Annotated in this window: 73 protein-coding genes and 2 other annotated features (1 of these 75 running past the window's edge); of the genes, 71 read left to right on the forward strand and 2 right to left on the reverse strand. The window is 54.1% G+C overall.

The features are described 5' to 3' along the window. Positions 1 to 292: 292 nt before the first annotated feature. The gene (locus IEV46_RS13965) at positions 293 to 682 is read right to left on the reverse strand and encodes a DUF1573 domain-containing protein (RefSeq protein WP_188433168.1); all 390 of its coding nucleotides are present in this window, start codon (positions 680 to 682) and stop codon (positions 293 to 295) included. Positions 683 to 953: 271 nt separating this feature from the next. Here IEV46_RS13965 and IEV46_RS13970 point away from each other — a divergent pair, with 271 nt between their 5' ends. From IEV46_RS13970 to IEV46_RS14315, 70 genes are all read left to right on the forward strand, one after another. Beyond that, complete coding sequence (locus IEV46_RS13970) at positions 954 to 1,460, forward strand: CarD family transcriptional regulator (protein ID WP_188433169.1); 507 nt, start codon at positions 954 to 956, stop codon at positions 1,458 to 1,460. A gap of 93 nt (positions 1,461 to 1,553) precedes the next feature. After that, positions 1,554 to 2,654 (forward strand): PIN/TRAM domain-containing protein, encoded by a 1,101-nt coding sequence (locus IEV46_RS13975; protein WP_188433170.1) that lies wholly within the window; start codon positions 1,554 to 1,556, stop codon positions 2,652 to 2,654. A gap of 81 nt (positions 2,655 to 2,735) precedes the next feature. Then, positions 2,736 to 3,428, forward strand: coding sequence for a 2-C-methyl-D-erythritol 4-phosphate cytidylyltransferase (ispD, locus tag IEV46_RS13980; RefSeq protein ID WP_188433171.1), 693 nt, complete (start codon positions 2,736 to 2,738; stop codon positions 3,426 to 3,428). Further along, positions 3,425 to 3,904 (forward strand): 2-C-methyl-D-erythritol 2,4-cyclodiphosphate synthase, encoded by a 480-nt coding sequence (gene ispF / locus IEV46_RS13985; protein WP_188433172.1) that lies wholly within the window; start codon positions 3,425 to 3,427, stop codon positions 3,902 to 3,904. Before ispD ends, ispF begins: the two co-directional genes overlap by 4 nt. A gap of 364 nt (positions 3,905 to 4,268) precedes the next feature. Next, positions 4,269 to 5,744 (forward strand): glutamate--tRNA ligase, encoded by a 1,476-nt coding sequence (gene gltX / locus IEV46_RS13990; RefSeq protein ID WP_188433173.1) that lies wholly within the window; start codon positions 4,269 to 4,271, stop codon positions 5,742 to 5,744. A 101-nt stretch (positions 5,745 to 5,845) separates the two neighbouring features. Next, positions 5,846 to 6,072 (forward strand) — a binding site (T-box leader). 313 nt (positions 6,073 to 6,385) lie between these two features. Beyond that, the gene (gene cysE, locus IEV46_RS13995; protein WP_268235915.1) at positions 6,386 to 7,126 is read left to right on the forward strand and encodes a serine O-acetyltransferase; all 741 of its coding nucleotides are present in this window, start codon (positions 6,386 to 6,388) and stop codon (positions 7,124 to 7,126) included. Further along, positions 7,086 to 8,486, forward strand: coding sequence for a cysteine--tRNA ligase (cysS, locus tag IEV46_RS14000; protein WP_188433174.1), 1,401 nt, complete (start codon positions 7,086 to 7,088; stop codon positions 8,484 to 8,486). The genes cysE and cysS overlap by 41 nt, the downstream gene beginning before the upstream one ends. Before the next feature lies 1 nt (position 8,487). Beyond that, positions 8,488 to 8,919: a Mini-ribonuclease 3 gene (locus tag IEV46_RS14005; RefSeq protein ID WP_188433175.1), complete on the forward strand. Its 432-nt coding sequence runs from the start codon at positions 8,488 to 8,490 to the stop codon at positions 8,917 to 8,919. Next, entirely contained in the window at positions 8,909 to 9,652 is a 744-nt protein-coding gene (rlmB, locus tag IEV46_RS14010; protein ID WP_188433176.1) for a 23S rRNA (guanosine(2251)-2'-O)-methyltransferase RlmB, read from the forward strand. The genes IEV46_RS14005 and rlmB overlap by 11 nt, the downstream gene beginning before the upstream one ends. 4 nt (positions 9,653 to 9,656) lie before the next feature. Continuing rightward, entirely contained in the window at positions 9,657 to 10,166 is a 510-nt protein-coding gene (locus IEV46_RS14015; RefSeq protein WP_229736132.1) for an NYN domain-containing protein, read from the forward strand. A gap of 75 nt (positions 10,167 to 10,241) precedes the next feature. After that, entirely contained in the window at positions 10,242 to 10,895 is a 654-nt protein-coding gene (gene sigH / locus IEV46_RS14020) for an RNA polymerase sporulation sigma factor SigH (RefSeq protein ID WP_188433177.1), read from the forward strand. Positions 10,896 to 11,171: 276 nt separating this feature from the next. After that, a complete protein-coding gene (rpmG, locus tag IEV46_RS14025) occupies positions 11,172 to 11,321 on the forward strand; it encodes a 50S ribosomal protein L33 (RefSeq protein ID WP_009710880.1) in 150 nt (49 codons plus the stop codon). A gap of 25 nt (positions 11,322 to 11,346) precedes the next feature. After that, on the forward strand, positions 11,347 to 11,568 hold the full coding sequence (secE, locus tag IEV46_RS14030; protein ID WP_188433178.1) for a preprotein translocase subunit SecE: 222 nt from the start codon (positions 11,347 to 11,349) through the stop codon (positions 11,566 to 11,568). A 43-nt stretch (positions 11,569 to 11,611) separates the two neighbouring features. Continuing rightward, a complete protein-coding gene (gene nusG, locus IEV46_RS14035) occupies positions 11,612 to 12,145 on the forward strand; it encodes a transcription termination/antitermination protein NusG (protein WP_188433179.1) in 534 nt (177 codons plus the stop codon). Positions 12,146 to 12,308: 163 nt separating this feature from the next. Continuing rightward, a complete protein-coding gene (rplK, locus tag IEV46_RS14040; RefSeq protein WP_188433180.1) occupies positions 12,309 to 12,734 on the forward strand; it encodes a 50S ribosomal protein L11 in 426 nt (141 codons plus the stop codon). Positions 12,735 to 12,817: 83 nt separating this feature from the next. Then, positions 12,818 to 13,516: a 50S ribosomal protein L1 gene (rplA, locus tag IEV46_RS14045; protein WP_188433238.1), complete on the forward strand. Its 699-nt coding sequence runs from the start codon at positions 12,818 to 12,820 to the stop codon at positions 13,514 to 13,516. A gap of 31 nt (positions 13,517 to 13,547) precedes the next feature. Further along, positions 13,548 to 13,692 (forward strand) — a sequence feature (ribosomal protein L10 leader region). Between the two features lie 26 nt (positions 13,693 to 13,718). Further along, positions 13,719 to 14,228 (forward strand): 50S ribosomal protein L10, encoded by a 510-nt coding sequence (gene rplJ, locus IEV46_RS14050; protein ID WP_188433181.1) that lies wholly within the window; start codon positions 13,719 to 13,721, stop codon positions 14,226 to 14,228. A 69-nt stretch (positions 14,229 to 14,297) separates the two neighbouring features. Next, positions 14,298 to 14,663 (forward strand): 50S ribosomal protein L7/L12, encoded by a 366-nt coding sequence (rplL, locus tag IEV46_RS14055; protein WP_188433182.1) that lies wholly within the window; start codon positions 14,298 to 14,300, stop codon positions 14,661 to 14,663. A 67-nt stretch (positions 14,664 to 14,730) separates the two neighbouring features. Beyond that, positions 14,731 to 15,339: a class I SAM-dependent methyltransferase gene (locus IEV46_RS14060; protein ID WP_188433183.1), complete on the forward strand. Its 609-nt coding sequence runs from the start codon at positions 14,731 to 14,733 to the stop codon at positions 15,337 to 15,339. Between the two features lie 325 nt (positions 15,340 to 15,664). Further along, the gene (gene rpoB / locus IEV46_RS14065) at positions 15,665 to 19,216 is read left to right on the forward strand and encodes a DNA-directed RNA polymerase subunit beta (protein ID WP_188433184.1); all 3,552 of its coding nucleotides are present in this window, start codon (positions 15,665 to 15,667) and stop codon (positions 19,214 to 19,216) included. Between the two features lie 98 nt (positions 19,217 to 19,314). Further along, entirely contained in the window at positions 19,315 to 22,938 is a 3,624-nt protein-coding gene (gene rpoC, locus IEV46_RS14070; protein WP_188433185.1) for a DNA-directed RNA polymerase subunit beta', read from the forward strand. 118 nt (positions 22,939 to 23,056) lie between these two features. Further along, a complete protein-coding gene (locus IEV46_RS14075; protein WP_188433186.1) occupies positions 23,057 to 23,305 on the forward strand; it encodes a ribosomal L7Ae/L30e/S12e/Gadd45 family protein in 249 nt (82 codons plus the stop codon). Positions 23,306 to 23,459: 154 nt separating this feature from the next. Then, positions 23,460 to 23,873, forward strand: coding sequence for a 30S ribosomal protein S12 (rpsL, locus tag IEV46_RS14080; protein WP_188433187.1), 414 nt, complete (start codon positions 23,460 to 23,462; stop codon positions 23,871 to 23,873). A gap of 41 nt (positions 23,874 to 23,914) precedes the next feature. Then, complete coding sequence (gene rpsG, locus IEV46_RS14085) at positions 23,915 to 24,385, forward strand: 30S ribosomal protein S7 (protein WP_188433188.1); 471 nt, start codon at positions 23,915 to 23,917, stop codon at positions 24,383 to 24,385. A 43-nt stretch (positions 24,386 to 24,428) separates the two neighbouring features. Continuing rightward, entirely contained in the window at positions 24,429 to 26,504 is a 2,076-nt protein-coding gene (gene fusA / locus IEV46_RS14090; protein WP_188433189.1) for an elongation factor G, read from the forward strand. A 113-nt stretch (positions 26,505 to 26,617) separates the two neighbouring features. Further along, positions 26,618 to 27,808 (forward strand): elongation factor Tu, encoded by a 1,191-nt coding sequence (tuf, locus tag IEV46_RS14095; RefSeq protein WP_188433190.1) that lies wholly within the window; start codon positions 26,618 to 26,620, stop codon positions 27,806 to 27,808. A 133-nt stretch (positions 27,809 to 27,941) separates the two neighbouring features. Next, the gene (locus IEV46_RS14100; protein WP_188433191.1) at positions 27,942 to 28,802 is read left to right on the forward strand and encodes a DUF6612 family protein; all 861 of its coding nucleotides are present in this window, start codon (positions 27,942 to 27,944) and stop codon (positions 28,800 to 28,802) included. Positions 28,803 to 29,079: 277 nt separating this feature from the next. Then, positions 29,080 to 29,415 carry a CHY zinc finger protein gene (locus IEV46_RS14105; protein WP_188433192.1) on the forward strand — a complete coding sequence of 112 codons (336 nt, stop codon included), beginning with the start codon at positions 29,080 to 29,082 and terminating at the stop codon, positions 29,413 to 29,415. Between the two features lie 596 nt (positions 29,416 to 30,011). After that, positions 30,012 to 30,320: a 30S ribosomal protein S10 gene (gene rpsJ / locus IEV46_RS14110; protein WP_009710910.1), complete on the forward strand. Its 309-nt coding sequence runs from the start codon at positions 30,012 to 30,014 to the stop codon at positions 30,318 to 30,320. Between the two features lie 34 nt (positions 30,321 to 30,354). Further along, positions 30,355 to 30,984 carry a 50S ribosomal protein L3 gene (rplC, locus tag IEV46_RS14115; protein ID WP_188433193.1) on the forward strand — a complete coding sequence of 210 codons (630 nt, stop codon included), beginning with the start codon at positions 30,355 to 30,357 and terminating at the stop codon, positions 30,982 to 30,984. Between the two features lie 25 nt (positions 30,985 to 31,009). Further along, entirely contained in the window at positions 31,010 to 31,636 is a 627-nt protein-coding gene (rplD, locus tag IEV46_RS14120) for a 50S ribosomal protein L4 (protein WP_188433194.1), read from the forward strand. Then, positions 31,633 to 31,920, forward strand: coding sequence for a 50S ribosomal protein L23 (gene rplW, locus IEV46_RS14125; protein ID WP_188433195.1), 288 nt, complete (start codon positions 31,633 to 31,635; stop codon positions 31,918 to 31,920). Before rplD ends, rplW begins: the two co-directional genes overlap by 4 nt. A 27-nt stretch (positions 31,921 to 31,947) precedes the next feature. Continuing rightward, positions 31,948 to 32,778, forward strand: a complete 831-nt coding sequence (gene rplB / locus IEV46_RS14130) for a 50S ribosomal protein L2 (protein WP_188433196.1) — start codon at positions 31,948 to 31,950, stop codon at positions 32,776 to 32,778. A gap of 39 nt (positions 32,779 to 32,817) precedes the next feature. After that, positions 32,818 to 33,099: a 30S ribosomal protein S19 gene (gene rpsS / locus IEV46_RS14135; protein WP_009710915.1), complete on the forward strand. Its 282-nt coding sequence runs from the start codon at positions 32,818 to 32,820 to the stop codon at positions 33,097 to 33,099. Positions 33,100 to 33,138: 39 nt separating this feature from the next. After that, positions 33,139 to 33,483 carry a 50S ribosomal protein L22 gene (gene rplV, locus IEV46_RS14140; RefSeq protein WP_188433197.1) on the forward strand — a complete coding sequence of 115 codons (345 nt, stop codon included), beginning with the start codon at positions 33,139 to 33,141 and terminating at the stop codon, positions 33,481 to 33,483. Positions 33,484 to 33,496: 13 nt separating this feature from the next. Next, positions 33,497 to 34,156 (forward strand): 30S ribosomal protein S3, encoded by a 660-nt coding sequence (rpsC, locus tag IEV46_RS14145; RefSeq protein ID WP_188433198.1) that lies wholly within the window; start codon positions 33,497 to 33,499, stop codon positions 34,154 to 34,156. A 2-nt stretch (positions 34,157 to 34,158) separates the two neighbouring features. Continuing rightward, a complete protein-coding gene (gene rplP, locus IEV46_RS14150) occupies positions 34,159 to 34,590 on the forward strand; it encodes a 50S ribosomal protein L16 (protein ID WP_188433199.1) in 432 nt (143 codons plus the stop codon). Continuing rightward, positions 34,580 to 34,792 (forward strand): 50S ribosomal protein L29, encoded by a 213-nt coding sequence (rpmC, locus tag IEV46_RS14155; RefSeq protein ID WP_188433200.1) that lies wholly within the window; start codon positions 34,580 to 34,582, stop codon positions 34,790 to 34,792. Before rplP ends, rpmC begins: the two co-directional genes overlap by 11 nt. Then, the gene (rpsQ, locus tag IEV46_RS14160; protein ID WP_188433201.1) at positions 34,789 to 35,055 is read left to right on the forward strand and encodes a 30S ribosomal protein S17; all 267 of its coding nucleotides are present in this window, start codon (positions 34,789 to 34,791) and stop codon (positions 35,053 to 35,055) included. The genes rpmC and rpsQ overlap by 4 nt, the downstream gene beginning before the upstream one ends. Before the next feature lie 31 nt (positions 35,056 to 35,086). Beyond that, a complete protein-coding gene (rplN, locus tag IEV46_RS14165; protein WP_188433202.1) occupies positions 35,087 to 35,455 on the forward strand; it encodes a 50S ribosomal protein L14 in 369 nt (122 codons plus the stop codon). Positions 35,456 to 35,504: 49 nt separating this feature from the next. Further along, positions 35,505 to 35,879, forward strand: coding sequence for a 50S ribosomal protein L24 (gene rplX / locus IEV46_RS14170; RefSeq protein WP_229736133.1), 375 nt, complete (start codon positions 35,505 to 35,507; stop codon positions 35,877 to 35,879). Positions 35,880 to 35,899: 20 nt separating this feature from the next. After that, positions 35,900 to 36,457 (forward strand): 50S ribosomal protein L5, encoded by a 558-nt coding sequence (gene rplE / locus IEV46_RS14175; RefSeq protein WP_188433203.1) that lies wholly within the window; start codon positions 35,900 to 35,902, stop codon positions 36,455 to 36,457. Positions 36,458 to 36,503: 46 nt separating this feature from the next. Then, entirely contained in the window at positions 36,504 to 36,689 is a 186-nt protein-coding gene (locus tag IEV46_RS14180; RefSeq protein ID WP_188433204.1) for a type Z 30S ribosomal protein S14, read from the forward strand. 25 nt (positions 36,690 to 36,714) lie between these two features. Continuing rightward, entirely contained in the window at positions 36,715 to 37,113 is a 399-nt protein-coding gene (gene rpsH / locus IEV46_RS14185) for a 30S ribosomal protein S8 (RefSeq protein WP_188433205.1), read from the forward strand. Between the two features lie 28 nt (positions 37,114 to 37,141). Continuing rightward, positions 37,142 to 37,678, forward strand: coding sequence for a 50S ribosomal protein L6 (gene rplF / locus IEV46_RS14190; protein ID WP_188433206.1), 537 nt, complete (start codon positions 37,142 to 37,144; stop codon positions 37,676 to 37,678). A 27-nt stretch (positions 37,679 to 37,705) separates the two neighbouring features. Beyond that, a complete protein-coding gene (rplR, locus tag IEV46_RS14195) occupies positions 37,706 to 38,074 on the forward strand; it encodes a 50S ribosomal protein L18 (protein ID WP_188433207.1) in 369 nt (122 codons plus the stop codon). A 17-nt stretch (positions 38,075 to 38,091) separates the two neighbouring features. Beyond that, on the forward strand, positions 38,092 to 38,589 hold the full coding sequence (gene rpsE / locus IEV46_RS14200) for a 30S ribosomal protein S5 (RefSeq protein ID WP_188433208.1): 498 nt from the start codon (positions 38,092 to 38,094) through the stop codon (positions 38,587 to 38,589). A gap of 12 nt (positions 38,590 to 38,601) precedes the next feature. Then, complete coding sequence (gene rpmD, locus IEV46_RS14205; RefSeq protein WP_188433209.1) at positions 38,602 to 38,790, forward strand: 50S ribosomal protein L30; 189 nt, start codon at positions 38,602 to 38,604, stop codon at positions 38,788 to 38,790. Positions 38,791 to 38,834: 44 nt separating this feature from the next. Then, positions 38,835 to 39,275 (forward strand): 50S ribosomal protein L15, encoded by a 441-nt coding sequence (gene rplO / locus IEV46_RS14210; protein ID WP_188433210.1) that lies wholly within the window; start codon positions 38,835 to 38,837, stop codon positions 39,273 to 39,275. After that, positions 39,275 to 40,588 carry a preprotein translocase subunit SecY gene (gene secY / locus IEV46_RS14215; protein WP_188433211.1) on the forward strand — a complete coding sequence of 438 codons (1,314 nt, stop codon included), beginning with the start codon at positions 39,275 to 39,277 and terminating at the stop codon, positions 40,586 to 40,588. The genes rplO and secY overlap by 1 nt, the downstream gene beginning before the upstream one ends. 145 nt (positions 40,589 to 40,733) lie before the next feature. Further along, positions 40,734 to 41,387 (forward strand): adenylate kinase, encoded by a 654-nt coding sequence (locus IEV46_RS14220; RefSeq protein WP_188433212.1) that lies wholly within the window; start codon positions 40,734 to 40,736, stop codon positions 41,385 to 41,387. Beyond that, on the forward strand, positions 41,384 to 42,130 hold the full coding sequence (map, locus tag IEV46_RS14225) for a type I methionyl aminopeptidase (RefSeq protein WP_188433213.1): 747 nt from the start codon (positions 41,384 to 41,386) through the stop codon (positions 42,128 to 42,130). Before IEV46_RS14220 ends, map begins: the two co-directional genes overlap by 4 nt. 22 nt (positions 42,131 to 42,152) lie before the next feature. Beyond that, the gene (locus IEV46_RS14230; RefSeq protein WP_229736134.1) at positions 42,153 to 42,452 is read left to right on the forward strand and encodes a KOW domain-containing RNA-binding protein; all 300 of its coding nucleotides are present in this window, start codon (positions 42,153 to 42,155) and stop codon (positions 42,450 to 42,452) included. Positions 42,453 to 42,456: 4 nt separating this feature from the next. Further along, a complete protein-coding gene (gene infA, locus IEV46_RS14235; RefSeq protein ID WP_009710936.1) occupies positions 42,457 to 42,675 on the forward strand; it encodes a translation initiation factor IF-1 in 219 nt (72 codons plus the stop codon). 99 nt (positions 42,676 to 42,774) lie between these two features. After that, positions 42,775 to 42,888: a 50S ribosomal protein L36 gene (gene rpmJ, locus IEV46_RS14240; protein ID WP_007505902.1), complete on the forward strand. Its 114-nt coding sequence runs from the start codon at positions 42,775 to 42,777 to the stop codon at positions 42,886 to 42,888. Between the two features lie 18 nt (positions 42,889 to 42,906). After that, positions 42,907 to 43,275: a 30S ribosomal protein S13 gene (gene rpsM, locus IEV46_RS14245; protein ID WP_188433215.1), complete on the forward strand. Its 369-nt coding sequence runs from the start codon at positions 42,907 to 42,909 to the stop codon at positions 43,273 to 43,275. A gap of 21 nt (positions 43,276 to 43,296) precedes the next feature. Next, positions 43,297 to 43,698, forward strand: a complete 402-nt coding sequence (gene rpsK, locus IEV46_RS14250) for a 30S ribosomal protein S11 (RefSeq protein ID WP_009710938.1) — start codon at positions 43,297 to 43,299, stop codon at positions 43,696 to 43,698. Positions 43,699 to 43,888: 190 nt separating this feature from the next. After that, positions 43,889 to 44,833, forward strand: a complete 945-nt coding sequence (locus IEV46_RS14255) for a DNA-directed RNA polymerase subunit alpha (protein ID WP_188433216.1) — start codon at positions 43,889 to 43,891, stop codon at positions 44,831 to 44,833. 30 nt (positions 44,834 to 44,863) lie between these two features. Then, positions 44,864 to 45,253 (forward strand): 50S ribosomal protein L17, encoded by a 390-nt coding sequence (gene rplQ, locus IEV46_RS14260; RefSeq protein WP_188433217.1) that lies wholly within the window; start codon positions 44,864 to 44,866, stop codon positions 45,251 to 45,253. Between the two features lie 102 nt (positions 45,254 to 45,355). Next, positions 45,356 to 46,207 carry an energy-coupling factor transporter ATPase gene (locus IEV46_RS14265; RefSeq protein WP_188433218.1) on the forward strand — a complete coding sequence of 284 codons (852 nt, stop codon included), beginning with the start codon at positions 45,356 to 45,358 and terminating at the stop codon, positions 46,205 to 46,207. Then, positions 46,183 to 47,046, forward strand: a complete 864-nt coding sequence (locus IEV46_RS14270; protein WP_188433219.1) for an energy-coupling factor transporter ATPase — start codon at positions 46,183 to 46,185, stop codon at positions 47,044 to 47,046. The genes IEV46_RS14265 and IEV46_RS14270 overlap by 25 nt, the downstream gene beginning before the upstream one ends. Next, a complete protein-coding gene (locus IEV46_RS14275) occupies positions 47,043 to 47,840 on the forward strand; it encodes an energy-coupling factor transporter transmembrane component T family protein (protein WP_188433220.1) in 798 nt (265 codons plus the stop codon). Before IEV46_RS14270 ends, IEV46_RS14275 begins: the two co-directional genes overlap by 4 nt. A 22-nt stretch (positions 47,841 to 47,862) precedes the next feature. Beyond that, a complete protein-coding gene (truA, locus tag IEV46_RS14280; protein ID WP_188433221.1) occupies positions 47,863 to 48,639 on the forward strand; it encodes a tRNA pseudouridine(38-40) synthase TruA in 777 nt (258 codons plus the stop codon). Positions 48,640 to 48,772: 133 nt separating this feature from the next. Continuing rightward, a complete protein-coding gene (gene rplM, locus IEV46_RS14285) occupies positions 48,773 to 49,213 on the forward strand; it encodes a 50S ribosomal protein L13 (RefSeq protein WP_188433222.1) in 441 nt (146 codons plus the stop codon). A gap of 15 nt (positions 49,214 to 49,228) precedes the next feature. Next, positions 49,229 to 49,621, forward strand: a complete 393-nt coding sequence (rpsI, locus tag IEV46_RS14290) for a 30S ribosomal protein S9 (protein ID WP_188433223.1) — start codon at positions 49,229 to 49,231, stop codon at positions 49,619 to 49,621. 231 nt (positions 49,622 to 49,852) lie between these two features. Next, positions 49,853 to 50,317 carry a hypothetical protein gene (locus IEV46_RS14295; protein WP_188433224.1) on the forward strand — a complete coding sequence of 155 codons (465 nt, stop codon included), beginning with the start codon at positions 49,853 to 49,855 and terminating at the stop codon, positions 50,315 to 50,317. Between the two features lie 64 nt (positions 50,318 to 50,381). Beyond that, positions 50,382 to 51,122, forward strand: coding sequence for an N-acetylmuramoyl-L-alanine amidase CwlD (cwlD, locus tag IEV46_RS14300; RefSeq protein ID WP_188433225.1), 741 nt, complete (start codon positions 50,382 to 50,384; stop codon positions 51,120 to 51,122). Positions 51,123 to 51,177: 55 nt separating this feature from the next. Then, positions 51,178 to 52,293 carry an iron-sulfur carrier protein/transcriptional regulator SalA gene (salA, locus tag IEV46_RS14305; RefSeq protein ID WP_188433226.1) on the forward strand — a complete coding sequence of 372 codons (1,116 nt, stop codon included), beginning with the start codon at positions 51,178 to 51,180 and terminating at the stop codon, positions 52,291 to 52,293. Between the two features lie 133 nt (positions 52,294 to 52,426). Continuing rightward, on the forward strand, positions 52,427 to 53,098 hold the full coding sequence (locus IEV46_RS14310; RefSeq protein WP_188433227.1) for an ABC transporter ATP-binding protein: 672 nt from the start codon (positions 52,427 to 52,429) through the stop codon (positions 53,096 to 53,098). After that, a complete protein-coding gene (locus tag IEV46_RS14315; protein WP_188433228.1) occupies positions 53,095 to 53,865 on the forward strand; it encodes an ABC transporter permease in 771 nt (256 codons plus the stop codon). Before IEV46_RS14310 ends, IEV46_RS14315 begins: the two co-directional genes overlap by 4 nt. A 163-nt stretch (positions 53,866 to 54,028) precedes the next feature. On the opposite strand, the gene gerD is transcribed toward IEV46_RS14315, so the two are convergent. Beyond that, positions 54,029 to 54,670: a spore germination lipoprotein GerD gene (gene gerD, locus IEV46_RS14320; RefSeq protein ID WP_188433229.1), complete on the reverse strand. Its 642-nt coding sequence runs from the start codon at positions 54,668 to 54,670 to the stop codon at positions 54,029 to 54,031. A gap of 203 nt (positions 54,671 to 54,873) precedes the next feature. Between gerD and IEV46_RS14325 the strand changes: the two genes are divergently transcribed. Beyond that, positions 54,874 to 55,073: the beginning of a KinB-signaling pathway activation protein gene (locus IEV46_RS14325; protein WP_188433230.1), read on the forward strand. 385 nt of this gene lie beyond the right edge of the window; 200 of the gene's 585 nt are visible here — the first part of the coding sequence; its start codon is at positions 54,874 to 54,876; the stop codon falls past the right edge of the window.

Genomic DNA, 55,073 nt, shown 5'->3' on the forward strand with positions numbered 1-55,073 from the left:
CGTTTCCAGAAAAAATTGGGCGACCTTTCCCCTGTAGAGCATCGGGAAAAAGTCGCCGCATAACCGTTCTTTTTTTCATTGTCTACTTGACGGGGTCAAGACCAAACCCAGGGGTGTTTTTTTGCCGTTTTTAAGATTGCGGGGGATTCGCTATTGTCAGTAGTCATATTTAGATTTTACACATTTAGAAAAAATAGAAGGGAGTAGGGAGTACATTGTAGAATATTATGGACACCCCCTTATCTTATAAGTGTGCAAGAATAGGGGGTTTGTCACGGGAGAGCAAGTTTTCCTATCTCATGTTGAACACCCCGAGAGTGGAAAGTTTTTCTGATTCCTCTTTTACTACTTCATCCAGTCGAATTTCGAGAAGGTTACACATGGCTGCCAGGTAAAACAAATTTTTACCCATCTCCGTTTTGACCACTTCCAAACAATGGTCGCACAGCAACCCGCTCAAGTGGGAATCAAGGTTGGTTTCCTCAAGGGGGGTTCCTTCCGTAAAGGGTTGACGGGCTGCCTGGATCCGAATACAGCCGCACTCCGTCACCGACTTCATCAGGGCCCGATTCACCCGACTGTTGGATTCCTGAAATTTGGACGATACATCCAGCACACTCCGATGTCTCAAAAGCAGGTCTGCCACCTGTTGCTGAAAAGTCTGCAGGTTTTCAGTTTCCAACTCTTTTCACCTCTTCCATTCTGAGCATCAGCACCGGATCGGGGTATGGGCAAACTGTCGGAAGCTATCGAAGATTCCGTACAAAATAATTATAGCCCCTCCTTGAAGAAAGTGTCAATTTATTCCGGGATTCAGATCAGAAATGACCCTTTTGCGAAAAATCTATTGACGTTATTGCTTGATATGTGCTAAGATATTCATTTTAATTTATTGACTTCCTCCTGCGATTGTGATATCTTGGAAATGGATATTGCCCTTGGAGGTGGGTTGAGTGTTCAACATCGGCGACAAAGTGGTATACCCCATGCACGGTGCAGGCATCATCGAGGCGATCGAAGAGAAGGAGATCCTCGGGGAATCCCAACGTTATTATGTGATGCGTATGCCTGTCGGCGATATGAAAGTGATGATCCCGATGTCCAAGGTGGACACCATCGGTCTGAGGGAAGTGGTCGATGAGAAGACGATTTCCGATGTGATCGAGCGGTTGGCCAATGGCAGTTCAGAGGTTTCCGGTAATTGGAATAGACGTTACCGGGCCAACCTTGACAAGATGAAGAGCGGAGATATCCATGATCTGGCCGATGTGGTTCGTTGCCTGATGCTTCGGGAAAAGGAGAAAGGTCTCTCCACGGGGGAACGCAAGATGTTGGACAATGCTCGCCAAATCCTGATCAGTGAACTGGTACTCGCGAAGGAGATGGAAGAATCCCAAGCCTTTGGGTTGCTGGACGAAATCATTCTATCGGAAAGCAAGCCCCGGGTGGAACGGGCCTGACTTGGCAGGACGGGGATATTTCCTCTGAGATGCAAATAACAGGGTTTTGATTTCCAGTGATTGTCTATAATGTGAATGAGGAGGTGAAGCCCCGTGCTGAAAAGGTCTGTCCATTTGGCCTTCGTATTGATCGGAGCGACACTCGGTTTTTACCTGGGACCCACACTCTTTCAAATGCTTCAACAACCGCCCATCGGATTGGTTGATGTGCCGGCCCCTCGATACATCGGAGCCGTCCTGGGGGCGCTCCTCCTGTACCTGTTGACATATTGGTTCACCGGAAATGTCATCGTCCGTTGGATACATTGGAGCGAAGAGCGCCTGGTGAAAATACCGGCGGCAGATACTCTGTTTGGCGCAATGGGTTTGATCTTCGGTCTTATCGTAGCATTTCTGATCGAGCCCCCTTTGTCTGAACTGCCGCTGCCGGTCATCTCATCGGTCCTTCCCATCCTGGTGTCCGCCCTGTTGGGCTACCTGGGATTTCGGGTCGGATATAAAAAGCGGGATGAGTTGATCGCCATCTTCACCATGAACCGTCAAGGAAAAGATCGTGGCAAAAAAGAAAAGGAAAGTCGCGACAACGTGGAACATAAAATTTTGGACACCAGTGTGATCATCGACGGGCGGATCGCCGACATTTGCCGGACGGGTTTTTTGGAGGGAACCCTGGTCATTCCCAGCTTTGTTCTGGAGGAACTCCAGCACATCGCCGACTCTTCCGATGTTCTGAAACGGAACCGGGGTCGCAGGGGGCTGGATATCTTAAACAAGATCCAGAAAGAGCTCAACATGCGTGTTCTGATCTATGAAGGGGATTTTGAAGAAGTGACCGAAGTGGACAGCAAGCTGGTCAAGCTGGCCAAGGTGTTGTCCGGAAAAGTGGTGACCAACGACTTCAACCTGAACAAGGTGTGTGAGCTTCAAGGAGTCAAGGTGCTGAATATCAATGATCTGGCCAACGCCGTCAAACCGGTGGTTCTCCCCGGAGAAGAGATCAATGTTCAGGTGATCAAGGACGGAAAGGAACATGGTCAAGGGGTGGCTTATCTGGATGACGGCACCATGATTGTCATCGAGGGCGGTCGGGAATACATTGGGGAACGGATTGACGTCTTGGTCACCAGTGTGTTACAAACATCTGCAGGGAGAATGATTTTTGCCAAACCGAAATTGCTGGAAAAGGCGCTCTGAAACACAGAGCGTTTCCGGACGCCCGGCGCCGGGTGGACAATCTCGCCGCCGGGCTCTCTTGTGTTTGAAAGGGGATGTGCGGTGAACGCGGGTGTGGTGATCCCGGCTGCGGGGAAGGGAAAGCGGATGGGGACTCCGATCAGCAAGCAGTTTCTCGATCTGTGCGGGGAACCGGTGCTGATCCGGACGCTCCGTGTTTTTCTCGATCATCCCGCCGTCAGTCGATTGGTGTTGGCAGTCCATCAAGACGAGGAAAGGTCAGTCTGTCAGTTGTTGGATAAATACGGAGTTCCCCGGGAAAAAGTAGGAGTCACACTGGGGGGGGAGGAACGGCAGGACAGTGTTTACCAAGCCCTGCAGGAAATGGCGACGGAGTGGGTGCTGGTTCATGATGCGGTCCGCCCCTTCGTCACCCACGAACAGATCTCAGAGTTGTTAAACCAGCTGAAGTCAGTGGATGCCGCTGTGTTGGCAGTCCCCGTCAAAGACACGATCAAGGAAGTGGCCCCCGGGATGGATGTGGCCCGCACCCTGGAACGGAGCGGTCTGTGGGCGGTACAAACCCCTCAGGCTTTCCGCCGCTCCTTATTGGTACAAGCCCATGAGGAGGGGAAAAGAAAGGGATTGGCCGCCACTGATGACGCTATGTTGGTGGAGGCGATGGGCATGCCGGTCCGGGTGGTGAAAGGCGATTACAGCAACTTGAAACTGACGACGCCGGAAGATATGGTTCTGGCGGAAGCGATTTGGAAGATGAGGAGTCGACCGCGATGATCAGAGTGGGACAAGGGTTTGATGTACATCAGTTTGCAGAGGACCGTCCATTGATCCTGGGTGGTGTGAACATTCCTTATTCCAAGGGGTTGGTGGGACACTCCGATGCGGATGTTCTCCTGCACACGATCACCGATGCAGTGCTTGGCGCATTGGGAAAAGGGGATATCGGGACGCACTTCCCCGACACCGACCCTCGGTATGAGGGAGCGGACAGTGCTGAATTGCTCCGCCAAGTGTGGAGGATGGCTGTCGATGCGGGTTATGTTCTCGGAAATTTGGATGCGACCGTGATCGCCCAGAAACCCAAGATGGCCCCCCATATTCCGGTGATCCGGGAGTGCGTCGCCCAACTGTTGCAGGCGGACTTATCAGATATCAATATCAAGGCGACGACAACCGAACGCCTCGGCTTCACCGGCCGGGAAGAAGGAATCGCTTCAATGGCGGTTGTCTGTTTGGTAAAAAAGGCCTGAGTCAGGGTTGGGGATTAAGCGGTAGATGAGAGGCAGAAGGGGGCGTGTCCTGTAGCGAGATCGGGAGCAACCCTGGAGAGGCTGGTCTGGTAATTCAGCTGCGATGTAAGGAGAAGGAGAGGCTTGTGTGACTGGCGGAGCTCCTTTGCACTCATCAGTACAAGTCTTGCCAGGGTTACTTCACTCCGGGTCTCGCGATGCGCTTGTCGCAAGAGATCGGAGACGGTCACACAGGAGACCCCATCAGACACGCCCTTGTGCCCAATGGGGATGCAACAGTTGTAGGGCAGAACACGGTCTCCTCAACAAAAATATGGCGAATTAACATGCAGATTTCAGCACGCACGAGAGGTGAACGGAGACGATGAGACAAGTTCGTACGCGCTATGCGCCCAGTCCCACAGGACACCTACACATCGGAGGGGCACGGACTGCGCTGTTCAGTTATCTGTGGGCCCGAAAAAACGGCGGGGCTTTTGTGGTTCGCATCGAGGACACCGATGTGGAACGCAATCTTGCCGATGCTGAGCAGAAACAGCTGGAGGCTTTGAAGTGGCTGGGCATCGATTGGGACGAGAGTGTGGATGTGGGGGGCCCCCATTCGCCATACCGCTCCATGGAACGGTTGGAGATCTATCAGAAGCACCTGCAAAAATTGTTGGACGCTGGACATGCCTATCCTTGCTACTGCACCCAGGAAGAGTTGGAGCGGGATCGCGAACGGCAGCTGGCGGAAGGAAAGGCTCCCAAATACAGCGGTCGCTGCCGTCACCTGACCTCTGAAGAGCGACAAACCTTCGAGCAAGAAGGGAGGAAACCCTCCATCCGTTTCCGTGTGCCTGAAGGCCGGGAGATCACCATCCAGGATGAGGTGCGGGGGGAGGTCCGGTTTGAAACGGAGGGAATCGGCGACTTCATCCTTCTGCGTCCCGACGGCCGTCCCACCTACAATTTCGCGGTGGTGGTGGATGATGCCCTGATGGAGATCACTCATGTAGTCCGGGGTGAAGAGCATATCTCCAACACCCCCCGACAGATTCTCCTGTACGAGGCTTTGGGTTTGGAGCCTCCCGTCTTTGCCCATGCTTCCCTCATCCTGAATGCCGAAGGGAAGAAAATGAGCAAACGGGATGAATCGATCATTCAGTTTATCGATCAATACCGGGAATTGGGTTACCTCCCCGAAGCGATCATCAATTTCCTGGTGCTCCTGGGGTGGGCGCCGGAAGGAGAGAAAGCGGAGGAGGAGATCTTCTCCCTCGATGAGCTGATTCACCTTTTCTCCCTAAAACGGGTCTCCAAAGCGCCTGCGGTATTTGATGCGGCCAAATTGATGTGGATGAACAATCACTACATTAAAGAGTCCTCCACGGAGCGGATCACTGAGCTGGCGATTCCCCATCTGGCCCGGGCCGGGCGGATCGGGGAACAACCTGTCGGGGAAGAAAAGGAATGGGTGACCCGTTTGGTGGGACTTTATCAGGAACAGCTGGACTATGTGGCACAGGTGGTCGAACTGACGGAAATGTTTTTCCGCAAGGAAGTGTCCTACTCCAATGATGCCAAAGAAATCCTTTCCCAGAAACAGGTCCCCACAGTGGTGGAAGCACTGATCCGTCAACTTGAATCCACTGGGGAAGAGTTGACGGCGGATACAGTTAAACAATTGTTGAAGTCAGTTCAGAAGGAAACCGGTTGCAAGGGAAAACAGTTGTTTATGCCGGTGCGGGCTGCAGTGACCGGTGAGGTGCACGGACCGGATCTGAGAGAGACGATCTCTCTCCTGGGTAAGGAGACTGTGTTGGTTCGCTTGAAGTGTTTCCTTCAGAGGCAGGGATGATCTATTTCTCTGGCTCATGTGGTTGTGATCAGAGAAAAGGGAGTATATAATAAACGAAGTTATACGGGAACAAAGGGAAAGTATTCTCCGTTCATGAACAAAAACAGGTGATGACCGGGAGAGTACGGCGGAAGGGATTCAACAGAGAGGAGCTGCCAGGCTGAAAGAGCTCCGCTTCCCGACCGGCGGAAATGCACCCGTGAGCCGCCCCCCGAAGCTTCTCCCCGAGGTGGTAGGGCGGGCCGGTCCCCTCCGTTAACGGGAAGAGCGGGTCGGACTGGAGGTCCGGCCAAGCAGAGTGGAACCGCGGATTCCATCCGTCTCTGCAGCCTTGTGCTGCAGAGATTTTTTTGAATCCGGATGAACTTGATGCGTGTGACAAACTCGTCATAGGAAGGGGGGCACATGGTTGTGAAACCCTATCCCTCCCTGTGAACGGCTTTTTCACAATGCTTCTAGTGCTCCCTCAGCGAACATTGTATGGAAAATTACAGATGGGCTAGGATGGTGGGGATTTGATTCGCCTTTGCGCTCTTTGCAAGAGATCGGAGCCGCCCCACTATCCTGCCCCCGCCTTGCTGAAAAACAAGATCAAAGTTGCCTGAAGGGGCACTAGCCACGATTAAAAGGAGGGGAGAGCAGTGAATCCATTTCGGCGATGGAAAAACATCCGTTCTGTCCTGAAATCCGATATCGATGCTGTTTTCGAGAGGGACCCGGCAGCCCGGAGCGTGACAGAAGTGGTTTTAACCTATTCCGGCTTGCACGCCATCTGGATGTACCGGATTGCCCACTGGTTATACAAACATAAATGGTTTTTGTGCGCCCGGCTTCTCTCACAGCTGGCCCGCTTTCTGACTGGCATCGAAATTCATCCCGGCGCCCGCATTGGCCGTGGATTGTTCATTGATCACGGAATGGGTGTGGTGATCGGTGAAACCTGTGAGATCGGGAATCATGTGACCATTTATCAAGGAGTCACTCTGGGAGGGACCGGAAAGGAAAAAGGGAAGCGCCATCCTACGATTGAAGATGGGGTGCTGATCGCTACGGGTGCCAAAGTTTTGGGATCGATGCGAATCGGCCGCGGCTCCAAGATCGGGGCTGGTTCCGTGGTGCTCAAAGAAGTGCCTCCCAACTCCACTGTGGTTGGAGTTCCCGGCCGTGTGGTGGTTCAGGACGGAGTTCGTGTCAAATCCCCCGGCAATCTCGATCATACGGATCTGCCAGATCCGGTGGCGGAAGCATGTGAAGATCTGGAGAAGGATATCGACCGTCTGAGATGTCAATTGCAGCGTCTGGAGAGGGAACTGGAAACCATTCGAAGGGAGCAGGAACAGGATGACTTTGCAGGTGTTCAACACACAAACCAGAAAGCTTGAACCCTTTCAACCTCAGCACGATCGGAAAGTCACCATGTATGTGTGCGGGCCGACCGTCTACAACTATATTCATATCGGAAACGCCCGGGTGTTTGTCTTTTTTGACGTGGTCCGTCGGTATTTGCAGTATAAAGGGTATGACGTCACCTACGTGCAAAACTTCACCGATGTCGATGACCGCCTGATCGAAAGATCCCACCAGGAGAACACCACAGTGGAAGAGTTGGCGGAACGTTACATCCAGGCTTATTTCGATGATATGGATGCGCTCGGGGTGAACCGGGCCGATATCCATCCCAGGGCGACGGAACACATCCCCGAAATGCTGGAGGCGATCCGCTCTTTGCTTGATAAAGGCTATGCTTATGAACGGGAGGGGGATGTCTACTACCGGTCCCTGCGGAAAAAGGACTATGGAAAGTTGTCCAAGCAGTCGATAGAAGAATTGAATGCAGGGGCTCGGGTGGAGGTGAATGAGAAGAAGGAGAATCCGCTGGATTTTGCCTTGTGGAAAAAAGCGAAGCCCGGTGAAATCAGTTGGGAGAGTCCCTGGGGCCGCGGACGTCCCGGCTGGCATATCGAGTGCTCCGCCATGTCCAGGAAATATCTCGGGGACACGCTGGATGTGCATGCCGGGGGAATGGATCTCTGTTTTCCCCACCATGAAAACGAGATGGCCCAGAGCGAAGCCTGGACGGAAAAACCCTTCGTCCGGTATTGGCTTCACAATGGATATATCAACATGGGTGACGAAAAGATGTCCAAATCCTTGGGCAACGTTGTTCGGGTCCATGAATTGAGGGAAGAATATTCACCCCGGGCTCTCCGTTATTTTCTGCTGTCGGCCCATTACCGGAATCCCATCTCCTTCAGCCATGAGGCGATCCGCCAGATCGAAAGCAGCCTGGAACGCTTCGACACGGCGGTGAACAACTTGCACCACCGGATAGGGGCCGCTCAGGAAGGAGAGGCTGAACCCGAAGTGAAAGAGCGCCTTGCTTCCCTGACCCGGGAGTTTGAAGCGGCGATGGACGATGATTTGAATACCGCCAATGGGATCAGCGTATTGCATGAGAGCGTCAAATTTGCAAATGAGACGGTGGCCCGTTCAGTGGTTCCCAAAGGCTCCCTCACGATTTTGTTGGACTGGATCCATCGATTTGGGGGAGAAATTCTGGGCCTGGTGACAGTGGGAGAAGAGGATTCCCTTGCCAGAGAGATTGAAGCTTTGATCGAAGAACGGCAACAGGCCCGCGCTGCCCGGGATTTCAAGCGGGCGGATGCCATTCGGGACCGGCTGGCTGAACAGGGGATTGTTTTGGAGGATACCCCCCAAGGTGTTCGCTGGCGGAGGAAATGAAATGGAATCGATTCTGGGACAGATCGGAACACTGAAAAAAAGACCGGAAGAGATAAATCCTCTGTTGTTGGCGTATCTGGGGGATGCGGTCTATGAACTGTTCATCCGGCATCATCTTTTGGCGCGGGGAGAGTCACGAACTCACAATATCCAAGGAAAGGCCGTCCGCTTTGTTTCTGCTGGTGCCCAGGCGGAGGCGGTCAGAATTTTGGAGGGTTGGTTGACCGAAGAAGAAAAAGAGGTGGTCAAGCGGGGGAGGAACGCCAAGGCCAAGAGCATACCCAAAAACGTCAACACCCTGGATTATCGTTACAGCACCGGGTTGGAAACTTTAGTGGGACATTGGTATCTGACAGGAAACACCGATCGTTTGACGCAAGGGATGAAACAAGTGATCCAATCACTGGAGGGAGCGTTGGAGGATGGAGAATGAATGGGTGATCGGCCGCCGGGCAGTGAGGGAGGCACTGAAGGCTGGGCGCAGCATGGGCAAGCTTCTGGTTGCGGAAGGGGCCGGCAAGGGAAAGGGTGGGCTGGGTCCTTTGATGGAAGAAGCTCGGCAACAGGGAGTTGCTATTCAACAGGTTCCCCGCCAGACGTTGGACCGGGTGGCCCCGGGGCTCAACCATCAAGGAGTGGCGGCCCAGGCCAAACCCTGGCGGTATGCGGATCTGGAAGAGTTGTTCCAACGGGCGGAGGAGCGGGATGAAGCTCCCTTCTTTCTCCTGCTTGACGGGATAGAAGATCCCCATAATCTAGGATCCATCCTTCGCACTGCAGATGCTTCGGGTGCTCATGGAGTGGTGATTCCCAAACGACGGGCGGCAGGCCTCACTTCGACAGTGGCCAAGACTTCCGCCGGTGCCGTTGAGCACGTCCCTGTAGTCCGGGTGACCAACCTCAATCGGACGGCCGACGAGTTGAAGAGACGGGGGGTATGGCTGATCGCCGGTGATGCTGATGCCCCCAGCCGTTATGATGAAATAGATTACTCCCTTCCCGTGGCCCTCGTCATCGGCAATGAAGGGAAGGGAGTCAGCCGTCGTCTGAAAGAGAAGTGTGATTTTACCGTGGGTCTGCCCATGAAGGGGCTAATCTCTTCCCTCAACGCTTCCGTGGCGGCGGCACTCCTGATGTATGAAGTGCTCCGCGGACGGGAGAAATGAAGCCGTGAAGGACTTGGAAGAGTGGCTCATCGTGGATGGGTACAATGTGATCGGAGCCCATGAAGAGTGGGATCTTCTCCCCTTGGAAGAAGCCCGTCACCAGTTGGCGACCTTGTTGTCGGAATACCAGACCGTCTTTGGCCGCCGGGTTTTCCTCGTCTTTGACGCCCACCGTGCTCCGGGGGCCGGATCCCGATATTCCGAACAACAAATCACCATCTTTTACACCAAAGAACACGAGACGGCGGATCAGATGATCGAACGGCTGGTCAAACAACATCGAAAACCCGGACGCCGAATCTATGTGGCCACCTCCGATTATTTGGAGCAGCGGGTCGTTTTCGGACAGGGAGCTTATCGAATTTCCTCCCGGGAGTTGCTGGAGGAGTTCAGGCGGATGAAAGGGGATATTTCAAGCAAAATCAAGGAAGGACAGGGATCCAGGCCCACCCTGGGACAGGGGCTCGGGGAGGAGGTGTTGAAAATATTGGAAGTGTGGAGGCGGAAAAAATAGGTGAAAAATTGACGTTTTTGTTGCAACTCAGCTATAATACAATTATCATGGTTTTCCAGCCAACGGGTCGGAGGGATGAAGGTGAGCGTCAATCTCCAATGTACTTTGACGGACTACGAATCGATGGCCGACGAAGAGCTGGTGGAATATGTTCGGGCGGATGACAGGGCTGCACTGGAACAATTGATCCACAAATATAAAAATTTTGTGCGTGCCAAAGCCCGCTCCTATTTCCTTATCGGAGCAGACCATGAAGATATTGTACAGGAAGGTATGATCGGGCTGTTCAAGGCGATCCGCGACTTTCGCGGGGACAAGCTGGCTTCTTTCAAGGCTTTTGCCGAGCTGTGCATCACCCGTCAAATCATCACTGCGATCAAAACGGCGACCCGTCAAAAACACATCCCGCTCAATTCTTATGTTTCCCTGGACAAGCCCATCTACGATGAGGATTCCGATCGCACCCTGATGGATATTTTGACAGGGGGCCGGGCCTCAGATCCGGAAGAGCTTTATATCAACCAGGAAGAGTTTGATGATATCGAGGATAAAATGTCACAAATTTTGAGCGATTTGGAGCGCCAAGTGTTGATGTTGTATCTGGATGGACGTTCCTATCAGGAGATCGCCGTCGACCTGAAACGGCACGTCAAATCCATCGACAATGCCCTCCAGCGTGTAAAACGGAAACTGGAGCGCTACCTCGAAGTGCGTGAGGTCTCCTCCTGAAGAAGAATGGATTCAGGTGGGAAGTGATCTGGTGCTTGTCTCGATTCCCTTTGTACATCCTGATTTCTCATTTCGACATGTTCTGCCAATTTCCTTCTCTCTCTCGAAAAAAATAAAAAGAATTCCCGACGGTTTGAAGTGGGGAATCCGCGTCGATAATGGAGAGGCATGTCTTCTATTCATTGACATGCCGTTCTTCGTATGATAATGTTGTTTGGGTATTTGTATGACGCCTGTAAAAATTTGTGGGCACGGTATTTGAGGAGGTGTTTGGTCTTGCGTGTCTTGATCACATTGGAATGCACGGATTGCAAGGAGCGCAACTACTCGTCCACTAAAAATAAACGGAATCATCCCGATCGTATGGAGTTCCGGAAATATTGCCCCCGTTGCAACGGGCATACCCTGCATCGCGAAACCAAATGATGTGAGATTTAGGGGGGGGACGCTCATGGGTTTTCTCGGCCGCCTTGGCACCGGCATCAAAAGGAGCGTGACCGGAACTGTCGATTTCTTCAAGACCGGCGCAGCCGAACTGAAAAAAGTTCGATGGCCCACGCGCCAAGAGCTGATAAAATATACGCTGGTCGTAGTGGTGACTGTCATTCTGGTTACGCTGTTTACCTTGTTGATCGATATGGGGATCGCTTCACTGATCGAGCAAATCAGGTAATTTTGTGTCATAAGGGGGGACAGGGCGGTTAAGCCCTGATTTCATGGAGAAGAACTGGTATGTGGTCCACACCTATTCGGGCTACGAGAACAAGGTGAAAACCAATCTGGAAAAACGAGTTCACTCGATGGATATGCAGGATAAGATTTTTCGCGTCCTCGTCCCGACGGAAGAAGAAGTGGAACACAAGGACGGGAAAAAGAAAACGGTCCAGCGCAAGGTTTTCCCGGGATATGTGTTGGTCGAGATGGTGATGACCGACGACTCGTGGTATGTGGTGCGCAACACCCCGGGTGTGACGGGCTTCGTCGGTTCGCCCGGGGGCGGAGCGAAACCCACCCCCCTTATGCCGGAAGAAGTTCACACCATTCTCAACCAGATGGGGATGGAGGAAGCCCGGCCAAAAGTGGTCTTTTCCGTTTCCGAAAGCGTAAAGGTGAAGGAGGGTCCCTTCGCTGACTTTGTCGGCACGATCGAAGAGGTGGATCCCCATCGCCGGAAGCTGAAAGTACTGGTGAACATGTTCGGTCGGGAAACCCCGGTGGAGCTCGATTTTAACCAGGTGGGAAAAATTTGATCCCATGTACGATCTTTCTTTTTGCCTGGAGTTGTGATAATGTAATTGTGTTTGCTTCCGGCTGATTCGGGACTTGTGCCACATCCCGGACAGCACCCGGTTTTGTCTGACCGTGGGAGGGTTTAACCCGAGGGAACCACATTCTGTAAAGGAGTTGGATGGTGTGGCCAAAAAAGTCATCAAAGTCGTCAAACTGCAGATTCCGGCCGGAAAAGCCAACCCGGCGCCGCCGGTGGGTCCGGCGCTGGGGCAGGCAGGCGTCAACATCATGGGTTTCTGCAAGGAGTTCAATGCCCGTACTTCTGACAAGGCGGGTATGATTATTCCGGTGGAAATCACCGTGTTTGAAGATCGTTCCTTTACCTTTGTGACGAAAACCCCTCCGGCAGCTGTCCTGTTGAAGAAAGCGGCAGGTCTTGACAAGGCTTCCGGAGAGCCCAATAAGAACAAAGTGGCCACGATCAAGCGGGACAAAGTCCGAGAAATTGCGGAGTTGAAATTGCCCGATCTGAATGCCGCCGATGTGGAAGCCGCGATGCGAATGGTGGAAGGAACCGCTCGCAGCATGGGGATCAACATCGAGGACTGAGGCGTGGCTGCACGGACGACCGCCACGGGTTGTCGGTGCGAGTGGGAGGATCATCCGTTATGACCACGAAGGGAGGAAACACCGTGGCTAAACATGGCAAGAAGTATCAGGATGCACTGAAGAAAATCGACCGGGAACAAGCTTACGAACTGGAAGAGGCACTTCGACTGGTGAAAGAGGTGGCCCCCGCCAAATTTGACGAAACCGTCGAAGCCGCTTTCCGGTTGGGTGTGGACACCAAGCGTGCGGATCAGCAAGTTCGCGGTGCAGTGGTGTTGCCCCATGGAACCGGTAAAACCAAGCGGGTTCTCGTTTTCGCCAAAGGGGAGAAAGCCAGGGAGGCTGAGCAGGCCGGTGCCGATTTTGTCGGCGAGGAAGATCTGGTCAACAAAGTGAGCCAAGGCTGGCTGGACTTTGATGTGGTCATCGCCACCCCTGACATGATGGGGCAGGTGGGTAAGCTGGGCCGGATCCTGGGGCCCCGCGGACTGATGCCCAACCCGAAAACCGGGACCGTCACCTTTGAAGTGGCCAAGGCTGTCGAAGAAGTGAAGGCAGGTAAAATCGAATACCGTGCCGACAAGGCTGGCAACGTCCACGCCCCGATCGGCAAGGTCTCCTTTGACACCCAGAAATTGGCCGAGAACTTCCAGGCTTTGATCGACACCTTGATCAAGGCCAAGCCGGCAGCCGCCAAGGGCCAATACATGAAGAGCGCCACTGTCTCTTCCACCATGGGGCCGGGAGTCGCTGTCAACACTTCCCCTTTCGCCGGACACTGATCGTCCGACAGTAACATCAAGCATTCTGTCACAATTGAATCAGATTCTGCCGTAGACAGCCGGGGCACCGGAACAGGTGCTTAAATATCCTGCCGAGGTATGAACATGCGTCCGTCCTGCGGGATGGGTTTGTTCCCGGCCTTCGTCTGTCTGCGAAGGCCTTTTCGTTTACGGCGGCACTTTATTTGAGGAGGTGGATCCCATGTCCACGGCAATTGAAAAAAAGAAGCAGGTTGTGGCTGAAATCGCCGACAAACTGACCCGGAGCAAAGCGACGATCCTGACGGATTACCGCGGCCTCAACGTCTCCCAGCTGACCGAATTGAGGAAGCAACTCCGGGAGGCGGGTGTGGACTATCAGGTGTTGAAAAACACCATGACCCGGCGGGCCACGGCCCAGACGAACCTGACCGAACTGGATGACAAACTGGTGGGGCCGACGGCCATCGCCTTCTCCAATGATGACGTGGTGGCACCTGCCAAGGTTCTGCACAAGTTCGCCAAGGAGAACACAGAGCTGGAGATCAAGGGCGGAGTGGTCGAAGGGCGTGTGGTCAGCTTGGACGAGATTAAGGAACTGGCTGAACTGCCTTCCCGGGAAGGTCTTCTGTCCATGCTTCTGTCTGTGCTGCAGGCGCCGATGCGCAATTTCGCCCTGGCCGTCAAAGCGGTGGCCGACAAGGATGGCGAAGGCGAAAGCGTCGAAGCTTGAGGCTTGTGTTGTGACATTCTCCCCGTCGCGGGGATTCCGTAAAAAATATACCTGTCAGGAGGTACCATCATGAGTAAAGAGGAAATTCTTGAGGCCATCAAAGGCATGAGCGTGCTTGAATTGAACGACTTGGTAAAAGCGATCGAAGAAGAGTTCGGTGTCACTGCCGCCGCTCCCGTCGCTGTGGCCGGAGCTGCCGGAGCTGGGGAAGCTGCCGAGGAGAAGTCCGAATTTGACGTGATCCTTGCTGCCGCCGGATCCTCCAAAATCAACGTTATCAAGGCTGTCCGGGGAATCACCGGTCTGGGTCTGAAAGAAGCCAAGGCGCTGGTGGACGGTGCCCCGGCCCCGGTCAAAGAAGGCGCCTCCAAGGAGGAAGCCGAGGAAATCAAGTCGAAACTGGAAGAAGCCGGTGCTACGGTGGAGCTGAAGTAAATCCACCTGAAATGCCGGACCCGCCGGCTGATTGCCGGCGGGTTTTCATTATACGAGGTGAATGTGGATGACAGACCACTACTTTTCCAAAGAACCCGGTGTTGCCAGGGATGAACGGGAAATCACCGCTCTTCTGCGCGGGAAGACCTTTCGCTTTCTGGTTGACGCCGGTGTTTTTTCAAAAAAAGGGGTCGACTATGGTTCCCGGCTCTTGATAGAAACAGCCGAACTACCTGGACGGGGGGAGATCCTGGATCTCGGGTGTGGATACGGTCCGGTGGGGATTGCCTGTTCCGCCTTTGCACCTGGCTGTCGGGTCACGATGGTGGACCTCAACCGGAGAGCATTGGAACTGGCACGGCGAAACGCCGAACGCAACGGGGTTTCCAATCATGTGGAAATCCTGGAGAGTGATGGTTTGTCATCCCTCGGAAATCGGCGATTCGATTCCGTCCTGACCAATCCTCCCATCCGCACTGGCAAGAAGACGGTCTACCGATTGTTCGCAGAGTCATATGACAAGTTGTTGCCGGGCGGGTCGCTCTGGGTTGTCATCCGCAAACAACAGGGTGGTGCTTCGGCCAAGAAGGAACTGGATACCCGGTTTGCCGAAGTGGAGATTGTGGAGAAGAAAAAGGGCTACTGGATCCTTCATGCCCGGAAATCAATTGCATAAAAATCATTGACACGGGTATAGGCCTGTGATATCGTTTTATAATGCTATCCCACTGCTTGTGGAATGTAGGGATTCGACAGCTAAGGGAGTTTTTGTCATGAATATACAAGGAAGTTTTTGGCTACGCTATGAAAATAGACCATATGGTTGGAAAAAAGAGACACCATTGGATGGTTTATATAGGAATAATCGGAGTGGATTCAGGAAAGTCCCTTGGAGACAGTCCTGAGAGTGAGGGTGGATGTTGGATAGTGGATGGATATGTATGGAGGCGACCCTGCAGGGGGTCGTGAACCAATCGACTGGGTTCGAGGGGGGAGCTCGTTTGGCGGGTAAATTAGTCCAATACGGTCGGCGAAAGCGGCGCAGTTATGCAAGGATCAACGAGGTGCTCGAACTGCCCAACCTGATCGAAATCCAGCAACAGTCCTACCAGTGGTTTCTGGATGAAGGTTTGAAGGAGATGTTTGAGGATATTTCGCCCATCGAAGACTTCACCGGCAATCTGGTTTTGGAGTTTATCGATTACTCTTTGGAAGAGCCGAAGTACTCCGTCGATGAATCCAGAGAGCGGGATGTCACCTATGCCGCGCCTTTGCGGGTGAAGGTGCGCCTGATCAACAAAGAGACCGGCGAAGTGAAAGAGCAGGAAGTCTTTATGGGAGATTTCCCGTTGATGACAGACACGGGTACCTTCATTATCAATGGTGCGGAGCGGGTTATCGTCAGTCAGTTGGTTCGCTCGCCCAGTGTTTACTATAATAGCAAAGTCGACAAAAACGGGAAACCCACTTTTACTGCCACGGTCATTCCCAACCGAGGGGCGTGGCTGGAGTTTGAAACCGACGCCAAGGACATTATCTATGTGCGGATCGATCGCACACGGAAAATTCCGGTGACGGTCCTTTTGCGTGCTCTCGGTTATTCCAGCGATGCCGAAATCTTGGATCTTCTGGGGGATGACGAGTACGTCCGCAACACACTGGACAAGGACAACACCACCAACACCGAGAAAGCCTTGATTGAAATCTACGAGCGTCTGCGCCCTGGTGAACCACCCACGGCGGACAATGCCCGTAGCTTGTTGTTTTCCCGCTTCTTTGACCCGAAGCGCTACGACTTGGCCAATGTGGGACGATACAAGATCAATAAGAAACTGCACATCAAGAATCGGCTGCTAAACCAGCGTCTGGCCGAAACTGTGGTCGATCCCGAGACGGGGGAGATCATCGCCGAAGCGGGCCAGACCGTGGATCGTCGGTTGCTGGAACGGATGCTTCCCTACCTTGAAAAAGAGGGAGGGATCGGATGGTCGGAGTACTCGGTTCGCGGAGGGGTGCCGGAAGACGGCTTGATCCGCCTGCAATCCCTGAAGATTTTCTCTCCTGTTGAGGATGGAAAAGTGATTGAGGTGATCTCCAACGGTCGGATCGACAAAAGTGTGAAGAATATCACCCCGGAGGATATCATCGCTTCCATCAACTATTTCATCAACCTCCTCCATGGGGTGGGCAATACCGATGACATCGACCACTTGGGGAACCGGCGTCTCCGTTCTGTGGGCGAACTGCTTCAAAACCAGTTTCGGATCGGCCTCTCCCGGATGGAGCGGGTGGTCCGGGAACGGATGTCGATTCAAGACGCGAATGCGATCACGCCTCAGGCTCTGATCAACATCCGACCGGTGATCGCTTCGATCAAGGAGTTTTTCGGGAGCAGTCAATTGTCCCAGTTTATGGATCAGACCAACCCCTTGGCGGAATTGACCCACAAGCGGCGTCTGTCCGCCCTCGGACCCGGAGGGCTGACCCGGGAGCGGGCCGGGTTTGAGGTCCGGGACGTTCACCACTCTCACTATGGTCGCATGTGTCCTATCGAGACACCGGAAGGCCCCAATATCGGGTTGATCAACTCGCTGTCTTCTTTTGCCCGGATCAATGAATACGGTTTTATTGAAACGCCCTACCGGAGAGTGGATCCCGAAACCAACCGGGTGACGGATGAGATTACTTACCTGACAGCAGATGAAGAGGACAATTATTATGTGGCGCAGGCCAATGCCGAGTTGGACGAAGAGGGACGCTTCGTAAGCGAACAGGTGGTGACACGGTACAAGGAGGAGATCATCCCCGTTCCCCGGGAGCGGGTCGACTATATGGACGTCTCCCCGAAACAGGTGGTATCCGTGGCCACGGCCTGTATCCCCTTCTTGGAGAACGATGACTCCAACCGGGCTCTCATGGGATCCAACATGCAGCGGCAAGCCGTTCCTCTCCTGCAACCGGAAGCTCCCTACATCGGTACGGGGATGGAATACAAGGCTGCCAGGGATTCCGGCGTCATGGTCCTGGCCAAACGGCCGGGTGTGGTGGAACGGGTATCCGCCGATGAAATCTGGGTCCGCCACGAGGAGGAAGTGGATGGCCGGATGGTGCGCGGGGACCTGGATAAATACAGACTGCACAAGTACATCCGATCCAACCAGGGGACCAGCATCAACCAACGCCCGATCGTTCGCGTCGGTGAACGGGTGGAAAAAGGGGACACCTTGGCTGACGGTCCCTCGACCGATAACGGGGAAATGGCCCTGGGACGGAACGTCCTGGTGGCATTCATGACCTGGGAAGGATACAACTACGAGGATGCGATCCTCCTGTCCGAACGTCTGGTCAAAGAAGATGTTTACACCTCGGTTCACATCGAGGAGTACGAATCCGAGGCCAGGGACACCAAACTGGGGCCGGAGGAGATCACCCGTGATATTCCCAACGTGGGGGAAGATGCCCTGAAAAATCTGGACGAACGCGGAATCATCCGCATCGGTGCGGAAATCAAGGCCGGCGATATCCTGGTGGGGAAAGTGACTCCCAAGGGGGTCACCGAGCTGACGGCAGAGGAGCGACTCCTGCATGCTATCTTCGGGGAGAAGGCCCGGGAGGTACGGGACACCTCACTTCGAGTCCCCCATGGGACTGATGGAATCGTCGTCGACGTAAAAGTGTTTGAACGGGAAAACGGGGATGAACTTCCCCCGGGTGTCAACCAACTGGTTCGTGTCTACATCGCCCAGAAGCGGAAGATTTCCGAAGGGGACAAGATGGCCGGTCGCCACGGAAACAAAGGGGTGATCGCCCGGGTGCTGCCTGAGGAGGATATGCCCTTCCTTCCTGACGGAACACCGGTGGAAGTGGTGCTGAACCCCCTGGGTGTTCCTTCCCGGATGAATATTGGGCAGGTGCTGGAGGTGCATCTGGGGATGGCGGCACGGCAGATGGGGCTTTATATGGCGACCCCCGTCTTCGACGGAGCGTCAGAACTGGATGTGTTCGATGCATTGGAAGAAGCGGGTCTGGATCCGGATGGAAAGACGATCCTCCATGACGGCCGGACCGGTGAGCCCTTTGAAAACCGGGTGACTGTGGGCGTGATGTACATGATCAAGCTGGCTCACATGGTGGATGATAAGATCCATGCCCGCTCTACCGGACCTTACTCTCTGGTTACACAACAACCTCTGGGCGGGAAGGCTCAGTTCGGTGGACAACGTTTTGGAGAGATGGAAGTATGGGCGCTGGAAGCCTACGGTGCAGCCTACACCTTGCAGGAGATTCTGACGGTCAAGTCCGACGATGAAATCGGGCGCGTGAAAACCTACGAATCCATTGTCAAGGGTGAGAATGTCCCTGAACCTGGTGTCCCCGCTTCCTTTAAGGTTCTGATCAAGGAATTGCAGAGCCTTGGTATGGATGTCAAGTTGATGGGGAGAAACCAGGAAGAGATAGAGATCAGGGAGTTTTACGCAGAGGACGACGAACCGGTCAACGAAAGAGCGGGCCTGGTTGTGGAACAGGATCAAGCGAAGCGGTCTTCTTCGTAACCGGTTTGCCCGGCCTCAATCAAAGAGGCGTTTTGCCATCAAAGGATCACCACCCGCCGACAGGTTGATACGGGATGATCCCGAGGGAGGAATGCCCAGTGCTGGACGTCAACAATTTCGAGTTTATGAAAATCGGTCTCGCCTCGCCGAATAAAATCCGCTCTTGGTCCCGGGGCGAAGTGAAAAAGCCGGAGACGATCAACTACCGGACTCTGAAGCCGGAGAAGGAAGGCCTTTTCTGTGAAAAGATCTTCGGCCCCACCAAGGACTGGGAATGCCACTGCGGAAAGTACAAACGTGTCCGCTACAAAGGGGTCGTCTGTGACCGTTGCGGTGTAGAGGTGACACGGTCCAAAGTGCGGCGGGAGCGGATGGGGCATATCGAACTGGCCGCGCCGGTGTCCCACATTTGGTACTTTAAGGGGATCCCCAGTCGGATGGGGTTGGTGTTGGATATGTCTCCCCGTTCCCTGGAGGAAGTGATCTACTTTGCCTCCTACGTAGTGGTGGATCCGGGTGCCACACCCCTGGAGAAAAAGCAACTCCTGTCAGAGAAGGAGTACCGTAACTACCGGGAAAAATACGGAAATGCCTTCACCGCGATGATGGGAGCAGAAGCGATCAAGCGGCTGCTTTCCGAGATCGACATCAACAAGGAAGTGCAAATCCTGAAAGAGGAGATGCACACGGCTCAGGGACAGCGTCGCAGTCGCGCGATCAAGCGGCTGGAAGTATTGGAGGCTTTCCGTTCCTCCGGTAACCAACCGGATTGGATGGTGCTGGATGTACTGCCCGTCATTCCGCCGGAGTTGCGACCGATGGTGCAATTGGATGGGGGACGTTTCGCCACATCCGATCTGAACGATTTGTACCGTCGGGTGATCAATCGGAATAACCGGCTGAAACGACTTCTGGATCTGGGTGCCCCTGATATCATCGTGCAAAATGAGAAACGGATGCTGCAGGAGGCCGTCGACTCCCTGATTGATAATGGGCGCCGTGGTCGTCCGGTCACCGGACCCGGAAACCGTCCGCTCAAGTCCCTTTCCCATATGCTGAAAGGAAAACAAGGTCGTTTCCGCCAAAACCTTTTGGGGAAACGGGTGGACTACTCCGGCCGTTCTGTGATCGTCGTGGGTCCCCATCTGAAAATCTACCAGTGCGGTCTGCCCAAAGAGATGGCCTTGGAGCTGTTCAAGCCCTTTGTGATGAAGGAGCTTGTGGCCAAGGGTCTGGCCCACAATATCAAAAGTGCAAAGCGGAAAGTGGAACGGATTCATCCTGAAGTGTGGGATGTATTGGAAGAGGTCATCAAGGAACACCCGGTGCTCCTGAACCGGGCACCGACGTTGCACCGGCTGGGAATTCAGGCTTTTGAACCGACCCTGGTGGAAGGGAGGGCCATCCGTCTCCATCCTTTAGTCTGTACGGCTTACAATGCGGACTTTGACGGGGATCAGATGGCCGTTCATGTGCCACTGTCCGCGGAAGCCCAGGCGGAAGCGCGCCTGCTGATGCTGGCTGCCCAGAACATTCTCAACCCGAAAGACGGGAAACCTGTGGTCACCCCTTCCCAGGACATGGTGCTGGGATGTTACTATCTGACCCTGGAGAAGGCGGGTGCGCCTGGGGAAGGAAGGGTGTTCACCGGGCCGGGAGAAGCGATCAATGCCTACACCCAGGGGATAGTCGGCCTCCACACCCGGATCGCCGTTCCGGCGAAGAGCCTGAACAAAGAGAGCTTTTCTGACAAGCAACAGAAAGCCTTACTGCTGACCACGGTTGGCAAGCTGATTTTCAACGAAATCTTCCCCCCGAGTTTTCCCTATATCAACGAATCTTCCAGGGCCAACCTGGTGGACGGGACACCGGAGAAGTATTTCGTTTATGAAAAAGGGGTCAACATCCCTGAAAAAATCAGGAGTATGCCTGAACAGGAGGCTCTCAAAAAAGGGTTCCTGGGCTCCCTGATCTCTGAAAGCTTCCGTCGTTTCGGCACCAAGGAAACCTCAGTGCTCATGGACAACATGAAAGCCTTGGGTTACTCTTTCTCCACCAAGGCGGGGATCACCATGTCCGTCTCCGATGTGGTGGTTCCCGAACAAAAACAAAAGATCCTGGACGAGGCGGAGGACAAGGTGGGGATGGTCCTCAAACAGTATCGCCGCGGTCTGATCACCGAAGATGAGCGCTATGAACGGGTCATCCAGATCTGGAGCCAAGCCAAGGACGATATCACGGATGTTCTGATGAAGAAACTGGGTAAATTCAACCCGATCTACATGATGGCCAACTCCGGTGCCCGGGGGAACGTCTCCCAGATCACCCAGCTGGCCGGAATGCGCGGACTGATGGCTAACCCGGCGGGACGGATCATCGAGTTGCCGATCAAGTCCAATTTCCGTGAAGGGCTGACGGTGCTGGAATACTTCATCTCCACACACGGAGCCCGGAAAGGTTTGGCCGACACGGCTTTGAGGACCGCCGACTCCGGCTATCTCACCCGACGCCTGGTGGATGTGGCCCAGGATGTGATCGTCCGGGAGGATGACTGTGGCACCGACAAAGGGTTGGCAGTCAGCAAGATCGCCGACGGCGGTGAAGTGATCGAAGAGATGTATGATCGGATTGTGGGTCGAATGGCTTTTGAAACGGTTCGTCATCCAGAGACCGGTGAGGTGTTGGCCCATCGCAACGAGCTGATCGATGAGGAAAAAGCGGGCCGGATCGTGGAGGCCGGTGTGGAGAAAGTGGTTATCCGTTCTGTCCTCAGTTGTCGCACCAAACACGGGGTTTGCCGGATGTGTTACGGTCGCAACCTGGCCTTGGGCACCCATGTGGAGATCGGGGAAGCGGTGGGCATCATCGCGGCCCAGTCCATCGGGGAGCCCGGGACCCAGTTGACCATGCGGACCTTCCACACCGGTGGTGTGGCTGGGGATGATATCACCCAAGGTCTGCCCCGGATTCAGGAATTGTTTGAGGCCCGGAATCCCAAAGGACAGTCCATTATTACCGAGATCTTCGGAACGGTGAAAGAGATCCGCGAGGTGAAGGATCGTCGGGAGATCGAGGTGGAGAGTGAAGTTGAGACCAAAACTTATCAAATTCCCTATGGCTCCCGGCTGAAGGTGAGCGAAGGGGACCGGGTGGAAGCCGGGGATGAGCTGACCGAAGGCTCCGTTGATCCCAAGGACTTGCTCCGGGTCAAAGGGGTTCGGGGCGTGCAGGAGTATATCCTCCAGGAAGTACAAAAGGTGTACCGCCTGCAGGGAGTGGAGATCAACGACAAACACGTCGAGGTGATGATCCGCCAGATGATGCGCAAGGTACGCATCACCGATTCGGGAGACACCGACCTCCTGCCAGGCTCCATTGTCGACCTGCATGATTATGAAGAAGCCAACCGGAAAGTGCTCCTCGAAGGTCTGGAACCAGCCGTGGCACGGCCGATTCTGCTCGGGATCACCAAGGCCTCTCTGGAGACGGAGTCCTTCCTGTCGGCGGCTTCTTTCCAGGAGACCACCCGCGTGCTGACCGACGCGGCCATCAAGGGCAAGGTGGACTGTCTCCTCGGTCTCAAGGAGAATGTCATCATTGGGAAACTGGTGCCTGCAGGAACCGGAATAGCCCGTTACCGGGATCTGGAGGTGGATGGGGATCTTGAGCTGTCAACCGTCCAATCCCCGGGCACCGCGGATGACACAGTTTTGGTGGAATAAGCGTCCCGGTCCTGAAAGTTACCGGGGACCTGCCTTTCACCACTTGTTGACAATGTCAGTTTCAGGTGATAATATATCGTCGTGTGCTTGGGTCAATTCACTTTGGAGGGCGTTTTGTGTGTCTTATGATAAAGTGAAGAAGGCAAAATCACTCTTGATCGGAGCCAAGCAATCCAAAAAAGCGATCCAACAGGGGAAGGTTCGGGAAGTGGTGATTGCGACAGATGCCGACGAGGAACTCAAGCAATCACTGATCCAGATTTGCCGGAACCATGGGGTGGCCGTCAGCTATGTCGATTCGATGCAAGGACTTGGAAAAGCCTGCGGGATCGACGTGGGCGCGGCGACTGCCGCCATATTGGAATAAGAATTGGAACAGCCAGATCCCAAAGACTGACCGCATGCCGGTTTGATACGGGTGCGGTCGGTATTTGGGTTGGCCTCCAATTTTGTGTCGCAAAATGATCCGCCTGGTTCTGTGGACTTGAATTCAAAGTGATTCAATCAAGGAGGTGAAAGAGATGCCGACAATCAACCAGTTGATCCGGAAAGGTCGCAAAAGAAAAGTATCCCAATCCGACTCTCCGGCGCTTCAATATGGCTACAACAGCTTCCGGAAAAAATCGACCCGGCAAAACTCTCCGCAAAAGCGTGGTGTCTGCACCCGCGTCTACACCACCACACCGAAGAAGCCGAACTCTGCACTCCGTAAGGTGGCCCGTGTTCGCTTGAGCAACAACATCGAGGTTTCCGCCTACATTCCGGGAATCGGTCATAACTTGCAAGAGCACTCTGTGGTGCTGGTTCGCGGCGGTCGGGTGAAGGATCTTCCCGGTGTCCGCTATCACATTGTCCGGGGGGCACTGGACACCTCCGGTGTGCAAGACCGGATGCAAGCTCGATCCAAATACGGCAGCAAACGGCCCAAGAAATAACATCATAGATCGATACAACCGAGCCAAAGGAGGGAAGACGATTGTCGCGAAAAGGACCCGCACCTCGTAGAGAAGTGCTGCCGGATCCGATCTACAACAGCAAGTTGGTCACACGTTTGATCAACCGATTGATGTACGACGGAAAAAAAGGGAAGGCCCAACGCATTCTCTATGATTCCTTCGATCTTGTACGTGAACGCTCCGGCAAGGATCCGATGGAAGTGTTTGAACAAGCGATGAAAAACGTGATGCCGGTCCTGGAAGTGAGGGCCCGCCGAGTAGGGGGTGCCAACTACCAGGTACCGGTGGAGGTGAAGCCGGAGAGGCGAACCAGCCTGGGGCTCCGTTGGTTGGTGAACTACGCCCGCCTGCGTGGTGAAAAATCGATGCAGGAGCGCTTGGCCAACGAATTGCTGGATGCAGCGAACAACAGCGGTGCCGCCGTCAAGAAGAAGGAAGACATGCACCGCATGGCGGAAGCCAACCGTGCCTTCGCCCACTATCGCTGGTAATTCGGCTTCCCCATTCTCGCCAACATGAAAGGAGACATATCCGATGGCACGCGAATTTTCCTTGAATGACACGCGCAACATCGGGATTATGGCTCATATCGACGCCGGTAAGACCACGACGACCGAACGGATTTTGTTCTATACCGGCCGGGTTCACAAAATCGGTGAAACACACGAAGGCGCTGCCACCATGGACTGGATGGAGCAAGAACAGGAACGGGGGATTACCATCACCTCCGCCGCCACCACAGCCCAGTGGAAAGGTCATCGGATCAATATCATCGACACTCCCGGCCACGTGGACTTCACCGTCGAAGTGGAGCGGTCCCTGCGCGTGCTGGATGGGTCGGTCGGGGTCTTCTGCGCCAAAGGTGGCGTGGAACCTCAATCGGAAACCGTCTGGCGTCAGGCGGATAAATACAAGGTCCCCCGAATCGCCTATATCAATAAGATGGACATCGTCGGGGCCGACTTTTTCGGCGCGGTCGAACAGATGCGTGAACGGCTTGGGGCCAATGCAGTTCCGATCCAGTTGCCGATCGGGAAAGAGGATACCTTTGAGGGGATCATCGACCTGATCAAAAACGTGGCGTACTTTTATGTGGATGATCTCGGCACCCGGACGGAAGCCCGGGACATTCCGGAAGAGTACAAGGAACAGGCCGAAGAGTACCGCACCAAAATGATTGAAGCGATTGCCGAGCTGGATGAAGACCTGATGATGAAGTATTTGGAAGGGGAGGAGCCCACGGAAGAGGAGCTGAAGAAAGCTCTCCGCAAAGGGGTTGTCAACGTGGAGATCATCCCCGTCCTCTGTGGCTCATCCTACAAAAACAAAGGGGTTCAGCTGATGCTGGATGCCGTTGTCGACTATATGCCCTCCCCGCTGGACGTTCCCCCGATTCAAGGGGAACTGCCTGACGGCAGCGAGGCCCACCGGAAGTCCGACGACAACGAACCCTTCTCCGCTCTGGCCTTCAAGATCATGACTGACCCTTATGTGGGTAAACTGACCTTCTTCCGGGTGTATTCCGGTACGCTGGACTCCGGTTCTTACGTGCTGAACACCACGAAGGAGAAGCGGGAGCGCGTCGGGCGGATTCTGCAGATGCACGCCAACTCCCGGGAAGAGATCAAAACGGTTTATGCGGGGGATATCGCCGCCGCCGTCGGTCTGAAAGACACCGGCACCGGTGACACCCTGTGTGATGAAAAAAATCCCATCATCTTGGAATCCATGGTTTTCCCCGAACCGGTGATTGACGTCGCCATCGAACCGAAAACAAAGAGCGATCAGGATAAGTTGGGGATGGCTCTTGCCAAGCTGGCGGAAGAGGATCCGACCTTCCGGACGGAAACCAATGAAGAGACCGGTCAGACCATTATTTCCGGAATGGGTGAACTCCATCTGGACGTGATCGTCGACCGTCTGAAGCGGGAGTTCAAGGTGGAGGCCAATGTGGGGAACCCGCAGGTGGCCTACCGTGAAACCTTCCGTTCTTCCGCCAAGGTGGAAGGGAAATTTATTCGCCAGTCCGGAGGACGCGGTCAGTACGGCCATGTCTGGATCGAATTTGAGCCTTTGGAAGAAGGCGCCGGCTTCGAATTCGTCAACAAGATCGTCGGCGGTGTCGTGCCGAAGGAATATATCCCCGCCGTCCAAAGCGGAGTGGAAGAAGCTCTGCAAAACGGGGTGCTGGCAGGTTATCCGATGGTGGACATCCGCGCCACCTTGTACGATGGTTCCTACCACGATGTGGACTCCTCCGAGATGGCCTTCAAGATTGCGGGGTCCATGGCCCTGAAAGCGGCCAAGTCCAAGTGTCAACCGGTTCTGCTGGAGCCTGTCATGAAAGTGGAAGTAACCGTTCCGGAAGACTACATGGGCGATGTGATGGGGGATATCAACTCCCGTCGCGGCCGGGTCGAGGGGATGGAAGCCCGTGGCGGTGCCCAGGTAATCCGGGCGATGGTGCCGTTGGCCGAGATGTTCGGTTACGCCACCAATCTGCGCTCCCGGACGCAAGGTCGAGGAGTGTACTCCATGTTCTTTGATCACTACGAAGAAGTGCCGAAGAACATCTCTGAAGAGATTATTTCCAAGGCTTCCGGGGAGTAATCCGCCGGTTGCCCCCCATTTGGTGAAGAAGGTTGTGAAGCGGAATATCCGCTTCCCGGCTTTCTCCCTTATACATCAAACAATGATTAGGATCCAAAGGAGGATTTCGAGTCATGGCCAAAGAGAAGTTCGAACGTACGAAACCGCACGTGAACATCGGTACCATCGGTCATGTGGACCATGGCAAAACCACCCTGACCGCTGCGATCACCACGATCCTGTCGACCAAGGGCGGCGCTACCGCCACCGCTTATGACCAGATCGACAAAGCTCCTGAAGAAAAAGAGCGGGGGATCACCATCTCCACCTCCCACGTGGAATACGAAACCGAAAACCGTCACTATGCCCACGTGGACTGCCCGGGTCACGCTGACTATGTGAAAAATATGATCACCGGTGCCGCCCAGATGGACGGTGCGATCCTGGTTGTGTCCGCCGCTGACGGTCCGATGCCGCAAACCCGGGAACACATCCTGCTCTCCCGTCAGTCCGGCGTGGAATACATCGTGGTCTTTCTGAACAAAGTGGACCAAGTCGACGACGAAGAACTGCTGGAACTGGTGGAAATGGAAGTTCGTGAACTGCTGTCCGAGTACGATTTCCCCGGCGACGACATTCCGATCGTGTCCGGTTCCGCCCTCAAAGCTTTAGAAGATCCGAACAGCGAGTGGGGAGAAAAGATCCTTGAACTGATGGCTCAAGTGGACGAGTACGTCCCGACTCCGGAACGGGATAAGGACAAACCCTTCCTGATGCCGGTGGAAGACGTCTTCACCATCACCGGTCGCGGTACCGTGGCCACCGGTCGTGTGGAGCGCGGGGTGATCAAGGTCTCCGATGAGGTGGAAATCGTCGGGATCGAAGAAGAAACCAAGAAAACCGTGGTCACCGGGGTGGAAATGTTCCGCAAGATGATGGACCAAGCCGAAGCCGGCGACAACATCGGCGCCCTGCTTCGCGGGGTGAACCGGGATGAGATCCAGCGTGGTCAAGTGCTGGCCAAACCGGGCAGTGTGAACCCCCACACCAAATTTAAAGCCCAGGTCTATGTCCTGAGCAAAGATGAAGGTGGTCGTCACACCCCCTTCTTCAACGGTTACCGTCCCCAATTCTACTTCCGCACCACCGACATTACCGGGGTTATTAAGTTGCCGGAAGGTACCGAAATGGTGATGCCCGGGGATAACATCGAAGTGGAAGTAGAACTGATCGCCCCGATCGCCATCGAAGACGGTACCCGCTTCACCATCCGTGAAGGCGGCCGCACTGTCGGCGCCGGTTCCGTAACCTCCATTCTAGCTTGATTGCTTCCGAATGAGGATCAGACTCCCGCATTGCGGGAGTTTTTTTATGGAGAATTGCTGGATGAAACTTCAGGACTTCTCATCCGTAATCAATAAGAGAGTTCTTCTTATCTCATCTATAGGAGGAAAAGTTATGAAGAGTGGGTTTCGGATGGGAATCATATTATTATCCTTTTGGTTGCTCACCGGTTGCTCCTTGATTACCAGTGGTTTCACCGCAGGTGACGAGGGAACATCGACTGGTGAGAAGGTAATGAAGAAGAAGGAGAAAACAGCGGCAGAGATTTTGGAAGAATCCAAACAGGCGATGGAGAAAATGGCCGGCTATCGTTGGGAGTTGAGTGGGGAACAGCGGATGGACATTCCCGGTGAGAGTGAAAATGGGTTGACGGCCTTCAGTGGTTCCGTGGACTATCAGGAATCCACCCGTTATGCCGCGGATTTCGAAGTGAAAATTGAATTCTCCAACCAGCGTCATCACACCATGCTGAAGATGATCGTGGATGGGGAAACAGCCTACCTGCAGGATAAGGCCCGGGGAGATTGGCTTCGTAAAGAGGGTTCCGCCGAGGAGATCCACAGTATGATGGGCTTGGAAAAACAATACACGGATGCTGTCGAAGTGCTGGAAATGGTGGGGGCACGGGCAAAAGATCTGAGCATGAATCAGGCTGAGGGTGTCCGGCGACTCACTCTGCGGCTGGAAAACCATGACGATATTCAACCCTTTATGCAATATGCGGTGGATAACTGGAGAGAGGATGATAAAGTAAAGGCGGAGGAAGTCACCTTTTCCGATCTGGAACTCATCCTGACCATCGATGACTCCACCCAACGATTGACACAAATCGAGAAGAATGTGAAGGTTGTGTTGCCTTTCGTTGACGGGGTTTCCACTGATCTGTCTCAAACATTCACATCCAAGATGACCGGTGAAGTCGATGAAATCATGATCCCCGAGGAAGCCAAAAATGCTCCCCTCGTCGATGAATGAGCCGATGGTCAAAGACCTCTTTGCCGTGTCGGGATTCAAGTGGCTGAAGAAAGGCACGGTCCCTCCCGGGGCAAGAGAGTGCATGGAAGCTTGGTGACACAGAGGGTTGGGTTTCCCCATGAACCCCTTGGACTCGTCAAAACAAGTGAAATGCGAAGACCCATTCCAAAGGTCGCGGCCGGGAAAGGACACCGTATTTTTGGCATGATAATATCTGTGAACAGATGAAGGCAAAGATTCAGGTTGCAGTCCGGCTGTACCGGAGGGGGAAGGAGAAATGATAACCGTTTACGGGCCTGTGGTCGATTCGCAAGGCCGATGCAAACATTACCATACGATGAAAGATATTGTTGCTGTTAAATTCAAATGTTGTAACAAATATTACCCCTGCTATAAATGTCATGATGAGTGTGAGGATCATCCCGTCACGGTATGGAAAAGAGAGGAATTTAGTGAAGCTGCCATATTGTGTGGAGTTTGCAGAACCGAATATACAATCCATCGCTATTTGCAAATGAATCGTTGCAACTGTTGTGGCTCCCGATGGAATGAGGGATGCCAAAAACATTACCACCTCTATTTCCAATTCGAAGAGGATGGTTGCCGCCTGTAGCCCGGTTGACGGGATGGTCTGGCTTCATATAGAGTTATTTTGCCAGCGAACAACAAAAACGAAATGTGAAACCCAACCCCGACCGACACTATTCATAATTCTTCTAGTCGAGTTTGGATAAGCGGTTGGCAATCTTCCTGTTGTTCTGAGCAGCAACGGTCATCAAGCTGGTTTTCCCTGCTCCTCAACTCAACCGGAAGCGTCCTGCGCAATTCTCCTGCATTAGAGGACGAATGATCTGGAGGGAATTTCTCAGGGTTCGGGATGAAAATTAAGCCCTGTTTATTGACTCTTTGAATCCTGTCCAGCCTGGAATGAAGATGGAAAAAACCTTTAGTCCTTTGACGCAATGGTTCGTGGCCTTTATACTTGGTTTAGGCGGCTATTTTGTCCAACAGAACAGAGGGTGAAAAAACCGGGGAGGATCCCGGTTTTTTCTTGCAATGGGTCGGCTGTTTCCGTATAATAGGGAATGTTGGTTTTGAACGGCGATGATGTGGAAGGTTGCCGACACGCCCGGCCCCTTTGCCATGGGGTGTGGGGAAATTTCCACGGAGCAAGTTCATTTGAAAAATGAGCGAAAAGGAGGGGCATGAATGGCAAAGCAGAAGATTCGCATTCGCCTCAAGGCCTACGACCACCGTGTGTTGGATCAATCGGCGGAGAAGATCGTCGATACAGCCAACCGGACGGGGGCGGATGTATCCGGACCGATTCCGCTTCCGACGGAACGGGCTGTCTACACGATCCTTCGCGCGGTTCACAAATACAAGGATTCGCGGGAGCAGTTCGAGATGCGCACGCACAAGCGGCTGATCGACATCGTCAATCCTACGGCCCAAACTGTGGATGCGCTGATGCGACTCGACTTGCCGTCCGGCGTAGACATCGAAATCAAACTCTGATCCAAAATAGACCAGCCGGTAGGAGGTGTGCGACGTGAAAGGGATTCTCGGTAAAAAATTGGGGATGACCCAGGTGTTCGGTGAAGACGGCACTGCCATCCCCGTCACGGTGATCCATGCCGGTCCGTGTTCCGTTCTTCAGAAGAAAGAGGCGGACACGGACGGTTACGAATCCGTGCAACTGGGTTTCAGTGAGAAAAAGGAACACCGGGCCAACCGTCCGGAGACGGGCCATGCCAAAAAAGCGGGGACTACTCCCAAGGCCTTCGTCCGTGAGATTCGCGGGATGAATCCAGCCGACTATGAATTGGGCCAGGAATTGAAAGCGGACCTGTTCAGTGAGGGTGAACTGGTGGATATCACAGCCACGTCCAAGGGGAAAGGGTTTGCCGGTTCCATCAAACGGCACAATCAGGCCCGTGGTCCGATGAGTCACGGTTCACGTTACCATCGGGGCCCCGGTTCTCTGGGTGCTGTCGATCCCGCACGTGTCTTCAAGGGGCGCAAATTGCCCGGACGCATGGGCGGCGACAAAGTGACCATCCAAAACCTGCAGGTGGTCAAAGTGGACCCGGAGAAAAACTTGCTTTTGATCAAAGGATCGATCCCGGGTCCGAAAAACAGCTATGTTGTCATTAAATCTGCGGTGAAGGCCGCACAGTAACGTCAACGGGAAGGGAGGAGACGACATGCCGAAAGTAAATGTACTGGATATGAACGGCAGCCGGGTGGGCGAGTTGGAATTATCCGATTCCGTCTTCGGAATTGAGCCCAACACATCGGTTCTGCACGATGCCGTCGTGATGCAACAGGCATCCCAACGTCGCGGAACCCATGCCGTGAAAAACCGTGCCGCTGTCCGGGGCGGTGGACGGAAGCCCTGGAAACAGAAAGGGACGGGGCGGGCCCGCCACGGCAGCATCCGTTCCCCGATCTGGGTTGGCGGTGGTGTGGCCTTCGGCCCGACGCCCCGCAGCTACAGTTATAAACTGCCGAAAAAAGTTCGCCGTCTGGCGATTCGCTCTGCGCTGTCGTCCAAGGTGAAAGCGGATGAGTTGGTCGTGCTGGACCAACTGACTCTGGAGCAACCGAAAACCAAGGAGATGGTGAAAGTCCTCTCCAACCTCCATGCAGACCGCAAAGCGCTGGTTGTCGGCAGCGGGTATGACGAAAATGTGGCCTTGTCCGCACGGAATATCCCCGGAGTGAAGTTTATTGATGCCCAGGGGTTGAATGTTCTGGACGTGTTGAACCACGATAAACTGATCATCACCCGGGATGCGGTGTCACGCATAGAGGAGGTGCTCGGGAAATGAAGGATCCCCGCGACATCATCCGGCGCCCGGTGGTGACGGAGAAGACCACAGACCTTATGGAAGACAACAAATATGTCTTCGAAGTGGATCTCAAGGCCAACAAGACCGAGATCAAAAACGCAGTCGAGAAGATCTTCGGCGTCAAAGTGGCCCAAGTGAACACCATGCGGGTAAAAGGCAAACCGAAGCGCCTCGGCCGTCACGCCGGTCGTACTTCAGACCGGAAAAAAGCGATTGTCAAGTTGACCGAAGACAGCAAGAGTATCGAGCTCTTCGAAGTTTGATCACCTGAAGGAAAAGGAGGGAACACCATGGGTATCAAGCATTTTAAACCCACGTCGCCCGGACGTCGGCAGATGACGGTCTCCACCTTCGAGGAGATCACGACCGATAAGCCGGAGAAGTCCCTGACGGTCCCCCTGGTCAAAAAAGCTGGGCGGAACAACCAGGGACGGATCACCACCCGGCACCACGGCGGCGGTCACAAGCGTAAATATCGGATTATCGATTTCAAACGGAACAAGGACGGCGTTCCCGGCAAGGTTGCCACAGTGGAATACGACCCGAACCGTTCCGCCAATATCGCTCTGATCCATTACGCCGATGGTGAAAAACGCTACATTCTTCATCCTGAGGGGCTCAAGGTGGGCGATGTGATCATGTCCGGTGCCGATGCCGACATCAAGACAGGAAACGCTCTGCCTCTGGCCAAAATTCCGGTGGGTACAGTGATTCACAATATCGAATTGAAGCCGGGTGCCGGCGGGAAGATGGTCCGCGCCGCAGGCGGTCAGGCACAGCTTCTCGGTAAGGATGGGGGATATGCTGTGATCCGTCTTTCTTCCGGTGAAACCCGGATGGTACGAATCGAATGTCGTGCCACCATTGGCCAGGTTGGCAACCAGGATCATGAACTGCTCAATGTCGGAAAAGCGGGTCGTTCCCGTTGGCAAGGCAGGCGACCGACAGTGCGCGGTTCTGTGATGAACCCGGCGGATCACCCCCACGGTGGTGGTGAAGGTCGCGCTCCGATTGGACGCGTCTCCCCGGTGACGCCCTGGGGCAAACCGACGATCGGCTACAAGACCCGGAAGAAAAACAAGCCGTCTGACAAGTATATTGTTCGTCACCGCAAAAAGTAACCACATCTCAAAATGGAAGTTGGAAAGGGGGTTGGATGTATGGGTCGCAGCCTGAAGAAGGGACCTTTCGCGGATGACCATCTGTTGAAGAAAGTGCGGGAAATGGGCGACAAGGAGAACAAGAAGGTCATCAAAACCTGGTCCCGTCGTTCCACGATCTTCCCCGAATTCGTCGGCCACACCATCGCCGTTCACGACGGGCGCAAACATGTCCCGGTGTACATCACCGAAGACATGGTGGGTCACAAGCTGGGTGAATTTGTCGCCACGCGGACTTTCAAGGGTCACGCCGGAGACGACAGGAAAACCCGGAAACGGTAAAGGGACGGGATCTGACAGGTCAGCCAGAGAGGAGGTCAGATGATGGAATCAGTGAAATCCAAGGCGGTTGCGCGTTACGTGCGGATTTCGCCCCGCAAGGCGCGTCTGGTGATCGATCTGATCCGCGGCAAATCTGTGGATGAAGCGCTGGCGATCCTGCGGTTCACCCCTCGCGCCGCTTCACCGATCATTGAGAAGGTGCTCCGGTCGGCGATTGCCAATGCAGAACACAACTACAACATGAATCCGGGTGAGCTGGTGGTGGAGAAAGCGATGGTGGACGAAGGTCCGACGATGAAACGTTTCCGCCCCCGCGCACAGGGACGTGCCGGCCGCATTAACAAGCGGACCAGCCACATCACAGTGGTCGTATCTGAAAAATAAGGAGGGATAGAGATTGGGCCAGAAAGTAAACCCGGTGGGGCTTCGTGTCGGCATCATCCGTGATTGGGAATCCAAATGGTACGGTGGCAAGGACTACGCCGACATGCTCCATGAAGACATCGAGATCCGGGACTACCTGTTTAAACGTCTGCAAGATGCGGGGATCTCTTCCGTGGAAATCGAACGGGCGGCCAACCGAGTCAACTTGACCATCCATACCGCCAAGCCGGGGATGGTCATCGGCAAAGGCGGCTCCGAAGTGGAAGCCCTGCGCAAGGAACTGACCAAACGGACCGGTAAAAAGGTTCACATCAATATTGAGGAGATCAAGACCCCTGAGCTGGATGCCCGCCTGGTGGCGGAAAATATCGCCCAGCAACTGGAACGCCGGATTTCCTTCCGTCGGGCCATGAAACAAACCATCCAGCGCACCCTGCGCGCCGGAGCCAAAGGGATTCGCACCCAGGTGAGCGGCCGGTTGGGCGGTGCCGATATTGCCAGGACTGAAGGGTACAATGAAGGAACTGTTCCTCTGCACACCCTTCGTGCAGACATCGACTATGGCACTGCGGAAGCCCACACGACCTACGGACGGATTGGAGTGAAAGTGTGGATCTACCGCGGTGAGGTACTCCCTGCCAAGAAAAAGGGAGACGCGGAAGGAGGCAAGTAACCATGTTAATGCCGAAACGCACGAAGTTTCGTAAGGAACATCGCGGTCGGATGAAAGGCCGGGCCAAGGGCGGAACGGAAGTGACCTTCGGCGAATACGGTCTGCAGGCGTTGGAGCCCTCCTGGATCACCAACCGGCAGATCGAGGCAGCCCGGATTGCGATGACCCGGTATATGAAGCGTGGCGGTAAAGTGTGGATCAAAATCTTCCCGGATAAACCCATCACCCAGAAGCCCTTGGAAGTTCGGATGGGTAGCGGGAAAGGTTCTCCGGAAAAATGGGTGGCAGTCGTAAAACCCGGCAAAATCCTGTTTGAGGTAGCCGGCGTGTCGGAAGAGGTGGCCCGGGAAGCCATGCGTCTGGCTGCCAACAAGTTGCCGATCAAATCCAAGTTCGTAATCCGAGATGAAGCGGGTGGTACACATGAAAGCTAAAGAGCTGGTTGAAATGACCACCGCCGAGATCGAACAGAAACTGGCCTCGCTGAAAGAAGAGCTGTTCAACCTCCGGTTCCAGTCCGTGACCGGGCAGTTGGACAATACCGCCCGGATCCGCCAGGTTCGCAAAGATATCGCCCGTTGCAAAACGGTGATGCGTGAACGCGAACTCGGGATTGAAAGGAGGAAACAGGCATGACCGAAGAACGCAACCGCCGCAAGGTTCGCGTGGGCAAGGTCGTCAGCGACAAAATGGACAAAACGATCGTCGTTGCGGTGGAAACCTATAAAAAAGATCCCCTGTATGGAAAGCGGGTTAAATACAGCAAAAAATTCAAGGCCCACGATGAAGAGAACAGAGCCAAGACGGGAGACGTCGTGAAAATCATGGAAACCCGCCCGTTGTCCAAGGATAAACGGTGGCGTCTTGTGGACATCGTGGAAGAAGCCGTAATCGTTTAACCAGATCTGACTGGCGGAAGGAGGGAGACCGATGATTCAGCCGCAAACGCGTCTGCGCGCTGCAGACAACTCCGGAGCAAAAGAACTGATGTGCATCAAGGTTTTAGGCGGTTCCAAGCAGAAATCGGCTGGGATTGGCGATTTGATTGTCGCATCGGTAAAACATGCTACACCCGGGGGCGTTGTCAAGAAGGGTGATATCGTGAAGTGCGTGGTGGTTCGTTCCAAGCGGCCCACCCGCCGTCCGGACGGATCCTACATCCGGTTTGATGAAAACGCCGCCGTGGTGATCCGGGATGACAAAAGCCCGCGGGGAACCCGGATCTTCGGACCCGTCGCGCGGGAGCTCAGGGAACATGATTTTATGAAAATCATTTCGCTGGCTCCGGAAGTGCTCTGATTTTTCTATGCCACAGAGCCTGTAACCACCGGTTGAAGGAGGTGCCGACATGGCCAAGCGACCGAACAAGTTGCATGTCAAGAAAGGCGACACTGTGATCGTGATGCGGGGCAAAGATGCCCCGACGCGTGACAAAAACGGGAAAATGATCTACACCAAAGGGCGCGTCCTGAAGGTTTATCCTGCAGAACGTCGTGCGCTGGTGGAAGGGGTCAACATGGTGAAGAAACACTCTCGCCCGTCCCAAGACAATCCGCAAGGGGGCATCATTGAGCAGGAGGCTCCGATCCATATCTCCAACCTGATGCTGGAGGACCCGAAAACAAAAGAACCGACCCGGGTGGGTTACAAATTTATCGAAGGTAAGGGCGGCAAACAGACGAAAGTCCGCTATGCCAAGAAATCCGGCGAAGTGATCGACTGACGTCCGGATCGGAAAGGAGGATGGAAACCGTGGCAACACTTCCATTGAAAGAACGGTACAAACAGGAAATCAGCCCATCCCTGATGAAAAAGTTTGATTACACTTCACCGATGCAGGTTCCCAAAGTCGAAAAAGTCGTCATCAACATGGGCGTCGGGGAAGCGGTTCAAAACCCGAAAGTGCTCGATGGGGCTGTGGAGGATCTGACACAGATTTCCGGTCAGAAACCCGTGGTGACCCGGGCCAAGAAGTCCATCGCCGGTTTCAAGTTGCGGGAAGGGATGCCGATCGGGGCTAAAGTGACACTTCGCGGCCAGCGGATGTATGATTTTCTCGATAAGTTGATCAACGTGGCCTTGCCCCGGGTCCGGGATTTTCGCGGAATTTCCCCGAAAGCCTTTGACGGTCGGGGGAATTACACCCTGGGCCTGAAGGAACAGCTGGTCTTCCCCGAGATCGATTATGACAAGGTGGATAAAGTCCGGGGCATGGACGTGGTAATCGTCACAACGGCCAATACTGATGAGGAAGCCCGAGAACTGTTGACCCGGATGGGAATGCCCTTCCGTAAACAGTGAGAGACGGATCGGTGGTACGACATTCCAAACCAAAGGAGGGAATCCATTGGCCAAGAAATCGATGATCGCCAAGGCGAAAAGAAATCCGAAATACCGAGTCCGGGCCTATACCCGTTGCGAGCGCTGCGGACGGCCGCACTCCGTGATTCGGAAGTTTCGTCTCTGCCGGATATGTTTCCGTGAATTGGCCTATAAAGGGCAGATTCCCGGCGTGAAAAAAGCGAGCTGGTAATCGAGAGTGGAAGGAGGGATAACGCATGGTGATGACTGACCCGATTGCTGACATGCTGACCCGGATCCGTAATGCGAACTTGGTTCGCCACGAGAGTCTGGAAGTTCCCGCTTCCAAACTGAAGCGGGAAATCGCGGATATTCTGAAGCGGGAAGGTTTCATTCGCGATGCTGAGTATATCGAGGACGGGAAACAGGGGGTCCTCCGGATCTTTCTGAAGTACGGTCCCAACAATGAGCGGGTGATCACCGGATTGAAACGGATCAGCAAACCCGGTCTGCGCGTCTACGCTAAAAACGACGAAATCCCGCGTGTGCTCCGGGGCTTGGGCATCGCTGTCCTGTCGACTTCCAAAGGGGTCATGACGGACAAGGAAGCCCGTCAATCCAAAGTGGGCGGCGAAGTGCTGGCTTACATCTGGTAAGAACTGCATACGGACGGAGGTGAACGAGATGTCCCGTATCGGTCGGAAGCCGATCGCCATCCCCAACGGGGTGGAAGTGAAAGTGAACGGTGCCGAAGTGACAGTCAAAGGGCCCAAGGGGACATTGACCCGTACATTGAGCCCGGAAATCAGCATTAAAGTGGAAGAAAACCAAGTGATCGTGGAACGCCCGAGCGATCACCGGAAACACCGCGCATTGCACGGTACGATCCGGAGTCTGGTGGCCAACATGGTGGAAGGGGTCACCAATGGCTTCAGCAAAACCTTGGAACTGGTCGGGGTGGGTTACCGGGCCCAGAAAAAAGGGAACAAAGTGGTTCTCAACGTGGGATATTCCCATCCGGTGGAAGTGGATCCGCTGGATGGGATCGAGCTGGATGTGCCTTCCCAGACCCAGATCGTGGTGAAAGGGATTGACAAGGAGAAGGTGGGCGCTCAGGCCGCCAATATCCGTGCACACCGCGAACCGGAGCCCTACAAAGGGAAAGGGATCAAATACTCCGATGAGCGCATCCGTCGCAAAGAGGGGAAAACCGGTAAGTAATGTTGACTGGAAAGGAGTGAATGCGGCGTGATCCAGAAGCCTGACCGGAACAAGAACCGGAAGCGGCGTCACATCCGGGTGCGGAGGAAAGTCATGGGTACTCCGGATCGCCCCCGCCTGAACGTGTTCCGTTCCTCCAACAACATCTATGCACAAGTGATCGATGATGTCCAAGGGAACACCCTCGTCTCAGCTTCCACTCTGGACGCTGAGGTGAAAGCGAAAGGGATTCACGGCGGCAATGTGGAAGCGGCTCGTAAAGTGGGGGAACTGGTTGCCAAACGGGCCGGTGAAAAAGGAATCAAGCAAGTGATCTTCGACCGTGGGGGTTATCTCTATCACGGACGGATCAAAGCTCTGGCGGAAGGGGCCCGAGAAGGAGGTCTCAAATTTTGAGCAAAGGAGGTAGAAGCATGCGCAACGATCAGCCCAAAGACGACCTGATGGAAAAAGTTGTCAGCATCAACCGTGTGGCTAAAGTGGTGAAAGGCGGACGCCGCTTCAGCTTCAGCGCCTTGGTAGTGGTTGGAGACGGCAAAGGCAAAGTGGGCGCGGGCATCGGCAAAGCCGCAGAAGTGCCGGAAGCGATCCGCAAGGGAGTGGAAGTGGCCAAGAAAAACATGATTCATGTTCCTCTTCAGGGAACGACGATCCCTCACGAAGTGATCGGCCACTATGGAGCGGGACGCGTATTGATGCTGCCTGCCACCGAAGGTACCGGTGTGATTGCCGGCGGTGCGGTTCGTGATGTGTTGACTGTGGCCGGTGTCGGTGACATCCTGACCAAGTCGACGGGTTCCAACAATCCGATCAACATGGTTCGCGCCACTCTCGACGGGATTCAGAATATGAAACGGCCCGAGGACGTCGCCAAACTGCGCGGTAAATCCGTGGAAGAGTTACTGGGATAAGGAGGGACGACCGTGGCGAACAAACTGGCTATCACCCTCAAACGGAGCATGATCGGTCGCCCTGAACCTCAACGGGTCACCCTTCAGACCCTGGGGCTCAAGAAACGGGAACAGACCGTCATTCAAAAGGACAATCCCGCCATTCGCGGGATGATCGAAAAGGTGAAACACCTGGTTGAGGTGAAAGAAGTACAGGAGTGAAAAATCTCTTGTTATTGAAGAGTTGATAAGGGGAGGTGTGAAGGTTGAAACTTCACGAACTGAAACCGTCTGCAGGTTCCCGCAAAGTCAGAAAGCGGGTGGGTCGTGGAATGGCAACGGGACACGGTAAAACCTCCGGCCGTGGGCAAAAAGGTCAGAAAGCCCGTTCCGGTGGCGGAGTCCGTCCCGGCTTTGAAGGGGGACAAAACCCGATTTACCGTCGTCTGCCCAAGCGTGGTTTCACCAATATCAACCGCAAGGAATATGCCCTGGTGAACCTGGAGACATTAAACCGGTTTGAAGAAGGTACGGTGGTCACACCGGAACTTTTGCAGGAGACGGGTGTGGTGAAGAATCTCAAAGACGGTTTGAAAGTGCTGGCCAATGGAGAGCTCAAGGTGAAATTGACGGTGAAGGCTCACAAGTTCTCTAAGAGCGCGCAAGAAAAAATTGCGAATGCCGGAGGCACGACGGAGGTGCTCTGATGTTTCAAACCGTGAGCAACATCTTCAAAGTGGAGGATCTTCGGCGCCGGATCCTGTTTACCTTGGCGATGCTTGTGGTTTTCCGGATCGGCAGCTACATCCCGGTGCCCAATACCAACAATGAGGCTCTGAAGATGCTGGCCGAACAGAGTGCCGGCAGTGGTGTTTTCGGTTTGATAAACACCTTTTCCGGCGGAGCGTTTCTCAACTTCTCCATCTTTGCCATGGGGATCATGCCTTACATTACGGCATCGATCATCGTGCAGCTGTTGACGATGGATGTCATCCCCAAGTTTGCCCAATGGGCCAAAGAAGGGGAAGTGGGAAGGCGTAAACTGGCCCGGGTCACCCGTTATGGAACAGTGATTCTGGGATTGATCCAGTCCATCGGTCTGACCATCGGATTTGACCGGGCGGGTGCCGGATTCGGGATGAGCTTTATCGAAAACCCCACCTTTGCCACCTATACTCTGATCTCCCTCACCCTGACTGCGGGTACGGCCTTCCTGATGTGGTTGGGTGAACAGATTACGGATAAAGGGATTGGAAACGGGATCTCCATTTTGATCTTTGCCGGGATTATCGCGGGGATTCCGCCAGCTTCAACTCAGATCTATGAAACCATGTTTGCCAATGCCGGGGATGAGATCTTCCTCAGCATCGTGAAGTTGGTTCTGATCGTGGTTGTGTTGATCCTGATCGTAGCAGGTGTGATTTTCATCCAACAAGGGGTTCGCAAGATTCCCGTTCAATACGCCAAGCGCGTGGTAGGCCGCAAGATGTTTGGTGGGCAATCCACCCATATTCCGATGAAGGTGAACGCCGCTGGTGTGATTCCTGTGATCTTCGCCATGTCGCTGTTGATCTTTCCATCCACGATTGCCAGCTTCTGGAGCGGCAATGCGGTGGCTGATTGGATCATTGTCAATTTCAGTTTCGATCAACCGCTGGGCATGGTCATTTATGTCTTCCTGATCATCGGATTCACCTACTTCTACACTTTTGTGCAGATCAATCCGGTGCAGTTGGCGGATCAGATGAAGAAGAACGGCGGATATATCCCTGGTATTCGTCCGGGTAAAAACACCTCCGTCTACTTGACCAAAATTATGAACCGCATCACTTTGGCCGGGGCGCTCTTCCTGGCTGCCGTCTCCATTTTGCCGGTCTTTTTCACCACTGTGGCCGGCCTGCCGCAATCGGTGCAGATTGGTGGCACCTCTTTGTTGATTGTGGTGGGGGTTGCCCTGGAGACGATGAAGACCATTGAAAGCCAGCTGATTAAACGTCATTACAAAGGCTTTATCAAGTGATCGGGGTCCCGGAGCTGATCCACAGGGGCATCCTCACCGGACCCTTTATCACGCAGCCGATTCGCGGGCGGATTATCATCGAGCCCTGTCTGTACCGGTTGGCTGGCTCTGTTCACGGCTCGCGAATCACCGGGAGGGATGAGATTTGAATATCGTGCTCATGGGATTGCCTGGTGCCGGGAAAGGGACTCAGGCTGACCGGATCACCGAAGAACTCCATATCCCCCACATTTCCACAGGCGACATCTTCCGGCAGGCGGTGAAGGAGGGGACACCGCTGGGACTGGAAGCCAAGAAGTACATGGACGATGGCCAATTGCTTCCCGACCGGATCACGATCGGTATTGTACAGGAGCGGTTGGGCAAAGATGATTGTGCCGAGGGATTTCTTTTGGACGGATTTCCCCGCACGGTTCCTCAAGCCGAAGCTCTGGATGAGATATTGAATACGTTGAATCGCTCCCTGGATCACGTTCTGTATATTGAGGTGGCTGAAGCTGAACTGTTGAAGCGCTTGACCGGACGCAGAATCTGCAGCAGTTGTGGCGCCACTTATCATGTGGTGTTCGATCCGCCGAAACAGGATGGGGTTTGTGATCGTTGTAGCGGCACCCTCCATCAGCGGGATGATGATCAGGAGGAGACCGTGGCCAAGCGGTTGGAAGTCAATTTGGGGAAAACCCGGGAGCTGGTGGATTACTATCAATCCAAAGGCAATCTCCGCAGGATTGACGGGGTGCAACCCATTGAAAAGGTGACTGAATCGATTCTGAAGGTACTCAGGGGAGCCATCCAATGATCATCCTTAAATCTGCCAAGGAATTGGAACGCATGCGTGAAGCAGGACGCATCGTCTATGAGACACACCAGATGCTGAAGGAGGCCATTCGGCCGGGAGTGACTACCGGAGAGCTGGATCGTCTGGCGGAGCGATTTATTCGCGAGCACGGAGCCACGCCTTCCTTTAAGGGATACAACGGATTTAAAGGAAGCATCTGCACTTCGGTGAACGAAGAGCTGGTGCACGGAATTCCCGGGGATCGGGTTTTGAAGGACGGGGATTTGATCAGCCTCGATATCGGAGCTTGTCTGGAGGGTTATCACGGGGATTCAGCCTGGACGTATCCCGTCGGGAATATTTCCGATGAGGCGGCCCGTCTCCTCGAAGTAACGGAGAAATCTCTCTTTGCGGGCTTGGCTGAAGCGAAACCCGGGAACCGGATCGGAGATATCGCCCATGCTGTCCAGACCGTTGCTGAAAGTGCCGGGTTCTCCATCGTCCGTGAGTACGTGGGTCACGGGGTGGGGCAAGAGCTTCATGAGGAACCCAGTGTCCCCAATTTCGGGCCTCCGGGGAAAGGTCCCCGCTTGACACCGGGAATGACCCTGGCCGTTGAACCGATGGTGAACGCGGGCAAACGCTATGTGCGAACGCTGGCTGACAACTGGACCGTCGTCACACAGGACGGTTCCCTGTGTGCCCACTTTGAACACACCATCGCGATCACGGATCAAGGCCACGAAATATTGACCACAGCGTGATAGGTGAAGGGTGATGGATGTGATGGATACCGAAACTCGACCTCAAAAAGGACAGGTGGTCCAAGTGTTAAGGGGTCGTGAGGCGGGGAGATATGCAGTGGTGATCGGCGTGGTTGAACCCCACTTCGTCTTGTTGGTGGACGGGGACAAACGGAAGGTCGGCCAGGCGAAAAAGAAGAATATCAAGCATATCCAACTCACACACTACATCGCCCGGGAAGTAGCGGAGTCCTTGGAAAAGGACGGTCGGGTCGACGACGCCAAAATACGCTGCGCCTTGAACCAATACCTGCTCCGGCAGGAGCGGAGAAAAGGAGAGTGAGTCAATGGCCAAAGAAGATGTGATCGAAGTGGAAGGGACGGTCATCGAACCTTTGCCCAATGCGATGTTCCGAGTGGAACTGGAGAACGGTCATAAAGTCCTCGCCCATGTTTCCGGCAAAATCCGAATGCACTTTATCCGGATTCTGCCGGGGGACCGAGTGACGGTCCAGCTCTCCCCGTATGACTTAAGCCGCGGCCGAATCACCTACCGCTATAAGTGACGGCCCGGATGGGTCCCCTCGGATGTCGCACCGATCCAAATTAAAATCCGGCTCCGATTCCGGAGAACTGACACCGAGTGGAAACAGGAGGGATAGAAAATGAAAGTACGTCCTTCGGTCAAACCGATCTGCGAAAAATGCAAAGTGATTCGCCGAAAAGGAACCGTTATGGTAATCTGTGAAAACCCCAAACACAAACAAAGACAAGGATAAGACAGGAGGTGTTCACCATTGGCTCGTATTTCGGGTATTGACCTCCCCCGCGACAAGCGAGTGGAAGTGGCATTGACCTATATCTTTGGGATCGGCCGTTCCCGTTCCAAAGAGATTCTGAAGGAAACCCAGATCAACCCTGACACCCGGGTCCGTGATCTGACAGAAGAGGAAGTTTCCAAGCTTCGCAGCACCATCGACAAAAATTTGGTGGTCGAAGGAGACCTGCGCCGTGAAGTCGCTCTCAACATTAAACGCTTGGTTGAGATCGGTTCCTACCGTGGGATCCGCCACCGCCGTGGCCTGCCGGTCCGGGGTCAGAAGAGCAAGACCAACGCGAGAACTCGTAAAGGTCCCCGCCGGACGGTTGCCAACAAGAAAAAATAATCAAGGTAAGGAGGGAGAAGAATGGCTGCTAAGAAACGGACAACTAACCAGCGTGTGAAGCGTCGTGCGCGCAAAAATGTTGAATCGGGTGCGGTGCATATCCGTTCCACCTTCAACAATACGATTGTGACCATCACCGACAAGCGGGGAAACACCATTTCCTGGGCCAGTTCTGGTACCCTCGGTTTCAAGGGATCCCGCAAAAGCACGCCCTTTGCTGCGCAGATGGCTGCGGAAGCCGCCGCCAAACAGGCGATGGAACACGGGATGAAGAACGTCGAAGTGACGGTGAAGGGGCCGGGTGCCGGTCGCGAAGCGGCGATCCGTTCCCTGCAGGCTGCCGGGTTGGAGGTCAGTCTGATCAAAGACGTCACCCCAATCCCCCACAACGGTTGCCGCCCGCCGAAGCGTCGCCGTGTCTGATGCGTGACGCGGGTTGATTCCGGGATTGGCGTTGGTTTATACTGGTAGAACTATGTGTATAATGGTACTGGACAAATTTGACTGGTTGATTACCCAGCGATCCATCCGGCCGGGAACACGCATAGATTTTCACCATGATTGACTGAAGACCACCCGGAATGCGACGTTCTGAAGGAGGGTTTCAAACCGTATGATTGAAATCGAGAAGCCGAAGATTGAAACCGTGGAACTCGGCGATGACGGCCGATACGGAAAATTTGTTGTGGAACCCTTGGAACGCGGATACGGTACCACCCTTGGCAATTCACTCCGACGCATCCTGTTGTCCTCTCTGCCCGGTGCGGCAGTGACCTCGATCCAGATTGACGGGGTCCTGCACGAGTTTTCCACAATTCCCGGGGTGGTGGAGGATGTCACCGAGATCATCCTCAATCTGAAACATCTGTCTCTTAAGATTCATTCCGATGAAGAGAAAGTGTTGGAGATTGATGTGGAAGGCGGCGGAGAAGTGAAAGCCGGGGATATCCGGGCCGACTCTGATGTGGAAATTCTAAATCCGGATCTTCACATTGCCACTCTGGCCAGTGACGGGCGCCTTCATATCCGCATGACCGCCGACCGTGGCCGGGGGTATGTACCGGCTGAGCGAAATAAACGGGAGGAGCAGACCATCGGGGTGATCCCGATCGATTCTCTCTATACTCCCATCAAACGTGTCAATTACCAAGTGGAGAATACCCGGGTTGGCCAAGTGACCAACTATGACAAACTGACGCTGGAGGTATGGACGGACGGAAGCCTTCACCCTGAGGAATCCGTCAGCCTCGGTGCCAAAATCATGACGGAACATCTAATGCTCTTCGTCGGTCTGACCGAAGAAGCCAAAGATGCCGAAATCATGGTGGAAAAAGAAGAGGACAAAAAAGAGAAGGTCATGGAAATGACCATCGAAGAGTTGGATCTCTCCGTCCGATCCTACAACTGCCTCAAGCGGGCCGGTATCAACACAGTCCAAGAGCTGACACAGAAGACGGAAGAAGACATGATGAAGGTTCGCAATCTGGGGCGTAAATCGCTGGAAGAAGTGCAGGAGAAACTCGCAGAACTGGGACTCTCCCTGCGCAGCGATGAGTGATCGCAATCTCTAAAGAGGGAGGGGAAATCCATGGCATACTCCAAGTTGGGTCGCAACTCAGGGGCACGGAAAGCTTTGCTCCGTGACCTTGTGACTGACCTGATTATCCATGAGCGGATCGAGACGACCGAATCCAAAGCGAAGGAAGTCCGTTCCATCGCTGACAAAATGATTACCCTGGCAAAGCGTGGCGATCTCCATGCCCGCCGTCAGGCAGCTTCCTTTGTCCGCAGCAATCGTTCCCGGACAGAACGGGACGGGGAGAAGGTTGCTCATGAAACCGTGGATGCAGTGAAAAAGTTGTTTGATGAGGTGGGCCCCCGTTATGAAGAGCGCAACGGTGGGTATACCCGCATCATCAAAATCGGGCCGCGCCGAGGTGACGGGGCGGAAATGGTTTATCTTGAATTGGTGGAGTAAGAAAACACTTTTCTGAAACAAAGGGAGAGGGCAGGATCGTTCCGGTCCTGAAATCTGCCCTTTTTTCTTTATGGAGAAAGAAGCTTCCTCGAGGTGGATAAGATGGAGCCGATCCTGCAACTGGATGGGGTGGGTTATCATTATGGTTCCCCTGGGGACGGAAACGATCCGGAATGGATTCTCACTGGGTTGAATCTGTGTGTGAATCCCGGGGAATATCTGGCCGTGATGGGGCCCAACGGCTCGGGAAAATCGACTCTGGCGAAACTGATGAACGGGTTGTTGACCCCTATTACCGGAAAAATCCGTGTGGCTGGACTGGACCCCGGAAACGATCGGGATCTGCCGCTAATCCGTCGCAAAGTGGGGATGGTTTTTCAAAATCCGGATAATCAGATTGTCGGAACCACTGTGAAGGATGATGTCGCCTTCGGTATGGAAAACATGGGTGTCCCACGGAAACAGATGTTGATCCGGATCCGTGAGGTATTGGAGCGCACCGGTCTGGCCGGGTTGGAGGAGGCTTCTCCCCATCATCTCTCCGGGGGGCAAAAGCAACGTCTGGCCATCGCCGGCGTGATCGCCATGCAGCCGGAGGTGATCATCTTCGATGAAGCCACCTCCATGCTGGATCCCACAGGCCGGAGAGAAGTGTTGGAAGTGATGGGGGAGCTTTACCAAGGGGGAACCACCATCATCCATATCACCCACTCCCCCCAAGAGGCCATCCGTGCAGAACGGGTGTTGGTTCTGGCGGAGGGTCAACCGCAACTGGACGGGCCTCCCGCTGAGTTGTTCCGTCACCGGGAGCAGTTGGCCGACTGGTCCCTTGAAATGCCGCTTGCCGCGGAGCTAAAAGAGCGCCTTCGGTGTCATGGCATGCCTATCAGAGAAGATATCACCGGGATGGAAGAGCTGGTGGAGGATCTATGGACATTGTTATCCAAGGCTTGACCCATATCTATATGGCCGGCACTCCCTATGAACGAACCGCATTGTCGGGAGTGAATTTGAAGATTCCCTCAGGGGGATATATTGCCGTGGTTGGAGCCACCGGCTCGGGAAAATCCACCTTGATTCAGCATATTGCCGGCCTGTTGACCCCTACCGGAGGGCAGGTGCGGGTGGGAGAGGTGGAGATCAGTCCCGACAGTCGGGATTTGTCTGCGCTCAGGGGCCGGGTCGGGGTGGTTTTTCAGTATCCGGAACACCAGCTGTTTGAGGAGACGGTGGCAAAGGATATTGCCTATGGTCCACGAAACCTGGGCTTGAGCGATAAGGAGGTGGCCCGGCGCGTTGAGCAAGCCATGAACTGGGTGGGACTTCCCCCGGAGTTGTCCGGCCGCTCTCCCTTTCAGTTGAGTGGTGGCCAGATGCGACGGGTGGCAGTAGCAGGTGTGTTGGCGATGCAACCGGAGGTTCTGGTGTTGGATGAGCCGACGGCAGGGTTGGATCCCGCCGGACGGCGCGAGCTTTTGAGCCGGATTCACTCTTTGCACCGGGAACGGGGGATGACCGTCGTCTTGGTGTCCCATAATATGGAAGAGGCGGCTCGGTACGCAGATCAGATTTTCGTCATGCATCAGGGAACAGGGGTCTTTGAGGGGACTCCAGCAGCGGTTTTCTCCCGGGGAAACCAGCTGGAAGAGTGGGGGTTGGAAGTGCCGGAGGTGGCCGGGTTGACGAACCGTCTCAATGAAAAGCTGGATCCGCCATTGCCTGCGGAATTGTTGACCCTGGAAGAACTGGAAAGAGAAATCATCTTACGGTGGAAACGGGGGCGACCCCGTTGATCCAAAATCCCATCCTGGGACAATACGTACCCGGTGATTCCCCTCTACACAGGTTGGACCCCCGGGCCAAGTTGCTGTTTGTCTTTTGCTTTATGGTGGTGGTCTTCCTCGCCAACAATGGTGCAAGCTATGGATTGCTGGCAGGGGTGACGGTGCTGGCGGTGGGATTGTCCGGTGTTCCGGTTTGGATGATCCTGCGGGGGTTGAAGCCGATTCTGTACTTGATCCTGTTGACGGCCATTCTCCACCTCTGGTTGACCCGGGGCGGCGGGGTGATTCTGGAATGGGGTCCCTTCATCATCCATCGGAACGGAGCCCTGCAGGCGGGATGGATCTCCCTTCGCTTTCTCATCTTGATTTTGATGGGAACCTTGTTGACCCTGACCACCTCTCCCATCGCCTTGACCGATGGTTTGGAGCGTCTTCTGTCCCCGTTGACGCGAATCGGTGTTCCGGCCCATGAGCTGGCCTTGATGATGTCGATCGCCCTCCGATTTATCCCCACCCTGTGGGAAGAAACGGATAAAATTATCAAAGCCCAGCGAGCGCGGGGGGCTGATTTTGAAAGCGGGGGCCTGTATAAACGGGCCAAAAGCTACCTCCCGGTCCTTATTCCATTATTTATTTCTTCCTTTCGCAGGGCGGAGGATCTGGCGCTGGCGATGGAAGCTCGTGGCTACAGGGGAGGCAGGGGAAGGACCCGGATCCGGGAGTTGCATTGGGGAAGGGCGGACACAGTGTCCCTGTTGATCTTGGCTCTGCTCACTGTGGGATTGTTATGGTTGCGGAACTGACCAGGGAGGGGAGGAGTCACCTGTGGGTAAAATCAAATTGACGGTGGCGTATGACGGGACCGATTTTTCCGGATTTCAGCATCAGCCGGGAAAACGTACGGTACAGGGTACCTTGGAAGAGATACTGTCCCGTGTGACCGGAGAATCCGTCGCCATCACCGGTGCCGGGCGCACGGATGCCGGAGTTCATGCCCTCGGACAAGTGATCCATTTTGAGACCTCGGCTCCGGTTCCGACAGAGCGCTGGGTGCGTCTGCTCAACGCCTCTCTTCCCCGGGATCTGCTGGTGACACAGGCGAATGAAGTCTCTAAGGAATTTCATGCCCGATATGATGCCTGCTGGAAGCATTATCGATATACTCTCGACACTTCCCCGATTCCGGATCTCTTTCGTCGACGGTATCTAACCCATTATCCTCACCCCTTGTCTGGTGACCTGATGCAAAAGGCGGCCCGGCACTTGACGGGAACCCATGACTTCACTTCTTTTTCTTCAGCCCGAGCCCAGGTGAAGGATCGGAGAAGGACCTTGTATCACTGTGAAGTGAGAGAAGTGGGCCCGGGGATTTTTTCCTTTGAAGTGGTGGGAAACGGTTTTCTCTACCATATGGTGCGTATCCTCGCCGGAACCCTGGTGGATATCGGCGCCGGGAAAATTCCCCCCGATGCAATTTTGGGGATTCTGGAAGCGAAGGACCGGTCAGCCGCGGGAAAGACCTTTCCCCCGGAGGGGTTGGTGATGGTGAAAGTAGGGTATACCCCCTGGAACTGCGGAACAGTGAAAAAAAACCTATCTTGACTTTCCTCCCCTGTTGGTATATTATGATCGATGGTATTTTTCCACTTGCCCCGGTGGAAACATGTTCGGCGCACAGTTGAAAAAATGTTGGGATTCCATAGATTGTCTGTCTCTGACACGAGGAGGGAAAATGATGCGAACCACATACATGGCCAAACCGAACCAGGTGGAACGGAAATGGGTTGTGGTTGATGCTGCGGACAAACCCCTGGGTCGCGTCGCCACGGAAGTGGCCACCCTGTTGCGGGGGAAACATAAGCCGGAGTATACACCTCACGTGGACACCGGTGATTTCGTGATTGTCATCAACGCGTCCAAAGTTCACCTGACCGGAAAAAAAGCGGAGAAGAAAATGTATTATCGTCACACCGGTTACCCGGGTGGGATCAAAGCCGTTTCCGCCGGTGATCTCCGGGAAAACCGTCCTGATCGGTTGATCGAACTGGCCGTCAAGGGTATGTTGCCGAAGAACATCCTCGGACGGCAGCAATTCAAGAAATTGAAAGTATATGCAGGACCGGAACATCCCCATGAAGCTCAAAAGCCTGAAAAATGGGAAGCCCGGGATAAGTAAAGGAGGGAACTGATTTTGGCACAAGTCCAATTTTATGGTACCGGTCGCCGTAAAGAGTCTGTTGCCCGTGTCCGTCTGGTGCCCGGTGATGGTCGCATTGTGATCAACAATCGGGAGATGGACAACTATTTCGGACTGGAGACCCTGAAAGCGATTGTGAAACAACCCTTGGTTTTAACGGATACGGTTAACCGCTATGATGTCCTCGTCAATGTGAACGGCGGCGGCTTCACCGGTCAAGCCGGAGCGATCCGCCACGGAATTGCCCGGGCTCTCCTGAAAGTGGACCCGGAATTGCGCCCGACGCTGAAAAAAGCCGGCTTTCTGACACGGGACCCGCGAATGAAAGAACGGAAAAAGTACGGTCTCAAAAAAGCTCGCCGCGCTCCTCAATTCTCCAAACGGTAAATTTACAACGGAAGTCTCCGCCAAAGGCGGGGACTTTTTTTGATTGATAAGCGGCGGGAAGTCCCACCCTCATTCAAATGAGAAGATAAAGTGATCAGTCAGGGAGGCGATCACGTCAGACAAAGGAGAAGCTTGCGATTGCTATAGGGAGAGGTTGACTGCCTGATTTTACAAAAGTAACCCCTGATGTCTCTGGCAACACTATGGGTACTCAAAACGGGGGGGTCCATGGTGAGTAAAGTGGTTTGGTTGGAGGTGTGGCGCCTCAACCGGGTGGAAAAAATGAGACAGGAGGCTTTTTACGGCTTTCCATGGGGGAAGTTGTCCCGGTTGATCGACAGTGTTCTGGAACCTGCAGTCAGCTCTTTAGACACCCTGCAACGGTTGGCCATCGATGAGGCGGTGTACCGATTGGCTTTTGAAGCTTATGTCTCCGGTATGGAAGCCAGCAGAAGAGGGGAAACGGAATGTCCGCCAAGTCTGCCTGCTTCGGAGCGGAGACGTTGGTGCGACCGGATTTTTGGATTCGGAGGCAGCCGATTGATCGGACAAATCGCCGAGGAGATGGATGTCTTTCGGCAGTTGGACGAATGGACCATTCAATCCGTGATGTATTTTTTTGAGGAAGTTACATCCCGTTGGTTTATCCAAGGCGTCGATTACGGAATCCGACTTCGCAAACGGGGAATCCTCTGACATAAGGACCCGACTCGTCCCATATAAATGAATCAAAATAATCTGCAGGGGGAGTCGGAATTTGATGGAGAAATGGGGAGAGTGGGCCCGAAACCGGAAGGTGCGCTTAGGTGTGGGGGCGGCACTTGCGGCCATCTTCCTGTGGGGGGTGGCCACCTACGGCATTCCGGGAGATTTCAGCCGGAATGTTTGGAGCATGCCCCTGTCCGGAAAAGTGATCGTGTTGGACCCGGGTCATGGTGGTTATGACGGTGGGGCAGTCAGTCGTTCGGGGCTTCAGGAAAAAGGGGTGACCCTGAAGATTTCCCTTCTGCTTCGGGATTATTTGCAGGAGTCAGGGGCGCTTGTGATTATGACCCGCGAGGTGGACAAGGATTTGGCGGGAACCGGTTACAGAAGACGAAAGGCTGCCGATCTTATGGAACGGGCGCGTATTGTCAGGACCAGCGATGCAGATGCCTTTATCAGCATTCATCTCAATGCGATCCCTTCTCCCCGTTGGTCCGGTGCCCAAACCTTTTATTACCCCACACTGGAATCCAATAAAAAATTGGCGGAAAGTATCCAGTCCGAACTGATCCGCGACCTCGAAAACACAGATCGAAAGGCTCGATACAGCGGGGAGGTCTATATACTGAAGACATCACCTGTTCCCTCAGCCCTGGTGGAAGTCGGATTCTTATCCAATCCGGAGGAGGCGGAGCTGTTGGGGGATGAAGCCTATCAGAAAAAGCTGGCCGCCGCGATCTACAAGGGTCTGCTCCGTTATTACTCGGTTCAGGATTCACCAAAGGATGAAGGATAAGTGTGTTATAATCGGGTTGAAAATGAAAATGTCACAGTCATTGAGGTGTGATCCCATGCTGACCGTTGAAAACATATTGGAGGCTCTTCGGAAAGTGGAAGAGCCGGAGTTGAAGAACAATTTGGTGGCACTGAACTTGGTCCGCAACATTCGGATTTTTGGGGATCGGGTGGTTTTGACCATTATGCTCTTCTCCGAAGACTCTCCACACCGGGAACAGCTTCGCGAGGAAGTGATCTCCACTCTTCAGCAAGCCGGTACTGAAGAGGTGGAGATTGAATTTGATACCCTCTCCGACAGAGAACAGAAAGCACTGGCGGAGCGGATTCGCCGGGAACACCAGGAGAAAGTGCGCGCTCGCAGGGTGGCGGGCCGGACACCATTGCAGCAGCAAAATCAGGTTCCCCCTCTCTTGTCCAAGGATTCCCCCACGGTATTCATTTCGGTCGCCAGCGGGAAAGGAGGCGTCGGAAAATCCACCGTCGCCGTCAACCTGGCTGTGGCACTGGCCCGGGAAGGAAAACGGGTGGGAGTGATTGACGCGGATATCTACGGGTTTAGCGTCCCGGATATGATGGGGATTGAAGAGAGACCCACTGTGCAGGATCAGACCATCTATCCTGTGGAACGTTTCGGCGTCAAAGTCATCTCCATGGGCTTTTTTGTGGAGGAAAATGCGCCTGTCATCTGGCGGGGGCCCATGTTGGGCAAAATGTTGCGCAATTTCTTCCAGGAGGTGGATTGGGGAGAGATAGACTATATGATCTTGGATCTGCCGCCGGGAACCGGGGATGTTGCCCTCGATGTTCATCAGATGTTGCCTCAAAGTAAGGAACTGTTGGTCACCACGCCTCATGCCACCGCCGCTTTCGTGGCTGCCCGGGCAGGGGCGATGGCCATCCACACCAAGCACAAGATCCTTGGCGTGGTGGAGAATATGGCCTATTATCAATGTTCTTCCTGCGGAAACCGTGACTACATATTCGGCCGGGACGGGGGAAAAAAGCTGGCAGAAGAACTGAACACGGAACTGCTCGTCCAGATTCCCCTCGGGGCTCCCGACAACGGCAATCCTGAGGACTCCGATTTCTCTCCGTCCATTTATGGAGAAGAGAGTCCAACCGGTCAACTCTATCGGGATCTGGCACGGAAAGTGTTGGACAAAACCTGAACGCATCCCGCTGTCCACAGAAATCCGGTTGAAACACACACCAGTTTATCCTGAGGGCGGATCAGAACGAGATATGACCGCCGCGGCACCGGCCCTCGCCGGTGTCTTTATTTTGAAAGAAGGGATATAAAATATGGGAGCGTTGATTCGGATCGACGGGGTAACCAAACGATACTGCAGCACCAATGGGACTGTAACCCCCCTGAACAGGATTTCCGCTGAGATTCCCCAGGGGAGACTGGTAGTCTTGATGGGCCCTTCCGGAACGGGGAAAAGCACGTTGTTTCGTCTCCTCAACCGCCTGGAAAATCCCGATGTAGGAGAGATCACTTATCAGGGGATTCCCCTAACAAAATGGGATCCGGTTCGTCTGCGTCGGGAGGTGCACTATGTTCATCAAACCCCGATCCTGTTTTTGGACACGGTGGAGGAAAACCTGTCCTATCCCTTGTCTCTTCAGGGTAAAAAGGCATCGACGGAGCGGATGAGAGAGGTGCTGGAACAGGTGGGACTGCCCGAATCCTTCCTGAAGCGACACGTGGATGAGTTGTCGGGAGGGGAGAGACAACGGGTTAACCTGGCCCGCTCCCTGATGTTGGACCCTCCTGTCCTGATGTTGGATGAACCGACATCCTCCCTTGATCCCAAAAGCGTCGACACTGTGGAAAAAATGATGATCAGGGCCCGGGATCAGGGACGTACTGTTCTGTTAATCAGCCATAGCCGGGAGCAGGCGGAAAGAGTGGCAGATGTTTTATGGCAACTGGAAGAGGGTCGGCTCATCCCGGGGCAGGTGATGAGATGAGTACCACTGCAACCGTCGCCACATTGGGGTTTATTGTCATTGCCATGGCTCTTTCCCTCTGGTTGAAATTGAAATTGGAACGGGAAATTCTGATCGCCACCGTTCGGGCTGCCATCCAGTTGATGGCGATCGGCTATGTACTGCAACTGATCTTCGACGCGGACCGGTGGTATTTCGTCCTGGGGATGATTTTTCTGTCCATCCTGGTGGCATCCAGAAACTCCGCTTCCCGGGGAGTCGGCATCCCTTGGATCTTCATCCGGGTCTTTGTCACCATCGCGACTGTATCCGGTTTGACACTCGGGATGATGCTTGGCTTGAATATGATTGAACCCCGCCCTCAGGAAATGATCCCCATCAGCGGAATGTTGGTGGGAAATGCGATGGTGGTCTCCTCTCTCCTCTTGAACCGGATGAAAGAGAACGCGGAGACAATGAAGGAAGAGATCCTGGTGGCTCTCTCTCTGGGGGCCACCGGAGCGCAAGCCAGTCGAAGGGCCACCCATCGGGCGATTCGCTCTGGTATGATTCCGATCATCGATTCGATGAAAACAGTGGGTCTGGTACAGCTTCCCGGGATGATGACGGGTTTGATTCTCGCCGGGACCAGCCCGGTGGAAGCGGTCCGCTATCAGTTGTTAGTGATGTTTTCTTTTACAGCCTCCAGTGCTCTGGTCAGCATTTTGCTGGGACTGATGGTGTATCCCACACTGTTTAATTCCGCTCACCAGTTTGTGGGCTGGAAACAGAGAATGGAAGATAGGTGATGAAGTGGCGTCTTCCAGGTTAGCAAAAAGACCGGTATGACACCGGTCCGATCAGCCAGTGAGAATTAGATGGTTCTGCATGTTGATGGCAGAGGCTTTCCGAAAGCTGATAAATGATTTCCCATGTGAGAATCCTCCCTGTGACGACTTTTTCACAAACCTTCTAAGTCCCCATTTCACTCTCTTTTTTCTCTTTACCCCCTCCTTCTTCTTGGCCTCCCCCCTGCGGCTGGCCGCCTTTTTCTGAAGGCGGTTTTTTCATGGCTTCACTCAGCAATTTGAGAAATTTCTCCTTGAAGGTGGGGCTCTCCAGAGCTTCTTCCATCACTTTTTGCATCTGTTTCCGGTTTTCCCTGCTTTTCATCACTTGGTTCAATTGCTTGGAGAATTCCGGGTCTTTAAGGAGATCCAGCATCATCTTCTGATATTCGGGGTCCTTCATCAACTGTTTGAACAGATCTTTTTGCTCTTTTTGTGTCGCCTTGGCAAAGCTGGCGGCCACCTGGGGCTTTTCGAACAGCCGCTCCAGTTGTTTTCTCATTTTTGGATCGGTCATCGACTGAGTGATCGCTTTTTCAACATCCTGGTCCGAAATGATGATCTCCCTTTTGAAATCAGGTTCCCGGATGATCTCCTTTAAGGCTTTTTTTCCTTCCTGGGTCTGGAGGACATCCATCACCAACTGTTTTGATTCCCGGTAACCTTGTTGTCTGCTTTCCGTTTTGGAGTTGGGGCTGCAGGAAGTGAGGATGACCAGAAGTAAGGATAAGATCAGTGGGAGTGCCCGCTGTGGTGCTCTGTACATGAAAGGTCCGCCCTTCCTTGAGAACTTCACCATTAATATGGGCGGTACCCGACAGATTTATAACAACGGGAAATAATAACTGTAGAGTGAGGTGCTCTCCCGCAATTTCTGTCACGAAACGCTCCGTTTCCATTCAGGCTGTTCCTCGTTATAATGAAATGAAAGGTTGGCAATGGGTATTTATCAAAGGAGAGGCCGAATTCATGACAATCCGAAAGATGTTTTTCCTTTTTTGGACCACTGTGGCACTGGGAATTGTGACCGCGCCGCTGGCAAGTCTGTTCGTCAAATTGATATATGGCTCCCTGGGAGTGGGATTCACCTCGATCCTGTGGGCCGGGGTGTTGTTCGGTGTGGTGGCCCAAATGGGTTTCTTTGCTTATTTGGTGTTTAATATGGTGGC

Origin of the sequence: Kroppenstedtia guangzhouensis (assembly GCF_014637345.1) — a bacterium.
GTDB lineage: Bacteria > Bacillota > Bacilli > Thermoactinomycetales > DSM-45169 > Kroppenstedtia > Kroppenstedtia guangzhouensis.

Excerpts from the sequence above, each read along its gene's own strand:
- ispF (WP_188433172.1), top strand. The coding sequence starts at position 3,425 with ATGATCAGAGTGGGACAAGGGTTTGATGTACATCAGTTTGCAGAGGAC.
- gltX (WP_188433173.1), top strand. The coding sequence starts at position 4,269 with ATGAGACAAGTTCGTACGCGCTATGCGCCCAGTCCCACAGGACACCTA.
- cysS (WP_188433174.1), top strand. The coding sequence starts at position 7,086 with ATGACTTTGCAGGTGTTCAACACACAAACCAGAAAGCTTGAACCCTTT.
- IEV46_RS14005 (WP_188433175.1), top strand. The coding sequence starts at position 8,488 with ATGGAATCGATTCTGGGACAGATCGGAACACTGAAAAAAAGACCGGAA.
- rlmB (WP_188433176.1), top strand. The coding sequence starts at position 8,909 with ATGGAGAATGAATGGGTGATCGGCCGCCGGGCAGTGAGGGAGGCACTG.
- sigH (WP_188433177.1), top strand. The coding sequence starts at position 10,242 with ATGAAGGTGAGCGTCAATCTCCAATGTACTTTGACGGACTACGAATCG.
- secE (WP_188433178.1), top strand. The coding sequence starts at position 11,347 with ATGGGTTTTCTCGGCCGCCTTGGCACCGGCATCAAAAGGAGCGTGACC.
- nusG (WP_188433179.1), top strand. The coding sequence starts at position 11,612 with ATGGAGAAGAACTGGTATGTGGTCCACACCTATTCGGGCTACGAGAAC.
- rplJ (WP_188433181.1), top strand. The coding sequence starts at position 13,719 with ATGTCCACGGCAATTGAAAAAAAGAAGCAGGTTGTGGCTGAAATCGCC.
- rplL (WP_188433182.1), top strand. The coding sequence starts at position 14,298 with ATGAGTAAAGAGGAAATTCTTGAGGCCATCAAAGGCATGAGCGTGCTT.
- IEV46_RS14060 (WP_188433183.1), top strand. The coding sequence starts at position 14,731 with ATGACAGACCACTACTTTTCCAAAGAACCCGGTGTTGCCAGGGATGAA.
- rpsL (WP_188433187.1), top strand. The coding sequence starts at position 23,460 with ATGCCGACAATCAACCAGTTGATCCGGAAAGGTCGCAAAAGAAAAGTA.
- fusA (WP_188433189.1), top strand. The coding sequence starts at position 24,429 with ATGGCACGCGAATTTTCCTTGAATGACACGCGCAACATCGGGATTATG.
- tuf (WP_188433190.1), top strand. The coding sequence starts at position 26,618 with ATGGCCAAAGAGAAGTTCGAACGTACGAAACCGCACGTGAACATCGGT.
- IEV46_RS14100 (WP_188433191.1), top strand. The coding sequence starts at position 27,942 with ATGAAGAGTGGGTTTCGGATGGGAATCATATTATTATCCTTTTGGTTG.
- IEV46_RS14105 (WP_188433192.1), top strand. The coding sequence starts at position 29,080 with ATGATAACCGTTTACGGGCCTGTGGTCGATTCGCAAGGCCGATGCAAA.
- rpsJ (WP_009710910.1), top strand. The coding sequence starts at position 30,012 with ATGGCAAAGCAGAAGATTCGCATTCGCCTCAAGGCCTACGACCACCGT.
- rplD (WP_188433194.1), top strand. The coding sequence starts at position 31,010 with ATGCCGAAAGTAAATGTACTGGATATGAACGGCAGCCGGGTGGGCGAG.
- rplW (WP_188433195.1), top strand. The coding sequence starts at position 31,633 with ATGAAGGATCCCCGCGACATCATCCGGCGCCCGGTGGTGACGGAGAAG.
- rplB (WP_188433196.1), top strand. The coding sequence starts at position 31,948 with ATGGGTATCAAGCATTTTAAACCCACGTCGCCCGGACGTCGGCAGATG.
- rpsS (WP_009710915.1), top strand. The coding sequence starts at position 32,818 with ATGGGTCGCAGCCTGAAGAAGGGACCTTTCGCGGATGACCATCTGTTG.
- rplV (WP_188433197.1), top strand. The coding sequence starts at position 33,139 with ATGATGGAATCAGTGAAATCCAAGGCGGTTGCGCGTTACGTGCGGATT.
- rplP (WP_188433199.1), top strand. The coding sequence starts at position 34,159 with ATGTTAATGCCGAAACGCACGAAGTTTCGTAAGGAACATCGCGGTCGG.
- rpmC (WP_188433200.1), top strand. The coding sequence starts at position 34,580 with ATGAAAGCTAAAGAGCTGGTTGAAATGACCACCGCCGAGATCGAACAG.
- rpsQ (WP_188433201.1), top strand. The coding sequence starts at position 34,789 with ATGACCGAAGAACGCAACCGCCGCAAGGTTCGCGTGGGCAAGGTCGTC.
- rplN (WP_188433202.1), top strand. The coding sequence starts at position 35,087 with ATGATTCAGCCGCAAACGCGTCTGCGCGCTGCAGACAACTCCGGAGCA.
- rplX (WP_229736133.1), top strand. The coding sequence starts at position 35,505 with ATGGCCAAGCGACCGAACAAGTTGCATGTCAAGAAAGGCGACACTGTG.
- rplE (WP_188433203.1), top strand. The coding sequence starts at position 35,900 with ATGGAAACCGTGGCAACACTTCCATTGAAAGAACGGTACAAACAGGAA.
- rpsH (WP_188433205.1), top strand. The coding sequence starts at position 36,715 with ATGGTGATGACTGACCCGATTGCTGACATGCTGACCCGGATCCGTAAT.
- rplF (WP_188433206.1), top strand. The coding sequence starts at position 37,142 with ATGTCCCGTATCGGTCGGAAGCCGATCGCCATCCCCAACGGGGTGGAA.
- rpsE (WP_188433208.1), top strand. The coding sequence starts at position 38,092 with ATGCGCAACGATCAGCCCAAAGACGACCTGATGGAAAAAGTTGTCAGC.
- secY (WP_188433211.1), top strand. The coding sequence starts at position 39,275 with ATGTTTCAAACCGTGAGCAACATCTTCAAAGTGGAGGATCTTCGGCGC.
- map (WP_188433213.1), top strand. The coding sequence starts at position 41,384 with ATGATCATCCTTAAATCTGCCAAGGAATTGGAACGCATGCGTGAAGCA.
- IEV46_RS14230 (WP_229736134.1), top strand. The coding sequence starts at position 42,153 with ATGGATACCGAAACTCGACCTCAAAAAGGACAGGTGGTCCAAGTGTTA.
- infA (WP_009710936.1), top strand. The coding sequence starts at position 42,457 with ATGGCCAAAGAAGATGTGATCGAAGTGGAAGGGACGGTCATCGAACCT.
- rpmJ (WP_007505902.1), top strand. The coding sequence starts at position 42,775 with ATGAAAGTACGTCCTTCGGTCAAACCGATCTGCGAAAAATGCAAAGTG.
- rpsK (WP_009710938.1), top strand. The coding sequence starts at position 43,297 with ATGGCTGCTAAGAAACGGACAACTAACCAGCGTGTGAAGCGTCGTGCG.
- IEV46_RS14255 (WP_188433216.1), top strand. The coding sequence starts at position 43,889 with ATGATTGAAATCGAGAAGCCGAAGATTGAAACCGTGGAACTCGGCGAT.
- rplQ (WP_188433217.1), top strand. The coding sequence starts at position 44,864 with ATGGCATACTCCAAGTTGGGTCGCAACTCAGGGGCACGGAAAGCTTTG.
- IEV46_RS14265 (WP_188433218.1), top strand. The coding sequence starts at position 45,356 with ATGGAGCCGATCCTGCAACTGGATGGGGTGGGTTATCATTATGGTTCC.
- IEV46_RS14270 (WP_188433219.1), top strand. The coding sequence starts at position 46,183 with ATGGACATTGTTATCCAAGGCTTGACCCATATCTATATGGCCGGCACT.
- rplM (WP_188433222.1), top strand. The coding sequence starts at position 48,773 with ATGCGAACCACATACATGGCCAAACCGAACCAGGTGGAACGGAAATGG.
- cwlD (WP_188433225.1), top strand. The coding sequence starts at position 50,382 with ATGGAGAAATGGGGAGAGTGGGCCCGAAACCGGAAGGTGCGCTTAGGT.
- salA (WP_188433226.1), top strand. The coding sequence starts at position 51,178 with ATGCTGACCGTTGAAAACATATTGGAGGCTCTTCGGAAAGTGGAAGAG.
- IEV46_RS14310 (WP_188433227.1), top strand. The coding sequence starts at position 52,427 with ATGGGAGCGTTGATTCGGATCGACGGGGTAACCAAACGATACTGCAGC.
- IEV46_RS14315 (WP_188433228.1), top strand. The coding sequence starts at position 53,095 with ATGAGTACCACTGCAACCGTCGCCACATTGGGGTTTATTGTCATTGCC.
- gerD (WP_188433229.1), bottom strand. The coding sequence starts at position 54,670 with ATGTACAGAGCACCACAGCGGGCACTCCCACTGATCTTATCCTTACTT.